51 protein-coding genes (2 of these 51 only partly in view) are annotated in these 55,888 nt (G+C 64.6%); 14 read left to right on the top strand and 37 right to left on the bottom strand.

Annotated elements, in window-relative coordinates:
• The 4 genes from HV753_RS17870 to HV753_RS17855 form a co-directional block, all read right to left on the bottom strand.
• Nucleotides 1–166: the start of an ABC transporter permease gene (locus HV753_RS17870; protein WP_175175889.1), read on the bottom strand. The gene continues 689 nt to the left of window position 1, outside the view; only the first 166 of its 855 coding nucleotides appear in the window; the start codon lies at nt 164–166; its stop codon lies beyond the left edge, outside the window.
• A gap of 13 nt (nt 167–179) precedes the next feature.
• Nucleotides 180–950, bottom strand: a complete 771-nt coding sequence (locus HV753_RS17865) for an ABC transporter ATP-binding protein (RefSeq protein ID WP_175175887.1) — start codon at nt 948–950, stop codon at nt 180–182.
• Nucleotides 950–2,008, bottom strand: coding sequence for an ABC transporter substrate-binding protein (locus HV753_RS17860; RefSeq protein WP_175175885.1), 1,059 nt, complete (start codon nt 2,006–2,008; stop codon nt 950–952). Before HV753_RS17860 ends, HV753_RS17865 begins: the two co-directional genes overlap by 1 nt.
• A gap of 177 nt (nt 2,009–2,185) precedes the next feature.
• On the bottom strand, nt 2,186–4,810 hold the full coding sequence (locus HV753_RS17855; protein WP_175175884.1) for a DNA topoisomerase III: 2,625 nt from the start codon (nt 4,808–4,810) through the stop codon (nt 2,186–2,188).
• Nucleotides 4,811–4,872: 62 nt separating this feature from the next.
• On the opposite strand from HV753_RS17855, the gene HV753_RS17850 reads away from it, so the two are divergent.
• Entirely contained in the window at nt 4,873–7,500 is a 2,628-nt protein-coding gene (locus HV753_RS17850; protein WP_175175883.1) for a GDYXXLXY domain-containing protein, read from the top strand.
• A 10-nt stretch (nt 7,501–7,510) separates the two neighbouring features.
• On the opposite strand, the gene gluQRS is transcribed toward HV753_RS17850, so the two are convergent.
• From gluQRS to HV753_RS17830, 4 genes are all read right to left on the bottom strand, one after another.
• Nucleotides 7,511–8,389 (bottom strand): tRNA glutamyl-Q(34) synthetase GluQRS, encoded by an 879-nt coding sequence (gluQRS, locus tag HV753_RS17845; RefSeq protein WP_175175881.1) that lies wholly within the window; start codon nt 8,387–8,389, stop codon nt 7,511–7,513.
• A 28-nt stretch (nt 8,390–8,417) separates the two neighbouring features.
• Nucleotides 8,418–8,876: a Smg family protein gene (locus tag HV753_RS17840; protein ID WP_006227779.1), complete on the bottom strand. Its 459-nt coding sequence runs from the start codon at nt 8,874–8,876 to the stop codon at nt 8,418–8,420.
• A 240-nt stretch (nt 8,877–9,116) separates the two neighbouring features.
• Entirely contained in the window at nt 9,117–11,141 is a 2,025-nt protein-coding gene (locus tag HV753_RS17835; protein WP_175175879.1) for a TRAP transporter permease, read from the bottom strand.
• 241 nt (nt 11,142–11,382) lie between these two features.
• The gene (locus tag HV753_RS17830) at nt 11,383–12,345 is read right to left on the bottom strand and encodes a TAXI family TRAP transporter solute-binding subunit (protein WP_175175877.1); all 963 of its coding nucleotides are present in this window, start codon (nt 12,343–12,345) and stop codon (nt 11,383–11,385) included.
• Nucleotides 12,346–12,613: 268 nt separating this feature from the next.
• Here HV753_RS17830 and HV753_RS17825 point away from each other — a divergent pair, with 268 nt between their 5' ends.
• The gene (locus tag HV753_RS17825; protein WP_175175875.1) at nt 12,614–13,753 is read left to right on the top strand and encodes a DSD1 family PLP-dependent enzyme; all 1,140 of its coding nucleotides are present in this window, start codon (nt 12,614–12,616) and stop codon (nt 13,751–13,753) included.
• Nucleotides 13,754–13,786: 33 nt separating this feature from the next.
• On the opposite strand, the gene HV753_RS17820 is transcribed toward HV753_RS17825, so the two are convergent.
• From HV753_RS17820 to HV753_RS17790, 7 genes are all read right to left on the bottom strand, one after another.
• On the bottom strand, nt 13,787–14,524 hold the full coding sequence (locus HV753_RS17820) for an amino acid ABC transporter ATP-binding protein (RefSeq protein WP_175175873.1): 738 nt from the start codon (nt 14,522–14,524) through the stop codon (nt 13,787–13,789).
• Nucleotides 14,505–15,161, bottom strand: coding sequence for an amino acid ABC transporter permease (locus tag HV753_RS17815; protein ID WP_175175871.1), 657 nt, complete (start codon nt 15,159–15,161; stop codon nt 14,505–14,507). Before HV753_RS17815 ends, HV753_RS17820 begins: the two co-directional genes overlap by 20 nt.
• The gene (locus HV753_RS17810) at nt 15,158–15,826 is read right to left on the bottom strand and encodes an amino acid ABC transporter permease (protein WP_175175869.1); all 669 of its coding nucleotides are present in this window, start codon (nt 15,824–15,826) and stop codon (nt 15,158–15,160) included. Before HV753_RS17810 ends, HV753_RS17815 begins: the two co-directional genes overlap by 4 nt.
• 18 nt (nt 15,827–15,844) lie before the next feature.
• Nucleotides 15,845–16,627 (bottom strand): transporter substrate-binding domain-containing protein, encoded by a 783-nt coding sequence (locus tag HV753_RS17805; RefSeq protein WP_175175867.1) that lies wholly within the window; start codon nt 16,625–16,627, stop codon nt 15,845–15,847.
• 234 nt (nt 16,628–16,861) lie between these two features.
• On the bottom strand, nt 16,862–17,770 hold the full coding sequence (locus HV753_RS17800; protein WP_175175866.1) for a LysR family transcriptional regulator: 909 nt from the start codon (nt 17,768–17,770) through the stop codon (nt 16,862–16,864).
• Between the two features lie 70 nt (nt 17,771–17,840).
• A complete protein-coding gene (locus tag HV753_RS17795; RefSeq protein WP_175175863.1) occupies nt 17,841–18,614 on the bottom strand; it encodes an SDR family oxidoreductase in 774 nt (257 codons plus the stop codon).
• A gap of 194 nt (nt 18,615–18,808) precedes the next feature.
• Entirely contained in the window at nt 18,809–19,774 is a 966-nt protein-coding gene (locus HV753_RS17790) for a Bug family tripartite tricarboxylate transporter substrate binding protein (protein ID WP_175175861.1), read from the bottom strand.
• 217 nt (nt 19,775–19,991) lie between these two features.
• Here HV753_RS17790 and HV753_RS17785 point away from each other — a divergent pair, with 217 nt between their 5' ends.
• On the top strand, nt 19,992–21,185 hold the full coding sequence (locus tag HV753_RS17785; RefSeq protein ID WP_175175860.1) for an acetylornithine transaminase: 1,194 nt from the start codon (nt 19,992–19,994) through the stop codon (nt 21,183–21,185).
• A gap of 223 nt (nt 21,186–21,408) precedes the next feature.
• On the opposite strand, the gene HV753_RS17780 is transcribed toward HV753_RS17785, so the two are convergent.
• Entirely contained in the window at nt 21,409–22,788 is a 1,380-nt protein-coding gene (locus tag HV753_RS17780; protein ID WP_175175858.1) for a Fic family protein, read from the bottom strand.
• Nucleotides 22,789–23,063: 275 nt separating this feature from the next.
• Nucleotides 23,064–23,429, bottom strand: a complete 366-nt coding sequence (locus tag HV753_RS17775) for a hypothetical protein (RefSeq protein WP_175175856.1) — start codon at nt 23,427–23,429, stop codon at nt 23,064–23,066.
• Between the two features lie 373 nt (nt 23,430–23,802).
• Between HV753_RS17775 and HV753_RS17770 the strand changes: the two genes are divergently transcribed.
• The 3 genes from HV753_RS17770 to HV753_RS17760 all read left to right on the top strand — a co-directional run bounded on the left by HV753_RS17770 (nt 23,803) and on the right by HV753_RS17760 (nt 26,213).
• Entirely contained in the window at nt 23,803–24,627 is an 825-nt protein-coding gene (locus tag HV753_RS17770) for a hypothetical protein (protein ID WP_175175854.1), read from the top strand.
• Between the two features lie 170 nt (nt 24,628–24,797).
• On the top strand, nt 24,798–25,871 hold the full coding sequence (locus HV753_RS17765) for a hypothetical protein (protein ID WP_175175853.1): 1,074 nt from the start codon (nt 24,798–24,800) through the stop codon (nt 25,869–25,871).
• Nucleotides 25,872–25,889: 18 nt separating this feature from the next.
• Entirely contained in the window at nt 25,890–26,213 is a 324-nt protein-coding gene (locus tag HV753_RS17760; RefSeq protein WP_175175851.1) for a hypothetical protein, read from the top strand.
• A 3-nt stretch (nt 26,214–26,216) separates the two neighbouring features.
• Here the strand turns inward: HV753_RS17760 and HV753_RS17755 are convergent, their stop codons facing one another.
• Nucleotides 26,217–26,792, bottom strand: coding sequence for a cysteine hydrolase family protein (locus tag HV753_RS17755; RefSeq protein WP_246288318.1), 576 nt, complete (start codon nt 26,790–26,792; stop codon nt 26,217–26,219).
• A 260-nt stretch (nt 26,793–27,052) separates the two neighbouring features.
• Here HV753_RS17755 and HV753_RS17750 point away from each other — a divergent pair, with 260 nt between their 5' ends.
• On the top strand, nt 27,053–27,715 hold the full coding sequence (locus HV753_RS17750) for a hypothetical protein (protein WP_175175848.1): 663 nt from the start codon (nt 27,053–27,055) through the stop codon (nt 27,713–27,715).
• Between the two features lie 6 nt (nt 27,716–27,721).
• Nucleotides 27,722–28,201: a hypothetical protein gene (locus HV753_RS17745; protein WP_175175846.1), complete on the top strand. Its 480-nt coding sequence runs from the start codon at nt 27,722–27,724 to the stop codon at nt 28,199–28,201.
• Between the two features lie 28 nt (nt 28,202–28,229).
• Here HV753_RS17745 and HV753_RS17740 read toward each other — a convergent pair whose 3' ends face one another.
• A complete protein-coding gene (locus HV753_RS17740; protein WP_175175844.1) occupies nt 28,230–29,465 on the bottom strand; it encodes an MFS transporter in 1,236 nt (411 codons plus the stop codon).
• Between the two features lie 175 nt (nt 29,466–29,640).
• On the opposite strand from HV753_RS17740, the gene HV753_RS17735 reads away from it, so the two are divergent.
• Complete coding sequence (locus HV753_RS17735; protein ID WP_175175842.1) at nt 29,641–30,585, top strand: LysR family transcriptional regulator; 945 nt, start codon at nt 29,641–29,643, stop codon at nt 30,583–30,585.
• A 55-nt stretch (nt 30,586–30,640) separates the two neighbouring features.
• Here the strand turns inward: HV753_RS17735 and trxB are convergent, their stop codons facing one another.
• From trxB to HV753_RS17685, 10 genes are all read right to left on the bottom strand, one after another.
• The gene (gene trxB / locus HV753_RS17730; protein ID WP_175175840.1) at nt 30,641–31,606 is read right to left on the bottom strand and encodes a thioredoxin-disulfide reductase; all 966 of its coding nucleotides are present in this window, start codon (nt 31,604–31,606) and stop codon (nt 30,641–30,643) included.
• Nucleotides 31,603–32,619, bottom strand: a complete 1,017-nt coding sequence (locus HV753_RS17725; RefSeq protein WP_175175838.1) for a Bug family tripartite tricarboxylate transporter substrate binding protein — start codon at nt 32,617–32,619, stop codon at nt 31,603–31,605. The genes trxB and HV753_RS17725 overlap by 4 nt, the downstream gene beginning before the upstream one ends.
• A 38-nt stretch (nt 32,620–32,657) precedes the next feature.
• Entirely contained in the window at nt 32,658–33,890 is a 1,233-nt protein-coding gene (locus tag HV753_RS17720; RefSeq protein WP_175175837.1) for a CaiB/BaiF CoA transferase family protein, read from the bottom strand.
• A gap of 74 nt (nt 33,891–33,964) precedes the next feature.
• On the bottom strand, nt 33,965–34,543 hold the full coding sequence (locus HV753_RS17715) for a UGSC family (seleno)protein (RefSeq protein ID WP_175175835.1): 579 nt from the start codon (nt 34,541–34,543) through the stop codon (nt 33,965–33,967).
• Nucleotides 34,544–34,579: 36 nt separating this feature from the next.
• Entirely contained in the window at nt 34,580–35,692 is a 1,113-nt protein-coding gene (locus HV753_RS17710; RefSeq protein ID WP_175175833.1) for a hypothetical protein, read from the bottom strand.
• A 158-nt stretch (nt 35,693–35,850) separates the two neighbouring features.
• Nucleotides 35,851–37,878: an acetyl-CoA carboxylase biotin carboxylase subunit gene (locus tag HV753_RS17705; RefSeq protein ID WP_175175831.1), complete on the bottom strand. Its 2,028-nt coding sequence runs from the start codon at nt 37,876–37,878 to the stop codon at nt 35,851–35,853.
• Nucleotides 37,879–37,941: 63 nt separating this feature from the next.
• Nucleotides 37,942–39,549, bottom strand: a complete 1,608-nt coding sequence (locus HV753_RS17700) for a carboxyl transferase domain-containing protein (RefSeq protein ID WP_175175829.1) — start codon at nt 39,547–39,549, stop codon at nt 37,942–37,944.
• Nucleotides 39,550–39,810: 261 nt separating this feature from the next.
• On the bottom strand, nt 39,811–40,992 hold the full coding sequence (locus HV753_RS17695; RefSeq protein ID WP_175175828.1) for an acetyl-CoA C-acetyltransferase: 1,182 nt from the start codon (nt 40,990–40,992) through the stop codon (nt 39,811–39,813).
• 2 nt (nt 40,993–40,994) lie between these two features.
• Nucleotides 40,995–42,908, bottom strand: coding sequence for a bifunctional isocitrate dehydrogenase kinase/phosphatase (aceK, locus tag HV753_RS17690; RefSeq protein ID WP_175175826.1), 1,914 nt, complete (start codon nt 42,906–42,908; stop codon nt 40,995–40,997).
• Nucleotides 42,909–42,927: 19 nt separating this feature from the next.
• Nucleotides 42,928–44,106 carry an isovaleryl-CoA dehydrogenase gene (locus HV753_RS17685; protein ID WP_175175825.1) on the bottom strand — a complete coding sequence of 393 codons (1,179 nt, stop codon included), beginning with the start codon at nt 44,104–44,106 and terminating at the stop codon, nt 42,928–42,930.
• 248 nt (nt 44,107–44,354) lie between these two features.
• On the opposite strand from HV753_RS17685, the gene HV753_RS17680 reads away from it, so the two are divergent.
• Together HV753_RS17680 and HV753_RS17675 are read left to right on the top strand one after the other, a co-directional pair.
• Nucleotides 44,355–45,533 carry a M20 aminoacylase family protein gene (locus HV753_RS17680; RefSeq protein WP_175175823.1) on the top strand — a complete coding sequence of 393 codons (1,179 nt, stop codon included), beginning with the start codon at nt 44,355–44,357 and terminating at the stop codon, nt 45,531–45,533.
• A 75-nt stretch (nt 45,534–45,608) separates the two neighbouring features.
• The gene (locus tag HV753_RS17675; protein ID WP_175175821.1) at nt 45,609–46,583 is read left to right on the top strand and encodes a Bug family tripartite tricarboxylate transporter substrate binding protein; all 975 of its coding nucleotides are present in this window, start codon (nt 45,609–45,611) and stop codon (nt 46,581–46,583) included.
• Nucleotides 46,584–46,887: 304 nt separating this feature from the next.
• On the opposite strand, the gene HV753_RS17670 is transcribed toward HV753_RS17675, so the two are convergent.
• Complete coding sequence (locus tag HV753_RS17670; protein ID WP_175175820.1) at nt 46,888–47,220, bottom strand: YnfA family protein; 333 nt, start codon at nt 47,218–47,220, stop codon at nt 46,888–46,890.
• A 9-nt stretch (nt 47,221–47,229) separates the two neighbouring features.
• Entirely contained in the window at nt 47,230–47,610 is a 381-nt protein-coding gene (locus HV753_RS17665; RefSeq protein ID WP_175175818.1) for a MerR family transcriptional regulator, read from the bottom strand.
• Nucleotides 47,611–47,683: 73 nt separating this feature from the next.
• On the opposite strand from HV753_RS17665, the gene HV753_RS17660 reads away from it, so the two are divergent.
• Nucleotides 47,684–48,751, top strand: a complete 1,068-nt coding sequence (locus tag HV753_RS17660; protein WP_175175817.1) for an MBL fold metallo-hydrolase — start codon at nt 47,684–47,686, stop codon at nt 48,749–48,751.
• 3 nt (nt 48,752–48,754) lie between these two features.
• Here the strand turns inward: HV753_RS17660 and HV753_RS17655 are convergent, their stop codons facing one another.
• Nucleotides 48,755–49,381 (bottom strand): LysE family translocator, encoded by a 627-nt coding sequence (locus tag HV753_RS17655; protein ID WP_175175815.1) that lies wholly within the window; start codon nt 49,379–49,381, stop codon nt 48,755–48,757.
• Nucleotides 49,382–49,481: 100 nt separating this feature from the next.
• Here HV753_RS17655 and HV753_RS17650 point away from each other — a divergent pair, with 100 nt between their 5' ends.
• Both HV753_RS17650 and metC read left to right on the top strand, forming a co-directional pair.
• The gene (locus HV753_RS17650; RefSeq protein WP_175175813.1) at nt 49,482–50,204 is read left to right on the top strand and encodes a nitroreductase; all 723 of its coding nucleotides are present in this window, start codon (nt 49,482–49,484) and stop codon (nt 50,202–50,204) included.
• A gap of 86 nt (nt 50,205–50,290) precedes the next feature.
• A complete protein-coding gene (gene metC / locus HV753_RS17645; protein WP_175175812.1) occupies nt 50,291–51,484 on the top strand; it encodes a cystathionine beta-lyase in 1,194 nt (397 codons plus the stop codon).
• Between the two features lie 45 nt (nt 51,485–51,529).
• Here the strand turns inward: metC and HV753_RS17640 are convergent, their stop codons facing one another.
• The 5 genes from HV753_RS17640 to argS form a co-directional block, all read right to left on the bottom strand.
• Nucleotides 51,530–52,531: an alpha/beta hydrolase gene (locus tag HV753_RS17640; protein ID WP_246288306.1), complete on the bottom strand. Its 1,002-nt coding sequence runs from the start codon at nt 52,529–52,531 to the stop codon at nt 51,530–51,532.
• The gene (locus HV753_RS17635; protein ID WP_175175810.1) at nt 52,510–53,727 is read right to left on the bottom strand and encodes an ABC transporter substrate-binding protein; all 1,218 of its coding nucleotides are present in this window, start codon (nt 53,725–53,727) and stop codon (nt 52,510–52,512) included. Before HV753_RS17635 ends, HV753_RS17640 begins: the two co-directional genes overlap by 22 nt.
• 162 nt (nt 53,728–53,889) lie before the next feature.
• A complete protein-coding gene (locus tag HV753_RS17630; protein ID WP_175175808.1) occupies nt 53,890–54,522 on the bottom strand; it encodes a thiol:disulfide interchange protein DsbA/DsbL in 633 nt (210 codons plus the stop codon).
• A gap of 80 nt (nt 54,523–54,602) precedes the next feature.
• Nucleotides 54,603–55,340: an SPOR domain-containing protein gene (locus HV753_RS17625; RefSeq protein ID WP_175175806.1), complete on the bottom strand. Its 738-nt coding sequence runs from the start codon at nt 55,338–55,340 to the stop codon at nt 54,603–54,605.
• 9 nt (nt 55,341–55,349) lie between these two features.
• A protein-coding gene (gene argS, locus HV753_RS17620; RefSeq protein WP_175175805.1) for an arginine--tRNA ligase crosses the window boundary here: on the bottom strand, nt 55,350–55,888 show its final stretch. It continues 1,159 nt past the right edge of the window; 539 of the gene's 1,698 nt are visible here — the last part of the coding sequence; its start codon lies off the right edge, out of view; it ends in the stop codon at nt 55,350–55,352.

The following is a 55,888-nucleotide window of genomic DNA, read 5'->3' as shown; positions in this document are numbered from 1 at the left end:
TGTTCTGCGTGAACCACGGAATCCGCGTGAGGGTCTCCCAGGCGCCCAGGATGACGGCAAGGATCAGCACTTGCCACAGGGTGATGCGCACGCGGCGAGCGATGCCGGCGCGACGGTCCAGCCGCAGCTGGTCTTGCAGGGAATCAGAGGTTTCAGTCGGCATCATGGCGCGTGGGGAATCAGGCGGCGGCGCGGAACTGCTGGCCCAGCACGCTCCAGAGACTTTGCACGTGGGCGACGAACTGCGGGGTTTCACGCAGCGTGAAGACGTCGCGCGGATGCGGGATGCGGATGCGCTCGTCCAGCAACACGCGGCTGGGCGGGCCGGACAGCACGACCACGCGATCCGATAGCAGGATGGCTTCGTCCAGGTCATGCGTGACCATGACGATGGTCTGGCCCAGCTTGCGCCAGATTTCCATGAGCTCGCGATGCAGGTGCGTCTTGGTGTGGGTGTCCAGCGCGCCGAAGGGTTCGTCCAACAGCAGGATGCGGGGTTCGACGGCCAGGCTCATCAAGAGCGCCACGCGCCGCCGCATGCCCCCCGAGAGCTGATGCGGGAAGGCGTCAGCGAAGGCGCTGAGATGGCCCAGTTCCAGCAGTTCGGCCACGCGGCGTTCGATCCGGTCGGCCGGCACGCCCTGGAACTTCAGGCCCAGCGCCACATTCTTTCGGACGCTGAACCAGGGCAGCAAGGTGTCTTTCTGGAAGATATAGCCCAGCGCCGGCGGCACCTGCCCGTCCACGATCTGGCCGTCCACGCGAATGGTGCCGGTGGTGGGCCGCAGAAAGCCGGCAATCATGTTCAGCAGCGTGCTCTTGCCGCAGCCCGAGGGGCCGACGATGGAAACGAATTCTCCCGCTTCGATCGTCAGGCTGACCTCGCCCACCGCATGCGTCGTGCCCTGGCGCGACTGGTACGCCTTGCCAACCTTGTCCAGCGTGATCATCAGAGGCCCCGCGCTTTCCGCACGAAGCTCATGTTCACGCATTTGGCATAGGGCACGGTCTTGATTTCGTCGTTCGAGAACTGGCGGCCGTCGCCCATGATGGCCGTCATGCGGTTGTAGGCGTCTTCGGTGATGACGTTGTCCTTCAGGAACACGGTGTCCTTGTAGACACCCAGCGTCTTTTCGATGGCGGCGCGCGGGAATGCGTTCAGGTAGTCGTCGTAGATCACGTCGGTGATGCCTGCCGCGGTGTTGGCGGTGATGAAGTCCTGCGCCTTGACCATCGCGGTCACGAAGGCCTGCACCACTTCAGGGCGTTTCTGGATGGTGTCTTCCAGTGTCAGCGCGGCGATGCCGGGGACGTCGCCGCCCATGAACTCGTTCCACGAGCTTTCGGTGGTGGCGTCAAAAATGGGCACGCCCCAGCCCTCTTGGCGGGCCTGTTCCATCATGGACATGGTGGCCATGCTGGCCGAGACCGAACCGGTCTTCAATGCGCCCAGCATGGTGGCCAGATCGCCCAGCGGGCGGATGTCGACCTTGTCGCCCACGCCGGCCTTTTGCATCAGGTAAACCGCCATCAGCCAGGTGCTGGACTGCGGCTGGGTGGCGCCCACGCGCTTGCCGGCCAGGTCTTTCAAGGATTTGATCTTGCCGCTGTCGAAGTCTTCGCGGCGCACGATGACGTTGGCGTAGGTGAGCTTGCGGTCAAAGCCGAACACCAGCGACGCAGGCTTGCCAGCGATGGTCAGCGCGGGCGCGGCGGTGGCCGCGGTGGCGCCAAACGCAATCTGGCCGGCGGCCAATAGCTGGTTGGTGCGCGGGCCGCTTTGTGAATTCAGGTATTCGACGTCCAGCCCGCCTTCGCTGAAATAGCCCTTTTTCAGCGCGACATAGCCGGCCGCGAAAAAGGGGTCGATGCTGCCCTGGCCGTAGACGATGCGGCCCAGCTTGGGCTGAGCGAAGGCCACGCGCCCGTTAAGCAGGCTGACGCCGGCCAGCGCCCCGGCAGCGGCCAGCACGCGGCGGCGGGTAGTGAAATCGGGGCTGTGGGTCATGTCGTCCTCGGAATTGATTGGGTTGCAGCTGTTTGGCGACAACAATACCCCAGCGCTTGCCGCCCAACAATGGAAAACGCCCGGTTGCCCGGGCGTTGGTCTTTCTGTTGCGCGATTGATGGGTTGCGCGCGGCGGGCACCGTGTTCTTGGACACGGTTTGCCGCGCTTGACCCATCCTACGCCGTGGTTTTCTTCGGCGCTGCCTTTTTCACGGCCTTTTTGGCTGCGGTTTTCGTGGCCGTTTTGGTCGCGGTCTTCTTCACCGCGGCTTTCTTGGCCGGCGCCTTCTTCGCGGCGGTCTTGGTGGCCGTTTTCGCAGCCGTCTTGGATGGCGCGCGACCCGGCTTTTCAGGACGCGGCTCGAATTCAAAGCCGATCTTGCCGTCCGGCTGGCGCACCAGGAATGCCTTGAACTTGCGATTGGTGCGGCTGGACACAAAGCCTTCAAGCAGGTCGGTGCGACCGTCGGTCAGCAGCTTGCCCATCTGCTGGGCGGAGATCTCCTGTTGCAGGATGACCTTGCCCGAGCGGAAGTCGCAGCTCTTTTCGGGGCCGACGGACTTTTCGCAGACGTAGCTCATGCCGTGCTCGAACACGCGCGACTGGCACTTCGGGCAAGACCCCACCGGCGTGTGGCCAGAGAAGTCCACCGCTTCGGCGTCGTCTTCGTCGTTCTGGCCGAAGTCGAATTCCAGCTTGTATTCATCGCTGATCCGCAGGATGGCGGCGAACGGCCGACCCATCTTGCTGATGAAGCCTTGCAGTGGGCCGATCTCGCGCTTGGCCAGCAATTCCTCGACTTCCGGGAGTTCAAACGTACGGCCGCCCGGGTGCTTGCCAATCGAGAAATCGCAAGCGGTGCAGGCAAAGCGGCGATAGTTTTCCTTCACCACGGCGCCGCACTTGGGGCACGGCGTTTGCAGCGTGGCGTAGTCGCCCGGCACGGTGTCGCGCTCGTATTCCTTGGCGCGCTTGACGATGACTTGCGTCATCTGCGCGATTTCGCGCATGAAGGCCTCGCGGCCCAGCCCGCCCTGCTCGATCTGCTTGAGCTTGTGTTCCCATTCGCCCGTCAGTTCGGGCGAGGTCAATTCGGTGACGTCCAGGCCGGACAGCAAGGTCATCAGCTGGCGGGCCTTGGCGGTGGGCACCAGGTCGCGGCCTTCGCGGCGCAGATAGACCTCGTTCAACAGGCCTTCGATGATGGCCGCGCGGGTGGCCGGCGTGCCCAGTCCGCGTTCGGACATGGCCTCGCGCAGTTCTTCGTCGTCCACCAGCTTGCCGGCGCCTTCCATGGCGGACAGCAAGGTGCCTTCATTGAACCGGGCGGGCGGCTTGGTCGACAGGCCGACGGCTTCCACGTCCTCGGTGCGCACGGTCTCGCCGTCCGCCACGGGCACCAGGTTGGCGTCTTCGCCCTGGGCTTCCTTGCCATAGACGGCCAGCCAGCCCGGGGTGACCAGCACCTTGCCGTCGGTGCGGAAGCGATGCCCCTGCACTTCGGTCAGACGGGTGGTGACGCGGTATTCCGCAGCCGGGAAGAACACGGCCAGGAAGCGCTTGAGCACCAGGTCGTACAGCTTGGCCTCGGCTTCGCTCAGGTCATGCGGGATTTGCAGCGTGGGGATGATGGCAAAGTGATCCGACACCTTCTTGTTGTCGAAGATGCGGCGGTTTGGCTTCACCCATTGCTGGCTGACCACCGTATCCGCGTGGCGCGACAGTCCGCCCACGGCATTCGAGCCGCCCTTGGCCAGCGCGCGCATCGTTTCCTGCACCGTGGCGATGTAGTCCTCGGGCAGGTAGCGCGAATCGGTACGCGGGTAGGTCAGCGCCTTGTGGCGTTCGTACAGGGTCTGGGCCAGCGACAGCGTGGTCTTGGCCGAAAAGCCGAAGCGGCCGTTGGCCTCGCGCTGTAGCGACGTCAGGTCGTACAGGGCCGGCGACATCTGGGTCGACGGCTTGGATTCCTCGGTGACGTTGCCCGGCTGGTCGCGGCAGGCGGCCACCACGCTCTGGGCGGCAGCGGCCGACCACAGGCGCGATTCGCGCTTTTCCGGGTCGCGGTCGTCTTTCTTGAATTGCGGGTCGATCCAGCGGCCTTCGTACAGGCCGGCGGCGGCCACGAAGGTGGCGCGCACTTCCCAGTAATCGCGGGGCACGAAGCGGCGGATGCGCTCTTCGCGCTCGGCGACGATCGCCAGCGTGGGTGTTTGCACGCGGCCGACCGGCGTCTTGAAGAAACCGCCGTCCTTGCTGTTGAAGGCCGTCATGGCGCGGGTGCCGTTGATGCCCACCAGCCAATCGGCTTCGGCGCGCGAGCGGGCAGCCGCTTCCAGCGGCTTCAACTGGGCGTCGTCGCGCAAGTTCGCGAAGGCCTCGCGGATGGCGGCCTGCGTCATGGATTGCAGCCACAGGCGCTGGATGGGCTTCTTCACGCCAGCGTACTGAATGATGTAGCGGAAGATCAGTTCGCCTTCTCGTCCCGCGTCACAGGCATTGATGATCGAGTCCACGTCCTTGCGCTTGGCCAGGCGGACCAGCAGCTTGAGGCGTTCGGCGGACTTTTTGTCGGTGGGGCCCAGCTCGAATTCCGGCGGAATCACGGGCAGGTGCGTGAAGCTCCACTTTCCCTTGACCGGATCGTTGGGCGCGACCAAGCTCAGCAGGTGGCCGATGCTGGACGCGAGTACGTAACGTTCGCTTTCAAAATAGTCGCCCTCGCGCGCAAAGCCTCCCAAGGCGCGTGATATATCAAGGGCCACCGAGGGCTTCTCGGCAATAATCAGCGTTTTATTCATGTGTATCCAGTGGCGGTAGTCCCGCCTTAGTAGCGCGGATAATAAGATCGGAGATTCGCCAGATGCAAGTCGGCACTGAAAGACAAGCGGGATCCGAACTGCACGCTTGGCGCCAATTCTTGGCGCGAAGCACCCTTTGGCTAGGCGTTTTGCTGCTTGGCAGCGCTGCGATTTGCTGGGTCGCCGCCAACTGGCAGGACATGACAAAAGTGCAGCGCTTTGCCGGCACGCAAGGTCTGCTGGCCATATCCGCACTGGCTGCCGCCTGGGCCGGCCTGCGGCTTCGGGGTACCCCCGGTGTGCGGCGCAGCATCCCTGGCGCGCTCCTGGCTTTGGCCGGCATTTTGCTGGGCGCCTTGCTCGCGTTATTAGGCCAAACTTACCAGACTGGCGCCGATACCTGGGAATTGTTCGCCTGGTGGGCGCTGCTGTTGCTGCCCTGGGCCCTGGCCGCGGGCAGTCAGGTGGTGTGGTTATTGTGGGTCTTGGTGTTGAACGTGGCGGCCGCGCTATGGCTGGGCGAACGGATGTTCACCTGGCTGTTGGTGATTGGCGGATCGGACGCTTTCTCCCTGCTCATGGCGGGGCTGAACCTGTTGCTGTTGCTGGGCTGGGAACTGGCGGCTCGCCGTTGGCGGGCCAGTACGGTCTTTGGCCCGCGCATCCTGGCGGCGCTTGTCATCAGCGCGTTGGTGATGGCTCTGATGCTCAGCAGCTTTTTGGGCAACGTAGCGACATTCAACGGCATTGCCTGGATCGCCGTGACCCTGGGGCTGGGCTTTTATTATCATCGGGGCCGGCGCGACCTGATCATCCTGGCCATGCTGGCGGCTGGCGTCATCTGCGTGTCGCTACGCTTCGTGGGCGAATGGCTGCTGCGCCTGGAACCGGGCGTCTGGGCCGCGCTGCCGCTGGCGGCCCTGCTCATGGCCGAAGCCGTGCTGGCAGCCCGCTGGCTACGTCAATTGGCCGCGGAGTCCCGCAGCACGGTGCCGGCGGCCGATGCCGAACCTTCATCGGCGTCGGCAGGGAATGCGGTCGAGCCTGCTGATTCGGCCGCGCCGGTCGCGCAACTGGCGCCCGCTGCCACGCCACAGGCGGAATCGCCCTGGTACGTGCAATGCCTGCTGGGCCTGAGCGCCTGGCTGGCCACGCTGCTGCTGCTGGTCTTCGTCGCCTTTTCGGGCATTGTCACGTCCGAGGAAGGCGCGCTGATAGCGGGGCTGGTGCTGTGTGGCGCGGGCGTGGCGGTGCTGCGCAGCGACGCTGGCCCGTTCTGGCGCCAGTGCGGCACGGCCATGGCCTTTGCCGGCCAGCTCCTGATTGTCTACGGCATGTCCGATTCCACGTCCTTCACCAACGCCTGCTTCTTCGTGCTGTTGATGGCCGCGGTCGTGTATGCGCTGGGACCGGACATGATCCTGCGCTTCCTGAGCGGGCTGTTGATCGCGACGGCCGGCGCCGCCTTGATCTGGCGCGGCTTGTCCCCCGAACTGTTGCGCAACGTCGACCTGCTGGATGCCTGGCTGGATTTTGACCCGGCGCGCGCCAGCTTCGTGTGGCTGCCCATCGCCGTGATCGGCGCCTGGGCCACCGCCGTGACGCTGACCTTGAGCCATCGCCTGGGCAGCAAGCGCGGCCATGCGCTGCAACCGCTGGCCTGGGCCTTCCTGTTGTCCGTGCAAGGCATGGTGTGGCTGGCGGGCGGGATTTCCGCCCAGCATCTGCCCGGCATGTGGCAACTGAATCCGCAAGGCGCCTTGTTGGTCGTTGCGGGCGCGTTGTTGCCGGCGGCGGCAGCAATGGCCGTGCTGTGGCCCCGGCGTCATGTGCTGACCGCGGGCGTCACATGGGGGGTTCCGATTGCGCTGCTGATCCTGGCGTTCTTCTGGCTTCCCAGTCCGGGCGTGGGTTTTGCGCTGGCCTGGCTGCTGCTGGGCTTTGGCCTGAACCAGTTGCGTGTGGCGATTTTCGGCGTGATGAGCCTGTTGGCGTACCTGGGCGTCTATTACTACCAGCTGGACGTTCCGCTGTTGCAAAAAGCCTTGTGGCTGGGCGGTGGCGCGCTGCTGCTGTTCATCTTGCGCGGTCTGGTCTGGCTGGTGCCGCGCCTGATGCGCACGCAATCCACCAGCCGGCGCGCACCGCTGCCCCCGGTCTCGGCGCCTTTGCGCTGGCGCACGCTGGGCATTCTGGGGGGCCTGGCCTTGGTGCTGGTGGTGGCCAACGGCGGCATCTGGCAGCGCGAGAAGCTGCTGGCCACGGGCAAGGTCGTCATCCTGGAACTGGCGCCGGTGGATCCCCGGTCGCTGATGCAGGGTGACTACATGGCGCTGGACTTCGCCGCCAGCCGCGACATCACGCGCCTGCGCCTGGGCGGCGATCGGCCCGTGGATGACGAGACCCTGCCGGGTTTCGAGCCCGACGGCTATGTGATGCTACAGACGGACGCGCGCGGCGTGGCCACGCCGCTGCGCATTCAGCCTGAGGTGCATCCGCATGCCGACAGCGAGGTGCCGCTGCGCTACCGCGTCCGTGATCGCGGTGTGCGCATTGTGACCAATGCCTGGTTCTTCCAGGAAGGCGAGGCCCAGCGTTTTGAAGTGGCCCGCTACGGCGAGTTGCGGGTGGCCGACAACGGCGAGGCCCTGCTGGTGCGGATGCTGGGGGCGGACTTGCAGCCGTTGTAGCCCGCGCAGGTCAGGGGAAGCGCCGCGCCCATTGCGCGGTGGCTTCGCGCAGGAATCGTTCGTGGTCGGCGCACGTGGCAAGGGGTGCGAAGCCCAAGGCGCTCCAGGCGCCTTGCAATGTCTTGAGCGGCGCTTGCGTATTCAGGGCGGGGGCGCCATTCTGCTTGGATAATTTCAGGCCGCTGGCGGGGTCCAGGATCAGCGGCACGTGCAGGTAGCGCACCGGGGGCAGGTCCAGCAACCGGCCCAGCACGCGCTGGCGGGCCGTGGAACTGAGCAGGTCCGCGCCGCGCACGACATCGGTCACGCCCTGCGCGGCGTCGTCCACCACCACGGCCAGCTGATAGGCCCACAGGCCGTCCGCGCGCCGCAAGGCGAAGTCGCCCACCGCTTGGGCCACGTCCTGCTCTTGCGGGCCCAACCAGCGGTCTTCAAAGTGTTCAACACCTTCCGGGACGCGCAAGCGCCAGGCGCGTGCCTGGCGGCCTGCCGGCAAGCCATGACGGCAGGTGCCGGGATACGGACGTTCGCCGTCCGCGCCGGGCACCGTCTGGCCGCGTAGCGCCGAATCGGCGATTTCGCGCCGGGTGCAGCCACAGCCATAGATCAGGCCGCTTGCCGCCAAGGTATCGAAGGCGGATTGGTAAGCGGCATTGCGCTGGGATTGCCACATGAGCTCGCCGTCCCAATGCAGGCCCAGTGCCTCCAGCTGCGCCATGATGGTGTCGGCGGCGCCCGCGACGGTGCGGGGCGTGTCCACGTCTTCCATGCGCAGCAGCCAGCGCCCGCCGTGGGCGCGGGCATCCAGCCAACTGGCCAGGGCGGCCACAAGCGAACCCGCATGGAGCGGGCCGCTGGGGCTGGGGGCGAATCGGCCTACATAGGTCACAGCAAGAACAAGGGGCCCGCGCGTGGGGTCAATGCAACAGCCGCACGCCTTCTTCGTCCAGCAGCTCTTCCAGGACCAGGTTGTCGATCTCGGCTTCCTGGCTCCAGAGAACCATGAGGGCGATGATCTTGATCTTGGATAGCGGCACGGGCGTTTCCGGCGAGGCCAGGCCCCGGTCGATCACGATTTCACGCAATGGCGCCGGCAACACGCCCGCCGATTCCAGGAAGGCGATGAAGCCGATGGATTCGGTGCCGAGCTGGCTGTATTCGTTGTCGGTGTAGATCCGGGTTCCAGAGGTGGGAGCCTGAGCGAGGTCGACACATCGTTCGGTGGTCTCGGCCAAACCGTACAGCCAGCCGAGAGCGTCGTCGATGTCTTCGTGCTCGAAACCGGCGGCGGCAAGCCGCTTGGCGAGCACATCGGCCGCGGGACAGGCTTGCGGCGTGTAGTAATTCTCGAACAGATAAACCAGGATATCGAACATATGGCGCAGTTTTGTGCCTGTTTGCACAGTCGGCCCGCAGATCGGCAGACCAGCAAACATGAATTTTACTTTACGCTGATTTATTTAGCCGGGCAACCGGCGAAAAGCCGGAATGTTGTATGGCGTCACCCTGCGGCCACATGCCGACATTTTGCCCGGTTTTGCTGACAGAATTGACGATTGTGCAAATAAAAGGGGCAGACCCATGGGGTCCGCCCCTGTTTCTTCGAGTCAAACGTGTCAGGCCGGCTTCGGCGCACTCTCCAGTTTCAGTTGGGTCAGTTGCCGGATGAAGACGGGAATGCAGATGGCCAATCCGATCAGGCCGCTGATCACGCCGGGCACGATCGTCAGCAATGCGCCGATCGTGCACAGCCAGCGTTCCCAACTTTTCATGCCCACCAGCATGTAGCGCGAGAACGCCGCCGACAGCAGTACCAGCCCCACCATGCAGCCGAACAAGGTCACGAAGAAGTCGTACCAGGTGAAGCCCTGCACCGAGATCAGCAGCGACGGCGAGAACACGAACACGAACGGCACGATGAGCTTGGTGATGCCCAGCCTGAACGCCGTGTTCCCGGTCTTGAAGGGATCACTGCCCGCCATGCCCGCCGCCGCATAGGCCGCCAGCGCCACGGGGGGCGTGATGTCCGCCAGGATGCCGAAATAGAACACGAAGAAGTGCGCGGCGATGGGCTGCACACCCAACTGCACCAGCGTGGGCGCGGCGACGGCCACCATGATCAGGTAGTTCGCCGTGGTGGGGATGCCGCAGCCCATCAGGATGCAGACGATGCCGGTCATGATCAGCGCCGCCACCAGTGTCAGCGACTGCGTGTTGGCAATGGCATCCGGAATCACCATGGCGGCGACGCCGGCTACGGATTGCGCCGCCGAGATCACGATGTACGACACCTTGAAGCCCACGCCCGTCAGCGTCACCACACCGATCACGATGCCCACGGTGCCTGCGGCGGCGCCGACGGCCAGTGCGTATTTCGCGCCGGTCTCGAAGGCTTCGTAGAGGTCGCGCAGACGCAGCCGCTGGAACGGGTTCAGCATGCCGACGATGACGCAGCCCGTGATGCCCGCGAACGCGGCCAGATAAGGGGTGCGGCCGCTGGCCAGCACGCCGATCAGCAAGAACAGCGGAATCAGCGTCGGCCACCGCATCTTGAACGACTGCTTGAGCTTGGGCATCTCTTCGGCCGTCAGTCCGCGCAGGCCTTCGCGCTTGGCCTCGAAGTGCACCTGCATGAACAGGCCAAAGAAGTACAGGAATGCCGGGAAGATGCCGGCGATTGCGATCTGCTGGTACGGGATGCCCAGGAATTCGATCATCAGGAAGGCCGCGGCGCCCATGATGGGCGGCGTGATCTGCCCGCCGGTGCTGCTTGCGGCCTCGACGCCAGCGGCGAAGTGACGTGGGTAACCGACGCGGATCATGGCGGGAATGGTCAGTGATCCCACCGTGACGGCGTTGGCCACCGAAGAACCCGACAGCATGCCGAACATGGCCGAGCCGAACACCGACACCTTGGCGGGGCCGCCCGCATAACGGCCGGCAATGGTCGACGCGACATCCAGGAACAGCTGGCCCAGCCCGATGCGGGTGGCCAGCACGCCGAACAGCACGAAGTGGAACACGTAGGTGGCCACCACGCCGACCGCCACGCCATATACGCCCTGGCTGGTCAGATACATGTGGTTGACGATCTGGGACCAGGTATTGCCCGCGTGTTGCAGCAAGCCGGGGAAGTACGGGCCGAACATGGCGTAGGCCATGAACACCAGGGCGATGATGGGCAGTGGCCAGCCCATCGCGCGCCGGGTGGCTTCCAGCAGGCCGATCAGCAGGATCGAACCCATGAAAACGTCGATGGGCAAGGGATTGCCGACGCGGAACGCCAGGTCGTCAAAGATGAACGGGATGTACATCACCGACAGCGCCAGCGCGATCGCGATGATCCAGTCGTACAGCGGAATGCCGCCCGGCGCGTACCAGGTGGACTTGGGCTCGCGCTGGTAGTGCGCTTTGGAAAAGCCGAAGACCAGGAAGATCAGGCTCAGCACGAAGGCCAGATGCACGCCGCGGTGGGTAGCCTCGCGCAGCAGGCCGAAGCCGGCGGTGTAGTAATGGAAGATCGAGAGCGTGACGAGCAGCCCTGAAACGATCCAGGTGGCGGTCTTGTCCAACGGCCGGAAGCGGATCTCGGAATCGTACTTCTCCGCCAACTGCTGGGTTTTTTCGTGGTCTATTTCCATCGCCGTAACTCTTTGGGTGAATCAGCAAGCAGGGCCGCTCGTGGCGGCCCTGCTCAAGCGCGGCGTGGAATACGCCGCAGGTATTTGAAATGTGCCCGGCCTCTTGCAGCTAAACGGCACGCCCGCCGCACAACGCCGCCGCCACCGCCGCCGCCACCGATCCGGGCCGCGTGGATCCGGCTTCGCCGGTCCGAGAGCGGCGCCCCTGGGGGAGGCGCCGTAGGCGCTAGGGGGGGCTACGTCACTTCAGCAGGCCGATTTCCTTGTAGAACTTCTCGGCGCCCGGGTGGAACGGGATGCCGGCACCCTTGATGGCGTTGTCGCGCGTGATGAGCTTGCCCTTGGCGTGGCCGTTATCCAGCGTCTTGCGGGTGGCGTCGCTATAGAGCGCCTTGGTGACGTCGTAGACGACCTGTTCGGACAGCTTGGCCGACGTGACCATTTGCGCGTTCACCGAAATGGTCTTCACTTCGCCCACGTTCTGGTAGGTGTTGGCCGCGATGGTGTCGGGGGTGAAGAACTCCTGCTTGGCGCGCAGCGCATCGATTTCCGGGCCGGTCAGCGACACGATCTCGATGCCCGCGCCGCTGGAGGCCAGTTCGGCGATGGCGCCGGCGGGGGCGCCGCCCACGAAGAAGAACGCATCCAGTCCACCGTCCTTGAGCTTGTCGCCCGCCTGGTTCGGCTTCAGGTATTCGGCCTTGATGTCCTTGTCGGTCATGCCATAGGCGCCCAGGATCAGGCGCACGTCGACCAGCGTGCCGGAACCCGGCTCGTCCATCGATACACGCTTGCCCTTCAGGTCCGCCACGCTCTTGATGCCCGCGCCCTTGCGCGTCACCAGGTGGATGCTTTCCGGATACAGGGTGGCGATCAGGCGCAGGTCTTGTGCCTTGGGCTTGCCTTCAAACGTGCCCGTGCCGCTGTAGGCCCAATAGGCCACGTCGGATTGCGTGAAGCCGGCTTCAAACGAGCCGCCCAGGATGCCGTTGATATTGGCCACCGAGCCGTTGGAGGCGACCGCCGTGGCGACCAGCTTGCCCGGCTGGGACACGGCGTTGGCGATGATGCCGCCGATCGGGTAGTACGTACCGGCGGTGCCGCCTGTGCCAATGCGGAAGAACTGCTGGGCCTGTGCGGAACCGGTGGCGCCGACAGCGGCGACCGCGACGGTCAGGGCGGTGATCCAGTGCTTGAGTTTCATGCGAGCTTCTCCGGGACTTGTTGACGGGTTTATCGATGTGACGCTGCGCGTCGGATCATTCCTGCCCGGGGCGTGAGCCGAGGCAAAAATGGGCCTCCCCCATGAGGCCTTTTCTATGATGAAATTCTGGCATGTTGACTATGCGTAGCCAATGGTTACGGGGCTATCGTTTACCAGGGGGTCACCTACCCCTTTGGTTATGGATAGCCTTGATTTGGTTATGGCGTGCAGGGTCGACCCATGCGGTTCAGATAACGGAGTCACCCCGATGTCCCAGGAAGTCATACGCGGCATTGCGCTGCCCCCGCCCGCGCAACCGGGCGACCCCTTGGCCCGCGTCGACACGCCCAGCCTGGTGCTGGACCTGGAGCCGTTCGAGGCCAATCTGCGCGCCATGCAGGCCTGGGCCGACCGCCATGACGTCGCCCTGCGCCCGCACGCCAAGGCGCACAAGTGCCCGGAAATCGCGTTGCGCCAGCTGGCGCTGGGCGCGCGCGGCATCTGTTGCCAGAAAGTCAGTGAAGCCCTGCCCTTCGTGGCGGCGGGCATCCACGACATCCACATCAGCAATGAAGTCGTCGGCCCCGCTAAGCTGGCCTTGCTGGGCCAACTGGCGCGAACCGCCAAGATGAGCGTCTGCGTCGACAACGCGCAGAACCTGACGCAGATTTCCCAGGCCATGACGCAGGCCGGGGCGGAAATCGACATACTGGTCGAGGTGGACGTGGGGCAAGGCCGCTGCGGCGTGGCGGACGACGCCCTGGTGCTGGCGCTGGCGCAACAGGCGCGCGACCTGCCCGGCGTGAACTTCGTGGGGTTACAGGCCTATCACGGCTCGGTGCAGCATTTCCGCACGCGCGAAGAACGGGCGCAGGTCTGCCGGCAGACGGCGCGCATCGCGGCGTCCTACGCGCAACTGCTGCGCGAAAGCGGCATTGCGTGCGACATCATCACGGGCGGTGGCACGGGCAGCGCGGAATTCGACGCGGCAAGCGGGGTATTCACGGAATTGCAGGCGGGTTCCTACGCCTTCATGGACGGCGACTATGGCGCGAATGAATGGGGCGGGCCGTTGACGTTCCAGAACAGCCTGTTCGTCCTGTCCACCGTGATGAGCACTCCCGCCCCGGATCGCGTGATCCTGGATGCAGGCCTGAAATCCACCACCGCCGAATGCGGCCCGCCTGCGGTCTTCAAGGCGGACGGCCTGACGTATGCCGCCATCAACGATGAGCATGGCGTGGTGCGTGTGGCGCCGGGGACGCAAGCGCCCGCACTGGGTGAGGTGCTGCGGCTGGTGCCTTCGCACGTGGATCCCACCTTCAACCTGCATGACGGGCTGGTGGTGGTGCGGGACGACGTGGTGCAAGACGTGTGGGAAATCGCGGCGCGGGGCTTTTCGCGCTGACTGCGGCGCCGGGCAGCCGGCGCCCGCCGCTCCTCAGGCCGCCAGGTCCGTCATCCCCAGGAATTGCCGCAGTTCGGGGGTGGCGGGCGCGGAAAACAGCTCCTCGGGCGGCCCGATCTCGTGCACGCGGCCCTGATGCATGAACACGACGCGGTCGCACACTTCCCGCGCAAAGCGCATTTCGTGCGTGACCATCAACAGCGTCATGCCGTCGGCCGCCAGTTCACGCACCACCGCCAGCACTTCATTGACCAGTTCCGGGTCCAGCGCCGAGGTGATTTCATCGCACAACAGAGCCAGCGGTTGCATGGCGAGCGCGCGCGCGATGGCCACGCGCTGCTGCTGTCCGCCTGACAATTCCTCGGGCCAGGCGTCGAACTTGTGCGCCAGCCCCACGCGGGTCAGCATGGCGCGCGCCAGGTCGGCCGCTTGCGCCTCGGGAATGCGCTTGGCCACCATCGGCGACAGCATCACGTTGCGCCCGACCGTCAGGTGCGGGAACAGGTTGAACTGCTGGAAGATCATGCCGACCTTCAGCCGCAGGGCGCGCAACCGCAATTCGTCGTCGCCCAGCTGCGCGTCGGCCACCATGATGGCGCCGCCGTCGATTTGCTCCAGCCCATTCACGCAACGCAAGAGCGTGCTCTTTCCCGAGCCGCTTTTGCCGATGATGGCGATGACCTCGCCGGGTTCGACGCGCAGCGTCACCCCCTTCAGGACTTCGTTGTCGCCGAATTTCTTGCGGACGTCTTCAAGGGCGATGAGGGGCATGCAACTTCCTTTCCAGTCGGAGGCTGAGTCGGGACAAGGGCCAGCACAGCGCGAAGTAGATGAGCGCGGCGCAGGCGTAGACGGTGAAGGGGCTGAAGGTGGCGTTGGTGATCACGGTGCTGGCCTTGGACAGTTCCGTGAATCCGATGATGGAGGTCAGCGCGGTGCTTTTGACGATCTGCACCGCGAAGCCGACGGTAGGCGCGATGGCGATGCGCAACGCCTGCGGCAGCACCACGTGGCGCATCTGCTGCACGTAGCCCAGCGCCAGGCTGGCCGACGCCTCCCATTGGCCTTTCGGGATGGCTTCCACGCAACCGCGCCAGATCTCGGCCAGGAACGCGCCCGACCACAGAGTCAACGCGGCGCCCGCGGCCAGCCACGGCGGCACTTCCAACCCCAGCAGCGATAGTCCGAAGAACGCCAGGAACAGCTGCATCAAGAGCGGCGTGCCCTGGAACAGTTCGATATACGCCCAGCTGACGCGCCGCATCGCGGCGACGCGGGACGTCCGCATCATCAGCGCCAGCATGCCCATCAACGCGCCGCCGGCAAAGGCCACCAGCGACAGCACCACCGTCCAGCGTGCGGCCAGCAGCAGGTTGCGGACAATGTCCCAGCTTGAGAATTCAATCATCTTGCCGCCTTGCGAAACAGGCGCCGCCCGGCCAGGCGCAGCAATTGGCGCAGCAGGATGGCCAACGCCAGGTAGATGCCGGTGGTGACCAGGTACACCTCGAACGCGCGGAAGTTGCGCGACTGGATGAAGTTGGCGGCAAACGTCAGGTCTTCAGCGGCAATCTGCGAGCACACCGCCGAACCCAACATCACGATCACGATCTGTGAGGACAACGCCGGCCAGATGCGCTTGAGCGCCGGCATCAGTACCACATGCCGGAATACCTGGAAGCGCGTCATCGCCAGGCTGGCGCCCGCTTCGTATTGGCCTTTGGGCGTTGCGTCGATGCCGGCGCGGATGATCTCGGCGCTATAGGCGCCCAGGTTCAGCGCCATCGCCAGGCAGGCGGCCTGCATTTCGCCCAATTGCACGCCAAGAGACGGCAGGCCGAAGAACACGAAGAACAGCTGGATCAGGAAAGGCGTGTTGCGGATCAGTTCGACATAGGTCGCGACCAGCGCGCGCAGCCACGCCGGGCCCTGCGTGCGGACCCAGGCGCAGGCGATGCCCAGCGCCACGCCCGCCACGGCGCCAAACGCGATCAGTTCAACCGTGACGCCGATGCCTTTGATCAGCACCGGCGTGTAGTCGAAGACGGCGCCGAAATCGTATTGGTAAGCCATGATGGCCGCCTTCGGGGCTTACAGATCCTTGGGCAGCTCGGCGCCCAGCCACTTTTGCGAGATCGTCGACAGTGAACCGTCGCGCTTGGCAGCGGCAAGGATGTCATTGACCTTGGCGCGCAGCTTGGGCTCGTCCTTGTTCATGCCGATGTAGCACGGCGAATTCTTGATGAGGAATTTCGTCTCGGGCTTCTTGGCCGGATTGCGCGCCAGGATGGCGGCAGCCACCACGTTGCCGGTCGCGATCATCGGCACCTGGCCCGACAGGAAGGCGGTGATGGTGCCGTTGTTGTCTTCATAGCGCTTGAGCGTGGCCGATTCGGGGGCGATCTTGGATAGTTCGATGTCTTCCACCGCGCCGCGCGTGACGCCGATCGTCTTGCCGGCCAGGTCCGCGGCCGACGCCACCTTCAGGTCGGCCGGGCCAAATACGCCATTGAAGAACGGCGCGTAGGCGTCCGAGAAGTCGATGGCCTTCTCGCGTTCCGCGTTCTTGCCCAGGCTGGAGATCACCAGGTCCACCTTGCGCGTTTGCAGGTACGGCACGCGGTTGGCGCTGGTGACCGGCACCAGTTCCAGTTTCACGCCCAACTGCTTGGCGATGAGCTGCGCGGTGTCGATGTCGTAGCCCAGCGGTTTCATGTCGGCGCCCACCGATCCGAAGGGCGGGAAATCCTGCGGTACGGCGATCTTGATGGTGCCTGATTTGACGATATCGTCCAGCGTGTCGGCGTGCGTCAGCGGCGCGGCCAGCAGGGTGGCGGCGGTGCAGAGGGACAACAACAGGGTTCTACGATTCATGAGGGACTCTCCAGGACGCGCATCGCCCAGGGTCGGGCCGATACGTTGCACACCAGTTCGGTATACAAAACTGGAAAAGCAAGTTCCGTGCCATTTCTGGCTGCGGGGAGAGGATGGGCGGGCAGCGTCACGGACGCACCGCCCTGGTGCGCGACGCGCCGAGTCGGCGCGCGGCGAGCACCGAGATGGAACGCTTGCACCCCACGCCGCCCTGGATGCCGACCTGCCTGCGGATCAGGGGTCCAGATGGGGCTGCATCAAGGCTTCAAACCATTCATGGAAGGCGGCAAGGCGGCGCGAGCGTTGCCGCCGATGCGGATACAACAGCGATACTGGCATCGACGCCGAGCGATAGTCAGGCATCACTTCGACGAGTTCCCCGGCGTCCAGCGCGTCCTGCACATCGAAACGCGGTATCTGGATGAGCCCCAGGCCGGCCACGCAGCAGGCGATATAGTTTTCGGCATTGTCGACGACGACCCGGCTGGGGATCTGCACCCGGTGCTCGGCGCCGTCGGCGGACAGGTATTCCCAGGGCAACTCGCGGCCGGTTTTCGGCGACGCATAGCCCACGGCCCAATGCCCTGTGGACAAGTCGGCGGGTTGCCGGAGGGCGCCGTGCTCGCGCAGATAATCCGGGCTGGCGCAATTGATCAAGGCGATATGGCCCAGCGGCCGCACGACCAGGCTGCTGTCGTCCAGCATGCCGATGCGCACGGCGCAGTCCACTCCCTCCTGCACCAGATCAATCGCGCGGTCGGTGGAGTTCAAGGCGAGTTCAAGCCGCGGATGGCGGCGCAACAGTCCTGGCAGCGCCGGGGCGATCAGCCGGCGCGCGATGCGGCTGGGCGCATCGATGCTAAGCCGCCCCGACACCTGCCGCTGGCTGGCGTGGAACAACTGGTCAATGTCCTCCACTTCCGCGATCAGGGGCCGCACGCGCTCCAGCAGCTGTTCGCCATCCGCCGTCAGCCGCACCTGGCGCGTGGTCCGGTGCAGCAGCCGCACGCCCAGCTGCGTTTCCAACTGCTGGATGGCGGCGGATACCGATGCGCGCGGCAGTCCCAGCGCGTGGGCGGCCTTGATGAAGCTGCCCATGTCGGCAACCCGGGCGAACACGCGGTACTGATCGAATCTGTCCATGCGTCTGCGTACCGCCGCCGGGCGGGCGGCGGGTCTCCTTGTGGAAAACGGCAGCGGACAGAGTAGCCGTTTACTTCGTCGTATAGCCGCCGTTGATCAAAATGGTCTGGCCCGTGATCCACCAGCCGTCGCTGACCAGGTGGCGAATGAAGGGCACCACGTCTTCGATATCGGTCAGGCCGGTCTTGCTGAACGGCGAGAGCGCGGCGGCGGTCTTGTGATACGCCACCGCGTCGGCCCCTTCGGCCGGGTAGAAGAACGGCGTGTCCATCGGGCCGGGACCCACCGCGGTCACCGAGATGCCACGCGCGCCGAACTCCTTGGACGCTGCCCGGGTGTAGTGTTCCACCGGCGCCTTGGTGCCGGCGTAAGCGGCATAGAACGGCGTGAACGCGCCCAGCAAGGACGTCACCAGCGTGCAGATCTTGCCGTTGTCGTTGACGTGCTTGCCGGCTTCGCGCAGGAAGAAGAAGGCGGTCTTGGAATTCACCGCCGTCATCTCGTCGTAGTCGGCCTCGCTGATCTCGGTGAACGGCTTCTTCAACACCTTGCCCACGGTGTTGATCGCGATATCGGGCTTGCCGACGGCGGCGATGGCATCCGCGAACAACTTTTCGATGGCGCCTGCCGTCGTCAGGTCGCCTTGCAGCGCCACCGCCTTCGCGCCGGCAGCCTGGATGGCGGCGACGGTCGCGTCCGCGTCGGCCTTGGAGGCGGCGCTGTTGTAGTGGATCGCGACGGCGCTGGCGCCATGCTTGGCCAGGTCGCGCGCGATCAGGCCGCCCAGGTTCTTGGCGCCGCCGGCGATCAGCGCGACTTTGCCCTTGATGGAATGGTCTGCCATGGAATAGCCCCTACATGAGTCGTTGGAGCGTAGAGCATAGGCAAGCGCGGGCTGTGGATAAACCGGCCGGGGCGGGATGGATCATCCAGAAAAACCACCCAATCGGGCAGCACTGGCCCGCCGTGCGGCGCTGGTCCGCCATGAAAAAAGCCGTCCCCTTTTCAGAGGGACGGCTTGTTGGCAAGGCGGGACGTTTAGTCGACCTGGGCGCCGGACTGCTTCACGGCACGGCCCCATTTTTCAACTTCGGTGGCGATGAACGTGCCAGTGGCGGCGGGCGTCAGCGGCATGGGTTCCGCGCCACGATCGCGCAGGAATTTCTGCATCTCGGGCGTATTCAGCGCCTGGCCGATCTGCTTGCTGAGATAGTCCGTGATGGCGGGCGGCGTGTCGCGCGGCGCCAGCACGGCGGCCCAGCCGATGGCCTCGAAGCCGGGGTAGCCGGATTCGGCAACGGTCGGCACGTCTGGCAACTGCGGCAGGCGCTTGGCGGTGGTCACGGCCAGCGCCACGGCCTTCTTGCTTTGCACGTGCGGCAGACCGGCGGTGACGGAATCCACCATCAGCGGCACCTGGTGCCCCAGGAAATCCGCCTGCGCCGGGCCGCTGCCCTTGTACGGAATATGACGGATGTCGATATCCGCCGCGGCCTTGAACATCTCGGCCGACAAATGCTGCGTGCCACCGATGCCGGCGCTGGCATAGGCCAGTTCACCCGGATTGGCGCGGGCTTGCGTCACCAGTTGCTGAAGCGACGTAATGCCCGAAGCCGGCGTGGCCAGGAACATCAGCGGCACCGAGAACACGCCGGACACCGGTGCGAAGTCCTTGGTCAGGCTGTAGTTGATGGTCTTGTACAGGGTCTGGTTGACGGCGGCGGCAGAGCCCGCGATGACCAGCGTGTAGCCGTCCGGCGTGGCGCGGGCGGCCTGCTCCATGCCGATGTTGCTGCCGGCGCCCGCGCGGTTTTCCACCACGATGGGCTGCTTGACGGCGGCGCCCAGCTTTTCAGCCAGGGCGCGGGCAAAGATGTCAGTGGCCTGCCCGGGCGGGAACGGCACGATCAGGCGGATGGGGCGTTCAGGAAAATCGGCATGCGCCGGAGCGCCGGCCGCCGCCAGCGCCAGGCCGGCGGCAAGACTGGAAAGGATACGTTTCATGATTGGTCAGTAAAAAGCAACAACGGGCTGCGCGCGGGGGGCGCGCAGCTTGCATAAAATAGAGCGCCAGCGCTGGCGGCCCTTTTGAGGCGGCCCGGTGGCAAATCGGCGGGGGTGCGTCACGATAGCATCCCCCTGTCGGTGCTACATTTGCCCTTTCGCGGGCTTCCCCCCGAAGTTTCCTTCCCCCCTGTCCTTTTACCCCGCAGGAACCGCCATGGAATTCAGCCAGTTCAATGTCAACACCCTCATGGAGATCACCTCCCGCCCGGACCTCGTGTTCGTCAGCGGCAAGGGATCCTGGCTGGAGGATCACGCGGGCAAGCGATACCTGGACTTCGTGCAGGGCTGGGCCGTGAACACGCTGGGCCACTCCGCGCCGGAAATGCAGCGCGCGCTGGTGGAACAGTCGCAAAAACTGATGAACCCGTCGCCGGCGTTCTACAACATCCCGTCGATCGAACTGGCCCAGCGCCTGACCGGCGCGTCCTGCTTTGACCGCGTCTTCTTCGCCAACAGCGGCGGCGAAGCCAACGAAGGCGCCATCAAGCTGGCGCGCAAGTGGGGCCAGGTCAAGAAGAACGGCGCCTACAAGATCATCACCATGAACCACGGCTTCCACGGCCGCACGCTGGCCACGATGTCCGCGTCCGGCAAGCCGGGCTGGGACAAGATGTTCGCCCCGCAAGTGGAAGGCTTCCCCAAGGCCGAACTGAACGACCTGGAATCGGTGAAGAAGCTGATCGACGACCAGACGGTCGCCATCATGCTGGAACCCGTGCAAGGCGAAGGCGGCGTGATTCCCGCCACCAAGGAATTCATGCAAGGCCTGCGCAAGCTGGCCGACGAAAACCAGCTGCTCTTGATCGTCGACGAAGTGCAGACCGGCATGGGCCGCACCGGCAAGATGTTTGCTTACCAGCATTCCGACGTCATCCCCGACATCATGACCCTGGCCAAGGGCATCGGCGGCGGCGTGCCGCTGGCCGCCCTGCTGGCACGCCAGGACGTGTGCGTGTTCACGCACGGCGACCAGGGCGGCACCTACAACGGCAACCCGCTGACGACCGCCGTCGGCGTGGCGGTGTTTGACGCCCTGGCTGCCCCGGGTTTCATGGACGCCGTCAACGCGCGTTCCAAGCAGTTGTCGGAAGGCCTCTTGGCCCTGTCGGCCAAGTACGGCATGAAGGGCGAACGCGGCCTGGGCCTGTTGCGCGCCTTGATCATGGATCGCGATGATGGCCCGGCAATTGTCGAAGCCGCCCGCAATCTGGAACCGCAAGGGTTGCTGCTGAATGCGCCGCGCCCGAACCTGCTGCGCTTCATGCCGGCGCTGAATGTGACGGCTGAAGAGATTGACCTGATGCTGAACGAACTGGACAAGCTGATCGCGCAAGTGCGCAAGGCTTGATCGGAGTTTTCGGGTAGTGAATAACAAGGGCCGCATATGCGGCCCTTGTGCTTCTTGGGCTGATTTTTTGGGGCCTCATTGCCTAGCGGGGCGCAGCGATACGGGACAGCTTCAGGGATGAACAAAAGGAACCTATATGCGGAGATTGCCGAAGGCTTCGATGCGCTGTCCAGCCCACGTGTGGCCAAGCGAACGCTGCGCACTACCTGCGTAAAAGTCCTGGCTAAGCCGAATGCCCAGGCCTCCCTGCATCTATCCACGCGCGCACCTGCTCCATCGGTAGCCGATAACGCGCGCAATTGTGCAGATCGAGCACGCGCAGTTCCTGCGCCAGCATCGGACGGAAAACCCTGGCATCGTCTTCAGACAACCCCAGCGCTGCTACCGCCGCATCGGCCGTTTGCCGTTCGCGCACCACGCGGCTGATCGCCTCGTTCAGTTTTTCCCGGAATCGCAGCCGCACGGGATCAGGCACGCCCGCCGCATCGAGCTGGACTGCGTACTTGCGGATGGAACGCCGATAGGCCCACGCGAACAGGTCCGCCGCCAGCGTCACATCGCCGCACTCATAGATGCCCAGCATGGCGTAGGCATAGTCCTGCGTTTCCACATCCAGAAAGGACAGCGGCGCGCAGTTGTAGAGCATCAGCGGAATGTTGGCCGACAAGCGGCTGGTGCGTTTGTTGCCGTCCTCGAAGTGCTGCAAATAGGCCAGGTTCACCCAAAGAAAAAACGCCGCCTCTACCGGATTCTTGATGAGCCGCCCTTTCTCGACAATGTGGTCGAACATTTCTTGCAGCAGCAAGGGCGTTTGCGCGGGCACATAGGTCGTGCCGTGGATGTTGACCATCGTCTGACGGACGCGGCCCAGACCTTCGGCGTCGGCCAACAGGTCTTGCATCAGAATCGCATGCAGGTTGCCGATCACGGCGGATGTCAGTCCATACTTGGGCACCGCATCCACCATGAACTCGATGGCTGCCTTGTGGTTAAGCAACATCACCGCATCCAGATCTTCTCCTGCCGTGCCGCGTCTGAAGAGTTCTTGTGTGGCCAGCAACGAATATCGGTTGCCCTCCAGGCGCGAGGATGACCAGGACAGGTCGAGCAATAGCGGTTCGAGCACGCGGCGCGCGTAAGTGCCGGCCGGCAACTGGCCCGGCATGCGGCCTTCGTCGGCCAAGGCCTGGGCCAGGGACGGCAGCAGCAGGAAGCTCTGGTTCGGCACATAGTCGTCCACGAACGCGCGTTGATACCCCATGGGCGTTCGCGCGGCCAAGGGTTGCCGCAGCCGCGCCAGCAGCGCTTGTCCGCGTGTAGACCAGATCATCCCGGTGGCCTCTGATGCCGAATCCGCCAGTCGCGTGGCGATGTTGGCCGCAGTTGGCGTCCAGGCGGGCGCTTTGCCCGCAATCCCGTAGCGCGTCGCGCGGCCTTGCCCTTCGCGCAGCACCAGGCCGGCTTTGCGCAACATGTCGAGCTGGCGCTTCACCGTGGACCAACTGGCGCCGGTTTGGTAGGCCAACTCGCTGGAACTCAGCCAGGGGAGATTCTCTTGCTGTTGGGCGCGAAGAAGCTGGAGGATGTGTTCGCGAGTGGTCATGGGGTATGCGCGACGAGGGTATGCGCAAGATTGAATCAGCTCAATTTAGCAAGAATCAGCTCAATTTGGGCTGATTCTTGCGCTGAAATGAGCTGATTTCGTCTGATATCGGGCTGATTGCGCAAGCGCGCAAGGCTTGATCGGAGTTTTCGGGTAGTGAATAACAAGGGCCGCATATGCGGCCCTTGTGCTTCTGGCGGTTTGCGCTGAGGGAGAATCGTGCGGCCCTGGCGCTCCGCCCGCCTCCAGCACCGTCATCAACGCCAGGCGGTTGCTCAGGCCACCAATCGCAGGTGGCGCTTGACCATCGGAACCGTGGGCTGCTGCTTGACCAAGCTGACGGGCACGAACTCCAGCGGCTTGCGGCCAGCCGCCGCGTCACCCAGGCTGGCAGTCAGCAATACGGTGCGCGACGCGCCAAATCCGCGTGCACGCTGAAGACCACGGGCAAGCTCCATCGCCTGCTGTTCGGCCATGTCCCGGGATGGCCAGACGGTGCGGCAGAAGTGCGTCTTGCAGAGAGGTGTCTGCTGCGTATGGTCGATCACGTCTACGTAGCCGCGAAATGCGCCGTACTCGACCTCCATGACATTGGGGCGAACCGCCTTGAAGGCAGATGGCTTTTGCGAGATAGGAGCCATGATGGGATTCCTTGATAGAACACGAATTCATCCTAGCCCACAATGCTTGCAACCTTCGCATTGCTTTGCAGTTGTTTAGATAGCTATCGAGAGTTGGCGAGGTGCAAGGAAATCTTGCGGGGCGGGGGGCTGGCATTTGTGTGTCGAAGATAGTCTGACACCTATTCCCGGGGCGAGACGGTATGCTCTCATGGCTAATGTGCCGGATGGGCCGCATCAGCCCACTAATTTGTCGGCTGCTGCTATTCCTGCCTTGTTATCTTCGCTGGCGCGTGGTTCCCGCATTTAAACAGTGACTTGCAGGACAAGTTATCTGACATTCCAATGTTATGCGGCAGAACTATCGCCCTAAAACAAAGTTGTGCCTCGTAGAATGCCATCCGATCCGCTCGACGTTCATATCGATCTAGCTGCGCTGCAAGGCAACTTCTTTCGTCGCCTCCAGCATCAACTTGACGTGACCAAGGTTCTCCAGGTTGGCTGCGAAAACGTAACCGCGGAGCAAGTGGCTGAGCAAAAAGAGTTCGGAGCATTTGTGCCGGCCATCGGGGCGCAGCTCAAGCATGAAGATGCCAGGGCCGAGGCCCTGGATTGGCTCCTGCGTGGATTCCTTAGAGACGGGATTGAGGCAACAGGCCTCTTTCTGGATGAGTGCCTCCAAGTCTGCGAAGTCTTCCCACTAGCGGCTAAGGGAACGGCGAAGGCTGCCGACGTTCACAGGGTCTTCAACGATCTTCCGCGAACGAATCACAAACTTCACTTCCCGCAAAAACTTGAGAAGCTTGAGCGAAAGTTCGGGGTGACCACCCGCTTCAACGCGAATGTCCTGAGTCTTAACAAGGCTCGCACATGTGTCGTGCATCGGCTTGGATTTGTATCGCCACTTGATGTTGACGACACCGGAACTCTGAAGGTTACATTCCAGCACGCGAAGTTCGTTGCACGAGGCCAAGAGACTGGCCAAGAACTTGTCATCGATCGACCAGGCATCGTGACCACAGAAGACTCAATGCTAGAACTACATTTCGTCGACAGCGAGCGTCAATTTCAGGTTGGCGATCGAGTCCGTCTACAGGTGCACGAGTTGTACGACACGATCATCACCTTATGGCGATTCGGCCTCACGGTAGCACAGGCACTGGAAGCCTATGGCAGGTCACTCGGAATACAGTTTCAGCAACCAGCGAGCGAGGCCTAACACTTTGCTCAACCGGCCCCGCGACGGTGTGGCTGGCGATGCAGACCGGCCGTTGAGCAAGGGGCGGCGCCAACGCGATATCATGGCCCCGCCCTTCTTTGCGGGGGATTGCGCGGCGCAGCTTCGCGATGTCCCGCTTCTTTCCGCTTCGGAAACAGGAACCCAAAACGATGCCGCGTTTGTCCGTGCATGCCCGCATTTGCTTGTTCGCCATTTTCACCCCAGCGCTGGCGTTTGCCCAGCCTGTCGCTCCGGATTTCGCCGCGCGCACCGCCGCGCTGGTGGAGCGCCATCGCGACAACGTGGACGCACTGCTGGGCAACGCGCGGCAGGATGGAATGGCGCTGCTGGTGATTCCGACGCTTAACCTGGATGCCGACCCCCAGCGCAATTTCGACGATGACGCGACGCGCGACCGCTTCGTGCGCCAGCGCAGCACGTTCATGCGTTGGAACCATAAGTCGGAAGAGGGCTACGTGATCAGCGCCGGAGCGGGGGACCACAAGGTGGATATGAAGGACCCCGGGCCGCAGTTCCAGACGGTGCGCGGCAAGCTGCTGTACCAGGTGATTCCGGTGTGGCCGGGCGAATACCGGCTTAACCGCATCACCTATCACCAGCCTCGCACCGAGCTGCCCGAAACGGTGCCGCCTCAGAGCACCGCGAAGAGGCTGGAGAAGATCGGCATTGCCACGCTGGATTACACGGTGGACCGCGAATTCAAGAGGACCGGGCCGACGCCGCCAACCGGGAATGACGATGATGACGGCCTGGGCAAGGGCTGCGAGGTGTTGCTGCGATCCGGTGGCGGCTGTGATGAAGCCGCACGAGAGGTACGCTGGCGCATCAACGGCGAGATCGCGTTCAATGCGGGAGAGGCCGATGCCCTGCCTGCGCCCGGTATCGAAGCCGAACTGTCTTTCGCGCCGATAGCGGCGATCACGCTCAAAGCGGGAGAAGCGGTGCTGACGGATGGTTTCGTGTTGCCTCCGGAACAGCCCGTCATGACGCCGGATTCGTGCGAGGACGCCGCTTTTGTCCCCGTCTGCACGATGGATTCGATGACCTTGATGCGTTTGCCCGCCAGCCTGGAAGATTTCCGGCAAGCGCCGGGCGCGGCCAGTTTCAATTTGCCCAAGCTGGATGCGGCGCTGCGCGACCTGACGTATCGGGCGCCCACGCTTTACTACAAGCCGGCGTCCGAGGCCGAGCCGAATGTGATTCGGGCCGTGGGCAGGAACTAGGACTCGACAGGAAACGGAATGGACGCAAAGGAATTCGTCGCCAACTGGAATGCGCTTCGGGCCGAGTTGCTGGCAGCCTTCACGGCACCGGACGCGGCCAGTGACGTCGCGGCCAAAGTTCGGGAGTTGGGGCTATCCGTCGATCAATCGGTTCAGATGCGGGCCGTCCTCGACACCGTCGTCCGAGACACGATGTATGCGCTGCTGCTGGGTCTGGACGGAGAAGCCAGTATCGGGGATAGCCAGCAGCAATTCACGATCGCGGATGAAGACGGCAACGTGATTCAGGGCATCGAAGCGGAAGCGTGGGAGTGCTTCCACGGCGCTGCCCGCGCAGACTGACCGCTACGCAAGCAACGACAGCGCTTCATCCAGAGACAGCACGGTTGTGCGCGAGTCGAATGCGGTCGAAAAAAGATGCTCGTGCACGATCGGGTCCGGGTCGTAGCAACAATCCTTGACGGTGAAGAGGCGGTAGTCCGCGTCGCTGGCGTGCGCGATGGATGACAGCATGACGCCGGTGGATGCGATGCCTACCATCAGCAGCGTGTCGATCCCCTGCGCCGAAAGCCGCACCGTCAGGTCGGTGCCGTGGAACACGCTGGCGCGATGGGCGATGATGAGGGGCTCGCCGCTTTGCCTGCCCAGTTCCGGCGAAATCTCGTCATTGACGAAAAGGCCCAGTTGTTTGATCCCCTGCCCGTTCTTGTTCAACGGGCTGACTTCCGGATAGCCCGGACTGAAGTGGATCTTGGCGAAATAGACGCTGACGCCTTTCTGCCGCGCGGCGTCGCAGAGTTGCCGCGTATTGCCGAGCAAGGTGGGGGCAACCGTTGGGAACAGCGCCATGATGTCGGTCTGATAGTGCATGACCAGCAAGGCGGTTCGCACCGGCAAGATCGCCTGCGTCGGCGGGTTCATGCCCAGGCCTGCAATGAGGCTTCCCGCGCCGGATGGCGCGTCTTCTGGATCGGCCGGCCCGGATTCGATGTGTGGCGACATGATGGGTATGCGATGAGAAGGACGGTTGACTCTAGCATGGGAACGGGATCGCCTCGATACCATCCGCGCCCGCCTTCATGCTTATATGGATTAATCCTGCTCCACACGCGGCGGTATCGTTATTAAATACGCGGCAAGTTCCACCCCCGTTCAGATGTCTGAAAAGGCGAGGTGTACCCATGCCGCAGAGTCGATTTTTCCCGCATGCCGTGGCCGCTGTCGGCGCCGTGCTGCTCCTGCTGAGCGGCGGCGTGGTTGCCCAAGGGGTGGGTCAGACTGAACCCGCCGCGATATCGCAGCCCCCGGGCAAATACTGCGAATGCAAATTTTCGTCCAATGCGTATCAAGCCTATAGCATCAACGGCGCGTGCACCGTCCAGCGCTATGACCGCGGCCGCAGCTGCGAGTTTGGCTTTTCGGGTGTGGGCGCCGACCGCGGCGTCCTGACGCATTGGCTGGGTCAGGCTGCTTATGGCGCGCAACTGGAACTGGCCCCTGACATTCTTGCCCGCTATCTGGCGTTCGCTCAAACGGGCGATACGACTCCCTTGAGCGACAGCAAATTCATTGAAGCGGCCTTGCCCGTCTTGGCGCGGGCCAGCCTGTTTCGCGAAGCCGTTGTTCGCACTGAGTTGCCGGTCAAGGAAATAAATTACGAGCTAACCGAGTTCTCCAAGAAATACAGCGAGATCATCTCGTCGGTGTTTCTCGGCAAGCAGCCGCCTCTTGCCGTCGATTGGAAAGCGAATATCCGGTTTGAGATCGGCAAGGGTTATGTGGTGATGGATTTCCATCAGCAGTCGCAATTGCTGGTGCTGTTCTTCTCCGACGCGAAACGGTGATCCGCCATGGACCTGACCTGCCTTCAAGAGTTGCCCGAGCTGGACTGGATCATGTATGCCCTTGCGGTCGTGGTGGGGCTGGCGTCTTTGGCGCTAGGGGTGTATTTGCTCCTGAATCCCCGGCCTGTGCCGGGAACTGTCGCAGCAAAATTTCGAGAGTTCGGCTTCAGAGGGCCGGTCCCCGTGGTCCTGATCGCGCTGTTCTTCGTCCTGATAGGAGGGAGCTATTGGCAGTTGAACAGTCGGTTCCCCGCAGACGCGGAACAATTCGCGGGAGCGCCTAGAACCCTGGCCTCGATTGCAGACGGCCTGCGCCGCAACTCCGGCGCGGATATCCAGTTCAAAGGCGATGCGGGCGCGGTGGTCATTTCACAACCCGTCAGCGGCGCGTGTTCGACAGCCTTGCTGGACAATCTGTGCGCGATGCAGCGTGACACGTTGATGTGCAGCCGGGAAGGAAAGCGGTTCGTCATTGCGCGCAGGTAGTGATAGACAAATGCGCCAGGCACTGTCCTCACCCCGGCGCCGTCTCGTTTCCATGCAGGGTTCTGAGCTTCCGTAGTTCTGGAAACCACCGCATCCACAAGCCCGCCACGGCAATCGTGCCCATTCCTCCGATCACCACCGCCGGCACGGCGCCGAATAGCTCAGCGGTCAGTCCAGACTCGAATTCCCCCAGCTGATTCGACGCGCCAATGAACAAGGTATTCACCGCACTGACGCGCCCCAGCATGTGGTCGGGCGTGTTCAACTGCACCAGCGACGAACGCACCACCACGCTGACGGAGTCCGCAGCGCCAAGCAGCACCAACGCACCGATCGACAGCGGGATCGATGTCGACAGGCCGAAGACCGTCGTCGCCAACCCGAACAGGATCAGTGAGCCGAACAGCAGGCGGCCGACGTTTTCGCCCAGGCTCAAGCGCGCCAGGGTCAGCGACATCAGCGCCGCGCCGCAGGCGGGGGCCGCTCGCAAGGCGCCCAGGGCCCAGGGGCCGGCGTTCAGGATGTCTTTGGCGAAGATCGGCAGCAAGGCGGTGGCGCCGCCCAGCAGCACCGCGAACAGGTCCAGCGACAGGGTGCCCAGCAGCAAGCGGCGCTGGAAGATGAAGGTGATGCCGGCAAACAGCGTGCGCCAGGTGGTGGGTTCTTTACGCGGCGGGGCGCGTTCGATGACCAGCGTGGCGATGGAGGCAAAGGCCGTTAAGTACAACGCCGCCGCCACGCAATAGATCCACCCTGCCCCCAGGCCGTAGCCGATACCGCCCAGCGCGGGGCCGGCGATCTGCGCGATCTGGCCGCCGGAAGAGGCCAGCGCCGTTGCGCGGGGTAGCCATTCGCGGGGCACCACGGCAGGAATCAGCGTGGACAGCGTGGGCGCCTCAAAGGCGCGCGCCGAACTCATGATGATGATGGTGGCGTAGATCAGCGTCTTGCCGCCCACACCATGCAACGCGGCAATCGCCAGCACCAGCGTGGCCAGGGTTTCCAGTGCCATGCAAATGGCGACGATCTTGCGGCGGTCGTAGCGGTCGGCCACATGACCCACCACCAGGGTCAACGCCGCCATGGGCAGGAACTGGGCCAGGCCGATCAGCCCCAGGTCGATCGCGCTGCCAGATAGCGCATAGATCTGCCAGCCCACCGCCACCGAGACGATCTGGAAGGCCAGCGACGCGCTGATGCGCGCGAACAGGAAGTGCAGGAACGGGGGGCGGGAAAGCGGACTGGGGGAGTCGGGGGCGGGCATGGCGGCAAGCGCGGCAGGCGCACGAGAGGCGCCGGAGGGCACATTCTAGGGATATTTGGCTGACGGGAAACTAAGAGCGGCCGGACGACACCGGCCTCGCATTCTTGCCGAAAACAGCGGCCTTCTCTCTATAATTTCGTTTTAAGCATATATTGGCCGTCGCGAGGAAATCAGCATGGCAACATTTCCCGACCTTAGCTCACGTGAATTGCAGGCCATTTGCACGGTCGCCGAATACGGCAGCTTCGTCGCCGCAGCGCTCACGCTGAATATTTCCCAACCGGCGCTCACCCGCACCGTGCAACGTGTCGAGAAGGCGTTGGGTGTCGCCCTCTTCCATCGTTCCACCCGCCGGGTTGAGACCACGGCGGCAGGCCAGGAATTCGTCTCGCTGGCCAATCGCGTGCTGTCCGATCTACGTATCTCGTTCGAGAACATGCGCGAGATCGCTGACGAGCAACGCGGAAGAAGCATCGTGTCCGCGGTGATGTCGGTGGCCTATACGCAGCTTCCCGGCATCGTGGCGCGGTACCGGGAGTCCCGGCCCCGCATTGAACTCCACATCCGAGAAGGGGTTCATGGCACGGTGCTGGACGACGTGCGTAGCGGGGTGGCCGATATGGGCATCACTTATATCGATGACGTGCCGGCGGAGTTCTCGGTGGTGTCGCTGGGGCGCGAAGCCTTCCACGTGGTGATGCCGCGCAAGCATCCGCTATCCGTCCATGCCGGCGTGACGCTTGAACAGTTGGCGCCCTACGCCCTGGTCTCGCTGCCCCGGGAAGCGCAGACCCGCCGCCTGATCGACAGCCATGCGTCGATTGCCGCCGTGCCGTTGCGGCACGCAGTCACCGTGACCCAATTCGCCACGGTGATGCAATGCGTCTGGGCGGGCGTGGGCATCGCTATCGTTCCTGGCGGGGCGGTGCCGGCGGCACTCAGCGCCGATCTGGTGGCGCGGCCGTTGACCCGGCCCGCGTTGAGCCAGGCCATCGGCGTGGTGTACCTCAAGGAGCGCGGCCTGCCTCCCAGCACCAGCGGTTTCCTGGCGCAACTGCGCAGCGACTGGGTGCAGACGGCTGCACCCGCGCGTGTCCGACGCAGCCGCAGCGGCTCGTAGCGGCGACTCGTAGCGGCGGCACCTAGCGCCGATTCCTGGCGGCGGCCGCGCCAGCTCAGGACGCCGATTGTTCCAGGAAGCGCTGCGCGTCCAGCGCCGCCATGCAACCCGTGCCGGCGCTGGTGATGGCCTGGCGGTACACGTGGTCCTGCACGTCGCCAGCGGCGAATACGCCGCTGACGCTGGTCATGGTGGAAAGCCCCTTGCGGCCCGCCTGCGTCACGATGTAGCCGTTCTCCAGCTCCAGCTGACCTTGGAACAATTCGGTGCAGGGGCGATGGCCGATGGCCACGAAGCATCCGCTCACGTCCAGGTCTTCGCTGCTGCCGTCCGACAAGCGCTGGATGCGTACGCCCGTCACGCCAGAGGCATCACCCAGCACGTCTTGCAGCACGCAACGCAGCTTCAGCCGGATCTTTCCCTGGGCGACCTTTTCGTGCAGCTTGTCTACCATGATGGGTTCGGCGCGAAAGGTATCGCGCCGGTGCACGAGCGTCACGGATCGAGCGATGTTGGACAGGTAAAGGGCTTCTTCAACCGCTGTGTTGCCCCCGCCCACCACGCACACATCCCGACCGCGATGGAAGAACCCGTCGCAGGTGGCGCAGCCCGAAACACCCTTGCCCAGGTAGGCCTGCTCGGACGCCAGCCCCAGATAGCGCGCGACCGCGCCGGTTGCTACGATCAGCGCGTCGCAGGTGTAGGCGGCGCGCTCGCCGTGCAGCATGAATGGCCGCCGCGACAGGTCCACGCGCTGCACATGGTCCGCGATGACCTCGGTGCCGAAGCGCAGCGCATGGTCCTGGAACCGTTGCATCAGGTCCGGCCCTTGCACGCCGTGGGTGTCGGCGGGCCAGTTGTCCACCTCGGTCGTGGTCATGAGCTGGCCGCCCGGCGCCATGCCGGAGATCAGCACCGGGTGCAGATTGGCGCGCGCGGCATAGAGCGCGGCGGCGTAACCGGCCGGGCCAGACCCCAGGATCAGCACCCGTGCATGATGGAAGGAATCGGCGGCGCTCATTGCAGCCGGATCCCGGCCAACCGGACGATGTCGGCGTAGCGCTTTGCTTCCGTGCGACAGTAGGCATCGAAGTGATCAGGCGCATCACCCACCGGCATTGCCTGCGCGTCGGCAAGGCGTGCACGCACGGCAGGTTGTGCCAGCACATCGCTGACCACCTGGTACAAGCGCGCAATCAGGTCCGGCGGCGTCTGGGCGGGCGCCCACATTCCATACCAGGTGGTCAGATTGACGGTGGGATATCCCAGCTCAGCGAAGGTGGGAACGTCGGGCAGCACGGCAACGCGCTGGTCCGCGGTGACTGCCAGCGCGCGCAGCTTACCGCCTTTGACCAGGCTGATCGACGACGGCATGGAATCCAGCATGTAGGTGACCTGGCCGCCGATCACGTCGGTCAGCGCCGGTGCGCTGCCCTTGTACGGGATGTGCGTGACGTCCAATTTGGCGGCCGCTTTGAAGACCTCGCCAGCCAGGTGGCCGGGTGTGCCATTGCTGGACGATGCGAAATTATGCCGGCCGGGTTGCGACCGGACCAATGCGACCAGATCGGCCACCGACTGCACCGGGGAATTGGCGCTGACCACCAACTGGATCGGCGTGGACGCCAGATTGGTGATGCCGCGAAAATCCTTGAGCGGATCATGCGACATGTTGGCGTACAGCGCCGGGTTGACCAGCTGCCCCGACACATTGATAAGCAGCACATAGCCGTCCGGCGCCGCCTTGGCCACCGTGTCGGCGCCGATCATGCCGCTGGCGCCGGGGCGGTTGTCGATGACCACCGATTGCCCCAGCTTTTCGGCCAGCGTTGCGGCAACGATGCGGCCGACGATGTCGGTCGGACCTCCGGGCGGATACGGGATGACCACGCGCAACGGTTTGCTTGGGTAACCGGACGCGGCCTGTGCCCAGGCGCGGCTGGCCAGGGGGCTCAGGGCGGCGCCCGCCGCAGCGATCAGCAGGCGTCGCCTGGCGGGTCTGCGGAGCTTCTCTGCTTGACTGCGTGGTTCCATGGTTTGTCTCCCTTGTTTCGTTGTTGTGAGCACACCGATCAGGATCCGACCGCGATCGCGCCATTGCGTCGCAGTTCGGCAAGCGCCTCCGGCGCCAGCCCCAGCATGTCGCGCAGGACCGGTTCCGTATGGGCACCCAGCACCGGTGGCGCGCTGCGGTATTCCACAGGCGTCGCCGATAAATGCAGGGGATTGCCGACCAGTTCGGTGCAGCCCGCTTGCGCGTCCGGCATCGGCACGCGCATGCCGCGCTGCAAGACCTGGGGGTCGGCGAAGACGTCGGCCAGGCCGTTGATGGGTCCGCAAGGCACCGCCACCGCTTCCAGCTCGCGCAGCCAGTGCGCGCAAGGGTGCAGCGCCATCTGCGCCTGGATCTGTGGGATCAGCGTGTCGCGCGCGGCCAGACGCGCCGTGTTGGTGGCGTAGCGCGGGTCGTCCGCCAGATCGGGGCGGCCGATGGCCTCGCAGAACCGACGGAATTGCGCATCGTTGCCCACGGTGACGATGACGTGGCCGTCTCGGGTGGCGAAGTCCTGATAGGGCACGATATTGGGATGGGCGTTGCCCAGCCGAGCGGGTTCGCGGCCGCTGGCCAGGAAATTCATGGCCTGATTGGCCAGCGCAGCCACCTGCACGTCCAGCAGGGCCACGTCGACATGCTGGCCTTGCCCGGTGCGATCGCGATGCGCCAGCGCCGCCTGGATGCCGGCTGTGGCATACAGGCCGGTAAGAATGTCCGTCAGCGCCACGCCGACTTTCAGCGGCCCCGCGCCCGGTTGGCCATCGCCGCGCCCCGTGATGCTCATCAGGCCGCCCATGCCCTGGATCAGGAAGTCGTAGCCCGGCCGGCTGGCATAGGGGCCGTCTTGCCCGAAGCCGGTGATCGAGCAATACACCAGGCCCGGGTGGCGTTGCCGAAGCGTGTCGTAATCCAGGCCATAGGCTTGCAGCCCGCCGACCTTGAAGTTCTCGATAAGCACGTCGCACTGCGCTGCCAGCGCCGCGACCAGCCGCTGTCCTTCGGGCGTGGCGATATCGACGGCGACGGATTTCTTGTTGCGGTTGGCGCCGGCGAAATAGGCGGACTGGGCCACGTCGCCCCATTGCGGATCGCTGATCCACGGCGGCCCCCAGCCGCGCGTGTCGTCGCCCTGCCCAGGGCGTTCGATCTTGATGACTTCCGCGCCCAGGTCCGCCAGCAGCTGGCTGGCCCAGGGGCCCGCAAGCACGCGCGAAAGGTCCAGCACCCGCAAGTGCGATAGTGCGCCCATCGTGTCTCCCTTGTTGTTCCTGCTGCCCTTTCGCGCGGGCCGCGGCAGCGATCAGGCTGCCGCGGCCGTCGGGGTCATTGCAGTTCGACGCGCACCTGCAACGGCGCCTTGGTGCCCAGCCAGACCTGCTGCGCCTGTTCTTTGATCTGGGCAACGCGCTGCGCCACTTCATCGGCGGTGATCGAACTGACGGGATGGGCGATGACGACGGGTTCCAGCGCCTTCATGCCCACGGCTTGCCGCGTCAATTCGGTCTCTCGGGCGAATTCGGTGGTGATGATGACCGCGCTCGGCACGCCCAGGCGTTCGAGTGCGATGGAGTCGCGCACGCACGCCGAGCAGCACGAGCCGCAGTCGCCAATGGCCGTCAGCACCACGTCGTTCTCCGCCGCGATCCGATCGATCAGTTCCGGCGCGGCGTCCTTGGAGAAGCTATGTTTGACGTAGTAGTTCACCTGGGCGAATTCGATGTCGGCACCCAGTGCAGCGGCTGCGCCGCGCAGCAGCTTGTTGGCATTCCACTTCGAGTTGTCCAGGATGCCCAGCCGCAATCCGGCCAGGGTCTTCTTGCGCACCGACACCGGCGCGTCTTCGAAGCGCAGCGCGCCGCGCGGGTCGAACACCGCGACTTTTTCCGAATCGTTCATCAACATGTCCCTGCTCCTTGTGGTCGTATCCGGCCGCCTGCGTCAGATGGCGCAGGCGCCGCTTGTGCAATCGCCCGCGTCCGCGCTGGCGCCATCGATGGCGCGAAGCACCGGCGTGCTCATGTGCCCCCAACCCGGGATCAGCACGGAAAAGCGGCCCGCTTCGCCGCCCATCACAAACAGATGGATGTGGTCGGGGCTATGGACGATGGGAATGCGGGTGTCGTCCTCACGCTTGTAGTACTTGGGCAGATTGCGGTTGTAGACCTTGCCGTAGCGGTGGCCATAGGCCAGGTCGATGAAGCGATTGCCGTGGTTGACGTACAGGTAGTTGCGCACGTCGGCGCGCGACCAGCCGTGCTTGCCGATGGTCTGCGCATGTTCCAGCCCCAGCACCACGGCAATGTGGCCGCCCAGCACCGCGCTGTTGGAGGCAATGGTGCTCATGGCCGAGCACATCGTGTCCAGGATGCCCTCGGGGTCGTTCGAGATGTGGTTGGTGACGCTGTGAGGCGCTTCCGCCGCCATCGCGAAGACGGTCGAATCCTCGGGCTTGTAGCCTTGTTCCACGTGATAGGGCGCAAGCGGACTTTGCAGTTCGTTTTCGCACACGCAATACGTGTACTTGCCAGGATGCCCCAGCGTGCTCTTGTCCAGGTCGCCCGGCCAGCCGCCGCCCACGTTCAGCATGATCAGGCGCAGTGCGCGGCCGATGGTGGCGTTGGCGCGGTTGCCGGAGCCGAATGCATTGACCCCGCCGTTCATGCCGATCTCGCGGGCGATGGGTCCGTTGACGACCAACAGCGGCGCGGCCACATGCGTGGTGGCCTGCACGCCATTCAGGTTGAAGGCCTGGTCGGTCACCGCCTTCACGGCGGCCAGCACCACCGGGGCGTATTCAGGCTTGCATCCGGCCATCACCATGTTGATGGCCAGGACTTCGCGCGTCAGCTCACCCCAGCGCGGCGCCACCCGCGCTTCGACGAATTCGGCGTCGCCGCCCAGCCGCTCCACGATTTCATCGATCTTCGCCCGGGTCGGCGGCACGACCGGCAGGCCGTCGGTGAAACCGCGTTCGTAGTAGTACTCGACCAGATCCACGCCGGCGGGCACCAGGGTGGCCGGGGACGAACTCGCTTGCAGAACCGCACTCATCAGAATCTCTCCTCGTGGCTGTCGGATGACGTTGCGAGGAGCATAGGATTCGCGCGTTATTTATAACAAGAACAATCTATTTCCCTAAATGATTGCGTATGACGCATAAATAAAAAGGCCGGTGCAAAAGCACCGGCCTGATGAGCGTCGGGGAGGGATCAGGCGCTGATCGACACCAGTTCCGCGCCTTCGGTCACCTGGTCGCCCACGCCGTAGAACACTTCCTCGACCTTGCCGTCGGCGGGGGCGGAGATCGTGTGTTCCATCTTCATGGCCTCCATCACCAGCAGCGGTTGACCCTTTTCCACGGTGTCGCCGGCCTTGATCGAGATCGAGATGATCTTGCCGGGCATCGGCGCCGTCAGGCCGCCACCGTGTTCGCCTTGCGTGTCCTGGGCATGCGCCAGCGGGTCGTACAGGTCCAGCACGTGCACGCCGTCTTCGCCGAAGACGTGGGCGCGGTCGGCATGCAGCACGACCGTGCCGGCGCTCTCATGGCCTGCCAGCGTGATGCGCAAGCCATGGGCCAGGTTGGGATTGGCACTGGGGTGCGAACGCCACAAAAAGGGTTGCGGGCCGGTGCCGGTGTCCAGCGTCCAGGCGCCGCCCTGGCGAGCGATCGAGATGCGGCGCGTTTCACCGTTGTCCACCCATTGCAGATGGCGCTGGTACTGGTTGCCCAGACGCCAGCCGTCGCGGGCATCCCAGGGGTCGGCCGGGCCTTTGCCGGCGGGCTGCGGGCCGGGCTGGGGCAGACCTTGCCGCACCAGCACGGCGGCTGATGCCAAGGCCAGCGTGGCGGCGCTTGCGGCCTGCGGTTCGGGCAGCAGCGTGGCGCGTTGGCGTTCGATCAGGCCGGTGTCCAGGTCGGCAGCGGCAAAGGCGCTGTCCTTCATCAGACGCGCCAGGAAGGCCACGTTGGTTTGCACGCCCACGGCCTGCGTCTGCGCCAGTGCTTGCAGCATGCGGGCGCGGGCCTGGTCCCGGTCAGCGCCATGCACGATCAGCTTGGCGATCATGGGGTCATAGAACGGGGTGATGGTGTCGCCCGTGCGCACGCCGCCATCCACGCGGATGTCGGCGTTGGCGAACGCGGTGTGCGGGGGCAGTCCCAGATAGGCCAGCGTGCCGATGGACGGCAGGAAACCCTTCTCGGGGTTCTCGGCGTAGATGCGGGCTTCGATGGCATGGCCGTTGATGCGCAGGTCTTCCTGGCGTGCCGGCAGCGGCTGGCCCGCGGCCACGCGCAATTGCCATTCCACCAGATCGTGCCCCGTGATCATTTCCGTGACCGGGTGCTCCACTTGCAGGCGCGTGTTCATTTCCATGAAGTAGAAGCGGCCGTCAGGCTCGGAAATGAACTCCACCGTGCCCGCGCCCACATAACCCACGGCGCGTGCGGCAGCCACGGCCGCTTCGCCCATGGCGCGGCGCCGCGCTTCGGTCATGCCGGGAGCCGGCGCTTCTTCGATGACTTTCTGGTGGCGGCGTTGCACCGAGCAATCGCGTTCAAACAGGTAGACGCAGTTGCCGTGGGTATCCGCGAATACCTGGATTTCAATGTGACGCGGTTTTTGCAGATAGCGTTCGATCAGCACGCGGTCATCGCCGAAGCTGGAAGCCGCTTCGCGTTGGCAGGAGGCCAGCGCGTCCAGGAACGCACCCGACGATTCCACCACGCGCATGCCTTTGCCGCCGCCGCCCGCGCTGGCCTTGATCAGCACGGGGTAGCCGATGGCGTCGGCCTGGGTCTTCAGGAACTGCGGATCCTGGTTGTCGCCGTGGTAGCCGGGCACCAGCGGCACGCCCGCCTTTTCCATCAGCGATTTCGCGGCCGACTTGCTGCCCATCGCGGCGATGGCGGACGCCGGCGGGCCGACGAAGGCGATCCCCGCCTTTTCAGCCGCTTCGGCGAAGGCTTCGTTCTCCGACAGGAAGCCGTAGCCAGGGTGGATCGCGCCCGCGCCGGTATCGAGCGCGGCTTGCAGAATGGCGTCGGCGCGCAGGTAGCTGGCGCGCGGTTCCGATCCGCCGATGTAGACGGCCTGATCGCAGGCGGCCACATGGCGTGCGTTGGCGTCCGCGTCCGAATACACGGCAACGGTGCGCAGCCCCATGCGGCGGGCGGTGGCGGCAACGCGGCAGGCGATTTCGCCGCGGTTGGCAATCAGCAAAGTGTCGAACATGGATGTCATCCTGGCTGTAATTCTTCTTGAACTGCGGTGCTACGTGTCGCGGGGCGCGTGCCCCTACATTCTGAAGACGCCGAACTTGGTGTCTTCGATCGGCGCATTCAACGCGGCCGACAAGGCCAGGCCCAGTACGCGGCGCGTGTCCGCGGGCGCGATGATGCCGTCGTCCCACAGCCGCGCGGTGGCGTAGTACGGATGCCCTTCGTGTTCGTACTGTTCGCGGATGGGGGCCTTGAACGCGGCTTCCTCGTCCGCCGACCATTTGCCGCCGCGCGCTTCGATGCCGTCGCGCTTGACGGTGGCCAGGACGCTAGCCGCCTGTTCGCCGCCCATCACCGAGATGCGCGCATTGGGCCACATGAACAGCATGCGCGGCGAATAGGCGCGGCCGCACATGCCGTAGTTGCCGGCGCCAAACGAGCCGCCGATCAGCACCGTGAATTTCGGCACGGCAGCGGTGGCCACCGCCGTCACCATCTTCGCGCCGTGGCGCGCGATGCCTTCGTTCTCGTATTTGCGGCCCACCATGAAACCGGTGATGTTTTGCAGGAACACCAGCGGAATCTTGCGCTGTGCGCACAGTTCAATGAAGTGCGCGCCCTTCTGCGCCGACTCCGAGAACAGGATGCCGTTATTGGCCACGATGCCCACCGGCATGCCCTGGATGTGAGCGAAGCCGGTCACCAGCGTGGGGCCGAAGCGCGCCTTGAATTCATCGAATTCGGAGCCGTCCACGATGCGCGCGATGACTTCGCGCACGTCATAGGGCTTGCGCGTGTCGGCGGGGATGATGCCGTTCAATTCGCTGGGGTCGTAGCGCGGTTCGCGCACGGGGATGGTGGCCAGCGGCGCGGGCTTCTTGCGGTTCAGGCGCGCGACGGCATTGCGGGCCAGTTGCAGCGCATGCATGTCGTTGGCAGCCAGGTGATCCACCACGCCGGACAGGCGCGTGTGCACGTCGCCGCCGCCCAGGTCTTCGGCGCTGACTTCTTCGCCAGTCGCCGCCTTCACCAGCGGCGGGCCGCCCAGGAAGATGGTCCCCTGGTTCTTCACGATGATGGATTCATCGCTCATGGCGGGCACATAGGCGCCGCCGGCGGTGCACGAACCCATCACCACGGCGATTTGCGAAATGCCCTGCGCGGACATCTGCGCCTGGTTGTAGAAGATGCGGCCGAAGTGTTCGCGGTCGGGGAACACTTCGTCTTGCTGCGGCAGGTTGGCGCCGCCTGAATCCACCAGGTAGACGCAGGGCAGATGGTTCTGCGCCGCGATCTCTTGCGCGCGCAGGTGCTTCTTCACCGTCATCGGGTAGTACGTGCCGCCCTTGACCGTGGCGTCGTTGCAGACGATGACGCATTCCGTGCCCGACACGCGGCCGATGCCGGTGATCACGCCCGCGCCCGGCGCGTCGCCGTCGTACATATCGTGCGCCGCCATCGGCGACAGTTCCAGGAACGGGGTACCCGGATCGATCAGGTTTTCCACCCGGTCGCGCGGCAGCAATTTGCCACGCGCCACGTGCTTGGCACGTGCGGCTTCGCTACCACCCAGCGCGGTCTGCGCCAGTTTCTGATTCAGGTCATCCAGCTGCGCCTGCATGGCGCCAGCATTGTCGGTGTAGTCCTGCGACCGCGGATTGATGCGGGATTCGATGATGGGCATGGGGTACCACCCGTCCTGCTTAATTGGAATTTGAAGGCGCGTAGGATGAGTGGAGCGCGAAAGCACTGGGCAAGACTGCTGCCGGCCAGCGCGCGCAACCCATCGAACGGTCGTTTTGTTGTGGCTGAAATCGGTAAGGAATTTGGGGCTGTTTGATGGGTTGCGCGCGTTGTGATGCGGCTTGCTTTTGGGTTGTTTCTCGCGCTTCACCCATCCTACGGCGGCGCAGGCGTTTTCGTTCCGCGCCGCCGTCGTCTTGCGTTAGACCATCTCGATCGCCATCGCGACGGCTTCGCCGCCGCCGATGCACAGCGTGGCCACGCCGCGCTTGCCGCCGGTCTTGCGCAGGGCGCCGACCAGCGTGGCCATCAGGCGTGCGCCAGAGGCGCCGATCGGGTGGCCCAGGGCGGTGGCGCCGCCGTTGATGTTGACCTTGTCATGCGGCAGCTTGAAGTCGGTCATGGCGGCCATGGTGACCACGGCGAAGGCTTCGTTGATTTCGTACAGGTCCACGTCCTCGGCCTTCCAGCCGGTCTTGGCGAACAGGTTCTTCAACGCGCCCACGGGGGCCGTGGTGAACCAGCCCGGCTCTTGCGAGTGCTGGCTGTGCGCCACGATGCGGGCCAGCGGCTTCACGCCGAGCTTCTCGGCGGTGGACGCGCGCATCAGCACCATGGCAGCGGCGCCGTCAGAGATCGACGACGAGTTCGCGGCGGTGATGGTGCCGTCCTTCTTGAAAGCGGGCTTGAGCGTCGGGATTTTCTCCGGCATGGCCTTGGTGGGGGCTTCGTCCGTGTCGATCACGGTGTCGCCCTTGCGGCCGGCCACGGTCACGGGAGCGATTTCCCATTTGAAGCTGCCGTCTTCCGAAGCGGCGCGGGCGCGGCGCAGCGACTCCAGCGAGAAGGCGTCCTGCTGTTCGCGGGTGAAGGAATACTTGGCGGCGCAATCCTCGGCGAACACGCCCATGGCCTTGCCCTTGTCGTAGGCATCTTCCAGGCCGTCCAGCGCCATGTGGTCATACACGGTGTTGTGGCCGAAGCGGTAGCCCTGGCGTGCCTTGAGCAGCAGGTACGGCGCGTTGCTCATGCTTTCCTGGCCGCCGGCAACGACGACTTCGGCACTGCCTGCCGCCAGCAGGTCATGACCGAACATGGCGGCCTTCAGGCCGGAACCGCATACCTTGTGGACGGTGGTGCAAGCCACGCCCAGCGGCAGGCCGGCGCCAAGCGCCGCCTGGCGTGCGGGCGCCTGGCCTTGGCCGGCTTGCAGCACGTTGCCCATGATGACTTCATCGACCTGCTCGGGCTTGATGCCGGCGCGTTCGATGGCGGCCTTGATGGCCACCGCGCCCAGCTCGTGCGCGGCCAGGCCGGACAGGCTGCCCAGCATGCCACCCATGGGCGTGCGAGCGATGGAAACGATAACAATGGGATCTGACATGACTAGCTCCTGTGGGGATCGGGACTGCGCCTGGCTGTCGGAACTGCGCGGTCGCCCAGGGGGCGTGCCGGTCGCAGGCGTCTGTCCGTATCGTAAGGGAAAAATTCTTCAATTCGGCCCTGCGCCACATGGGCGCGGCAGGCCTGCCACCATTCCGGATCCAGCAGATCGGCGTGGTGTCGCATGAAGGCGCCGCGCACGCGCGCGTCGCCTAGCAGGAAGCGGCCGAATTCTTCGGGGAATACGTCGTTCGGCCCAATGGCGTACCAGGGTTCCGAGGCCATTTCCGCCTCTTCGTTCGGTGCGGGTGGAATACGCCGGAAATTCATCTCGGTCATGCGCTGGATTTCGTCGTAGTCATAAAAGACGACCCGGCCCAGCCGCGTCACGCCGAAGTTCTTGTAAAGCATGTCGCCGGGGAAGATATTGGCGGCCGCCAGCTGCCGGATCGCGTCGCCGTATTCGCGCACGGCGGGTTCCAGCAGCGCGTCGGATGCCTGGCGCAGATAGATGTTCAGCGGCGTCATCCGCCGTTCGATGTAGACATGGCGGATGACAACGGTGTCCCCGGTTTCTTCGATCAGGCTGGGCACCAGGCGGCGCAATTCGTCCAGCAGCGCCGGGGCGAAGCGGCTGCGCGGCAGCGCCACCTGCGAGTATTCCCAGGTGTCGGCCATGCGGCCCACGCGGTCGTGCAGCTTCACCATCTGATACTTGCGGCGCACGGTCGCGTGGTCCATGCCGTCTTTGTCGATCGTGTCCTTGATCAGCTTGAACACATAGGGATAGGACGGCAGGGTGAACACGCACATCACCATGCCCTTGATGCCTGGGGCGATGTCGAAGGCGTCGCGCGAATGCACCAGGTGATGCAGGAAGTCGCGGTAGAACAGCGTCTTGCCCTGCTTTTGCAGGCCGATCATCGTGTAGAGCTCGGCCTTGGGCTTGCGCGGCAGCAGCGTCGCCAGGAAGTTCACGACCGCCGCCGGGGCCTCCATGTCGACCAGGAAATAGGCGCGCGTGAAGCTGAACAGCGTGCTCAGGTCGTCGGCGCCCAGCAGCAGCGCGTCCAGCGTCACCTGCCCGGCTGGGTTGCGCGTCAGCGCCACGGCAAACGGGTAGACGGTGGTCTGGTTGATCAGGCGGCCAACGATGTAGGCGCCCTTGTTGCGAAAGAACAGCGAGCCCAGCGCATGGATCTGGCAGTCGCTGGCGATACGGCGGCCCACATGGCGCGGCAACAGGGTGCGCAACTGCGCGACCGCGGCGCGCGCCACCATGCGGGTGTCGCGCGGCAGGTCTTCGAATGGCAACGCCAGGCCGAAGTCCGCCACCATGCGGATCAGGCTTTTTTCCAACCCATCGGTGGCCGGGTAATACACCCGGTACGACGGCGTGCTGCTATCCAGGTAATCCGTGGCGACCGCAGGCCGGACGAACAGGAAATCGTTGTGGAAATAGTCGCGGTGCAGCAGCCGGCAAGACACCGAATTGAAGAACGTTTCGGCGCATTCTGGCTGGCGATGCGCACCCAGCAAGCCCACGAATTCCTGTTTGATCTGTTGCCAGTAGGCGGTCTGGGCGTCGGTCAGGGCCGCTGCGCTGGCCCCGTTGCTGGCCCCATTTCCAACACCGTTGGCACCCAGCGCACCTTCCGGCTTGCCGCGCAGCACGCCTTCAAGTTGGGTGGCGCATTCGCGCACCCGCATGTCGTAGTACTCAATGCGTTCGCGCGACAAGTGCTGGATGCCATGCCAGTCACCGGATTCAAACAAGGCCTTGGCGCGTTGTGCGCTGTAGCGGAACAGCGCGTAGTGGCGATCGAAGCCCGCCAGGATCCGCCGCGCGACGTCCAGCGGCGAAGGCCCCGGAGCGGGGGCCTGCTCGATATGCTGGACATCGGACATGCGGATCATGGCGGGCTCGGGCGGCGGATCAGGCGGTTTCGTTGAACAGTTCGCGTCCGATCAGCATGCGGCGGATTTCGCTGGTGCCGGCACCGATCTCATACAGCTTGGCGTCGCGCCACAGACGGCCCACGGGATACTCGTTGATGTAGCCGTTGCCGCCCAGGATCTGCACGCCTTCGCCCGCCATCCAGGTGGCTTTCTCGGCCGTGTACAGGATCAGGGCAGCGCAGTCCTTGCGGACCTGGCGCACGTGGTCGGTGCCCAGCTTGTCCAGGTTCTTGCCCACCTGGTAGCAGAAGGCGCGGCTGGCTTGCAGCGTGGTGTACAGGTCGGCGACCTTGCCTTGGATCAACTGGAACTCACCGATGGCCTGGCCGAATTGCTTGCGGTCGTGGATGTAGGGCACCACCACGTCCATCACGGCCTGCATGATGCCCAGCGGGCCGCCTGACAGCACGGCGCGTTCGTAGTCCAGGCCGCTCATCAATACCTTGACCCCGCCGTTGACCTGGCCCAGCACGTTTTCCTCGGGAATCTCGCAGTCCTGGAACACGAGCTCGCCCGTGTGGCTGCCACGCATGCCCAGCTTGTCCAGCTTCTGCGCCACGGAAAAGCCTTTGAAGCCCTTTTCCACCAGGAAGGCGGTGATGCCGCGCTGGTGCGCTTCGGGGTCGGTCTTGGCGTAGACGACCAGGGTGTCGGCGTCGGGGCCGTTGGTGATCCACATCTTGGTGCCGTTCAGCACATAGCGGTCGCCCTTCTTGTCGGCGCGCAGCTTCATGCTGACCACGTCCGAACCGGCACCCGGTTCGCTCATGGCCAGGGCGCCCACGTGTTCGCCCGAAATCAGCTTGGGCAGGTACTTGGCCTTCTGGGCCGCCGTGCCGTTGCGGTTGATCTGGTTCACGCACAGGTTGGAGTGCGCGCCGTAGGACAGGCCCACCGAGGCGCTGGCGCGCGAGATTTCTTCCATCACCACCATATGAGCCAGATAGCCCATGTTGGCGCCGCCATATTCCTCGTCGGCCGTCATGCCCAGCACGCCGAGTTCGCCAAATTTGCGCCAGAGGTCCATGGGGAACTGGTCGCTGCGATCGACTTCCGCCGCGCGGGGCGCGATCTCGGCCTGCGCGAAATTACGCACGGCGTCGCGCAGCATGTCCAGGTCTTCGCCCAGGTCGAAGTTCAGGCCGGGAAGATTCATCGATGTCTCCGTGATAGTGGGTACTTACATTCTTATGAGCGCCTGTTACCTGCGCCGTGCCGCCACCGTGTGGCTCATCATGCGCCGATCACGCCTTGCTGCGCAATGATGCACCGCAAATATTACGTTTACGTAAACGTAAATTGGAGTCGGGTTATCCCTAGGGAAATGCGCCCTTCCCAGGGAGTAACGATGAGTAATATTCCAGCCGATCCCTGTTTTCCCGCCTTGGCGCCTTGGAGTTTGCCGTGCTCGAACTATCGAATCTGGACGAAATTGTGGCGCTGCGGCGCGATATTCATATGCACCCCGAGCTCTGCTACGAAGAGCACCGGACGGCAAAGGTGGTGGCGGATACGCTGCGCGAGTGGGGCATCGAGACGCATACGGGCATTGCCAAGACCGGGGTGGTCGGCGTCATCAAGCAGGGCACGTCCGACCGCGCCATCATGCTGCGCGCCGATATGGATGCGCTGCCCATGCAGGAAGAGAACCAGTTTGAGCACCGCTCGCGCCATGACGGCAAGATGCACGGCTGTGGCCATGACGGCCATACCGCCATGTTGCTGGCGGCGGCCCGGCACCTGCAAACCGCGGGTGGGTTCGACGGTACGGTCTACTTGTGCTTCCAGCCCGCCGAGGAAGGCGGCGCGGGCGGCCGGGCAATGATCCAGGACGGATTGTTCACACGCTTCCCCTGCGAGGCCGTGTTCGGCATGCACAATTGGCCCGGACTGCCGGCGGGGTCGTTTGGCGTTTGCGCCGGCCCGATGATGGCGGCGGCGAACGGCTTCAAGATCACCGTTCGCGGCAAGGGCGGCCATGCCGCCGCGCCGCAGGATTGCAACGATCCGGTGCCGGCGCTGTTTGCCATCGGCCAGTCGCTGCAAACCATTCTGACCCGGAGCAAGCGTCCGTTGGACGCCGCCGTGCTGTCGATCACGCAGGTGCAGGCAGGCGGCAGCGTCATCAACGTCATCCCGAACACCGCCTGGCTGGGCGGCTCGGTGCGCGCCTACCGCACCGAAGTGGTGGACCTGATCGAACGCCGCATGAACGAGATTGCCGGCAACATCGCCGCCGCGCACGGCTGCGAGGCCGATGTGTTCTTTGAACGCCGCTACCCGGCGCTGGTCAACACGGTGGCCGAGACCGAGTTCTGCATGGATGTCATGCGCGACGTGGTGGGCGAGGACCGCGCGTTGACGATTGAGCCCGCGATGGCCTCGGAAGACTTCGCTTTCCTGTTGCAGGAAAAGCCGGGCTGCTATGTGTTCCTGGGCAACGGCGATGGCGAACATCGCATGGCCGGCCATGGTCTTGGCCCCTGCATGCTGCACAACGCCAGCTATGACTTCAATGATGCTTTGATTCCGGCGGGCGCGTCGTACTGGGTCCGCCTGGCGCAGCGCTATCTGGCGGCCTGATCGCCCTGCCCGCTTGATGTGTTTCACGTTTCACGCTTTACCCAACGCAGTGCTACGCAACATCACTAGGACGATATGAAAAAGAAGACATTGCTGATCAAGGTCGCGGGGGCGGCCCTGGCAATCATGGCAAGCGGCGCGATGGCCCAAAGCTGGCCGCCCGCCAAGCCCGTTACCCTGGTCGTGCCTTACACCGCGGGCGGCAGCGCCGACGCGATCGGGCGCCGCCTGGGCGACGTGCTGCGCAAGGAAGCCAACGTCACCGTCATCGTGGAAAACAAGCCGGGCGCAGGCGCGTCGGTCGGCACGGACTTCGTTGCGCGCGCGCAGCCTGACGGCACCACGCTGTTGCTGGCATCCACCAGTCCGCTGACGATTTTCCCGCATCTGGCCAAGACCAATTACGACCCGATGAAGGACCTGACGCCGGTGGCCAGCGTGGCCGTGGCGCCGGTCGCCATCGTCGCGACCAAGGCGCTGCCGGTGAAGGATTTCGCAGGTCTGGTGGAGTACGCCAAGGCGCATCCCGAAGGCGTGCGTTACGGCACGCCGGGCCAGGGCACCGTGGCCCACATCGGCATGGCCGCAGTGACTGCGCAAACCGGCACCAAGATGCTGCACGTGCCCTACCGTGGCAATAGCCAAGCGCTGACCGACGGCCTGGGTGGCGTGGTGGAATTGCTGGTGGTCAATAGCGACGTGGTGCTGCCGCACGTGGCCAATGGCGCGTTGAAGCCGCTGGCCGTGATGGCGCCGCAACGCCTGGCCGCGTGGCCGGATGTACCGACGATGGCGGAACTGAAAATGCCGCAGGCGCAGTACTACTCCAACTTCGGCGTATTCGCGCCCGCCAACTTGCCGGTGTCGGTGTCGCAACCGTTGCAGGCGGCATTGGCCAAGGCCGTCGCCAGCGCCGAATTCCAAGACCTGCTGGCCAAGTCGTACCTGCAACCAGGCACCGCATCAGGCGAGGCATTCGCCAAGCAGGTGCAAGCCGAGTTCACGAACAACGGCCGATTGATCAAGGAAGGCAACATCAAGGCCGAATGATCGGAGCAGCGGCTGGCCGGGGGGGCTGATTCGGGCTGGTTCGGGCCGGCTCGGGGCTGGTCTGGGGCTAGCTCGGGGTTGGTCCGGGACTGGCTCGGGACTGGTCCGGCGCTGGTCAGGCGCTGGTCCGTAGGATGGGTGTAGCGCGAGAAACCGTAAACAAGAACACCGGCCCCAAACGCGCGCAACCCATCAAGCAACGGTGATTCCCAAACACTCTTAGCCACAACGCAATGGCTGCATGATGGGTTGCGCGCGATCCGCAGCCGTGTTCCTGGCCACGCTCTCTCGCGCTACACCCATCCTACGTGCTTCTTGGTCCAAGCATGATCACCAGCATGCCGGCCAGGCACAGACCCACGCCCAGCCAGTCGCTGGGGCTGGGGCGCACGCCGTCCACTGCCCATAACCACAGCAGGGCCATGGCGATGTATACGCCGCCGTATGCGGCATAGACGCGGCCCGAGGCGGTGGGGTGCAAGGTCAGCAGCCAGGCGAACAGCGCCAGGCTCGCCGCGGCGGGCGCCAGCAGCCAGATGGAATGGCCTTTGCGCAGCCACAGGTAAGGCAGGTAGCAGCCGATGATCTCGGCCAGCGCCGTCAGGACGAACAGCGCAACGGTTTGCAGGGCGCCCATGCTCGGCCCTTACGGCTTTTGCGCCAGCAGCACGCGGCATTCGCGTTCCTGCTCGGCAATCTCTTGCAGGGTGTCTTCGATGTCGCGGCGCTGTTGCTCCAGCGTGGCGCGGTGCTGTTCCAGTACGCTCAAGTACTGACGCAACTGAACCTCGGTGTCCCCCGGACCATCGTACATATCGATCAAGGTCAGGATTTCGGACAACTGCAATCCCAGCCGCTTGCCGCGCAAGGCCAGTTTCAGGCGCGTGCGGTCGCGCGGACCAAAGATGCGGTTACGCCCCTCGCGCGCCGGGCTGACGATCCCCTGGTCTTCGTAGAAGCGGATCGTGCGGGGCGTGACGTCGAACTCGCGGGAGAGTTCAGAGATGGTCCAGGTTGACGAGGGCATGCGACGTGTGGCAGTTTACGTAAACGTAAATTATGATGACTTGACGTGAACGTCAAGCGTGGAGAGAGAGGCAATGAACCCCAACGAACAGAAATTGCAGTATCCCTGGGCGGACTTCCAGCCCGAAGCGGGCCATGCGCACGTGGTGACGGAAGGCGTCAAATGGATCCGGATGCCGCTTCCGTTCGCGCTGGATCATATCAACCTATGGCTGCTGCGCGACAACATAGACGGCCGCGACGGCTGGACCATCGTGGACTGTGGGATCTCGCGCGACGAGGTCAAGTCGCTGTGGGAAGAGGTCTTCAAGAATGAACTGGAAGGCCTGCCGGTGCTGCGCGTGCTGGTCACGCACATGCATCCCGACCACATCGGCCTGGCGCACTGGCTGTGTGAACGCTGGGACGCGCGGCTGTGGATGACGATGACGGATTTCATGGTCGCATCGCTGTGGTCATCGCGCCGCAACGAGGCCGGTGGCGGCCCGGGCGGCCAGGCGGCGGTGGAACACTTCGCGCGCCACGGCTTGACCGACCCGGACGCGCAAGAACAGATCCGCCAACGCGCCAACTACTTTCCGAACCTGGTGCCGGCGGTGCCCGCGCGCTACACGCGCATCATGCATGGCGATCAGGTCCGCATCGGCGGCCGTGATTGGCGCGTGATCGTGGGCTACGGCCATGCGCCGGAACATGCGTCGCTGCATTCGCCTGGCCTGAACGTACTGATATCGGGCGACATGGTGTTGCCGCGCATTTCCACCAACGTCAGCGTGTTCGATTACGAGCCTGACGCCAACCCCCTGCCGCTGTATCTGCGGTCGCTGGACGGCTATGACGGCCTGCCGGATGACACCTTGGTGCTGCCGTCGCACGGACGGCCGTTCACGGGCCTGCACGAGCGCATCGCGCAACAGCACGAGCATCACCGCGACCGCCTGGCAGAAGTGCTGGAAGCCTGCGCCGTGCAGCCGCAATCGACTTCCGACATCGTGCCCGTGCTGTTCAAGCGCAAGCTGGATCTGCACCAGCTGACCTTCGCCATGGGCGAGGCGCTGGCGCATCTGCACGCGCTTTATTTTGAAGGCAAGCTCAAGCGCGCCACGGGCGCCGACGGCATCGTGCGCTTCACGGCGGTCTGATGATCAGCGGCTGGTCGTGGCCAGCCGCAGCGCCAGCCCCACGAATACCAAGGCGGCGATGCGATTCAGCCAGCGCTTGGCCGTCACCGAGCGTTGCAGCAATTCGCCGAACGCGCCCGAAAAGAAGGCGATGGCGCCGAACACCAGCAGCGTCGTCACCATGAAGACCGCGCCCAGCTGCATGATCTGTAGCGCGACCGGTCCCTGCGTCGGCGACGTGAACTGAGGCAGGAAGGCGAAGAAGAACAGCAGCACCTTCGGATTGGTCAGATTCATCACGATGCCGCGACGGTACAGCGCGGCGGGTTTCAACCGGTCGGGACGCTTGCCGGTTTCCGATTCCACCGGCGCGCGCAGGATCTGCCACGCCAGATAGGTCAGGTAGGCGGCGCCGGCCAGTTTCAGCACCGTGAACGCCATGGGCGATGCGGCGAACACGGCAGCCAGGCCCAGCGCCACAGCCGCCGTGTGGGCCAGCAGGCCGGTGCAGAGTCCCAGCACCACCAGCATCCCCGCCTTGCGTCCCCAGATGGCCGATTGCATCAGCACGAACAGATTGTCTGGCCCGGGCGTCAGGGCCAGCGCGACGGAAATGCCGAAAAATGTGATCAGGGTGTCAATGGGGAACATGGGATCTCGCCTGGGACGGGGCTCCGGTCAGCCGGAGAATGGCATCATAAGGGCAAAATCCACCCGGCCGTTCGTGCCGACCCCAGGAGAGAGACACGCCATGGCCGCAAACGCCGCGCAAGACCCGTTAGCCCGCGATGACAACGATGCGGGCCCCGACGCCCCGCTGGACGCCTGGCTGCGGGCTCGCCATAGCTGCCGCGCCTTCTTGCCCGAAGCCGTGCCCCGCGCCACGATCGAACGCATCCTGACGCTCGCGCAGCGCACGGCGTCCTGGTGCAACTGCCAGCCCTGGCAGGTGGCGATCACCGAAGGCGCGGGTACGCAACGCCTGAGCGCGGCGCTTCAGGCTCGCGCCGAGCAGCCTGGGTTCACGCCCGACTTCCCCTTCCCCCGCGAATACCGCAACGAGTATCTGGCGCGTCGCCGCGAATCCGGCTTCCAGCTATACGGCGCCGTGGGCGTGGCGCGCGGCGACCGCGAGGCCTACCGCCGCCAGGAAATGCGTAACTTCCAGTTGTTCGATGCGCCGCACGTGGCCATCATCACCACCGACGAAGCCTTGGGCGAGTACGGGGCAATGGATTGCGGCGGCTATGTCGCGAACTTCCTGCTGGCGGCCCAGGCCAACGGCGTTGCCACCGTGGCGCAAGCATCGCTGGCCATGTATCCCGAGGTGCTGCGTGACGTGCTGGGCATCGGCGCTGACCGCCGCATTGTCTGCGGCATTTCCTTCGGCTTTGCCGACGCGGCGCATCCGGCCAACAGCTATCGCACGCGCCGCGCCGACCTGCCGGAAAGCGTGGCGTGGGTCACGGACTAGGGACAGGCGGCTCCGCGCCTGATATGGTTCACCTTGTTCGCCGCCCTGGTTCCGGCCTTGTTCATTCTTAAGCACTCCCCCTGAAGATGACCACCAAACACATCGATACGGTTTTGCAGCACGCGGGCACCGCCCCGTTCCATCCCGAAACCGGCACCGCGCCGGTGCCGCTGCCGCCCATGCGCGCCAGCACGGTTCGCTTCGAGAACCTGGCCGCGCTGGAACTGGCGCAACGCACCAAGGCGGCCGGCGGCCGCGCCACCACCTACGGCCGCATGGGCATGGATACCCACGCCGCGCTGGAGGAAGTGTTCACGCAGCTGGAAGGCGGCACGCATTGCTATCTGGCATCGTCGGGCCTGTCGGCCATGACGATGGTCATGATGGCTTTGTGCTCAGCGGGCGACCACGCGCTGATCTCCGACTGCGTATATGGTCCGATGCGTGAACTGGACGATGCCGTGCTCAAGCGCATGAACATCGACATCACGTATTTCTCGGCTGATGAAGACCTGGAAGCGTTGGTGCAGCCGAACACGAAGCTGCTGTATGTGGAGTCGCCCGGTTCGCTGCTGTTTGAAATGCTGGACATGGGCGCCATGGCCGCATTCGCCAAGAACCATGGGCTGGTGCTGGCCACAGACAACACCTGGGGGTCGGGCTACATCTACCGTCCGTTGACGCTGGGGGCGCAAGTCTCGGTCATCGCGGGCACCAAGTACGTGGGCGGCCATTCCGACCTGATGCTGGGCGCAGTGGTCACCAACGACGAAGCGATCGCCAAGAAGTTGAACCGCACGCAGTACGCGATGGGCTATTCCATCAGCGCCGACGACGCCTGGCTGGCGTTGCGCGGCGTGCGCACCATGCCGATCCGCATGGCGCAGCACGCGCGCCACGCCTTGCAGGTCTGCGAATTCTTCAAGGACCGCCCCGAGACCGTGCGTCTCTTCCACCCGGCCTGGCCGGCTGACCCGGGCCATGCGCTGTGGCAGCGTGATTGCACCGGCTCCAACGGCATGCTGTCCGTGGAACTGCGGCTGTCTCCCGCCGCGGCGCGCGCGTTCGTGGATGCGCTGACGCTGTTTGGCATCGGCTTTTCCTGGGGCGGGTACGAAAGCCTGGTACAGCTTGTGTCGCCCAAGGATCTGTCCAAGCATCGCTACTGGGGCGAAGGCGATAACGCGGTGGTTCGCCTTCACATCGGTCTGGAATCACCGGAAGACATCATCGCCGATCTGACGCAGGCGCTGGAACAAGCGGCGGCCGTACGCGAGTGACACCGTGACCGCGCCGCATCGCGCCCTTCACGCGATGCGGCAGCGTCACACCGCCACGCGGCGAATCCAGGCCCCGATGCGCGCGGCGATCTCGTCGCTGTTGTTGTCCATCATCGGCATGTGGGAGTTGCCCACGATGCCCTGCTCCGCCAGCCGCCACACGTCCACCCGCGCGCCGTGACGCGCCAGCGTGTCGGCATAGTCCTGTCCGGCCACGCACAGGCGCTGCCACAGCGGCGTGGCATCCAGATAGTCGCCATAGACAAACAGAAACGGCTTGTCCGCCACGGCGGCGGTGATGACGTCGGCCGAGAACCCCGATGGCTCGATGCCGATCACGCCGCGCACCAGGTCTGGCCGCGCGTGCAGGGCTCGGTAGGCCACCTCGCCGCCATGGCTGTGCGCCATCACCAGGCAAGGGCCCACGCGGTCCAGCACGGCGCAGAAGCCGCGCAACGCCGCGTCGTTGTTGCCCAGCCAACGTGGCACGGCATGCCGAATGAAGTCGTCAAAGGCGTCGACCGGAAAGCGCTGCCCAGGAAAGGCACGCCGCGCCTCGACATCCTGGGCGCGGCCAAAGCGGAACAATGACCAGCTTTCCTCCGCATTGCGAATGATGGGCGCCTCGGGCCAGACTTGCGGGAATGGCGTCCAGCCGGCGCGGCCCCGTTCCACGTTGTCCACCACATACACGGCATGCCCCTGGCGCAGGAAATGCTGCATCCAGCCCGTCCGGCCGTCTGGCGTCTGTTCCCACATCGCACCCGTCATGCCGCCGCCGTGCAACAGCACGACGGGCAGCGGATGGGCCAGCCGGGCCGGGATGAAGTACTGCACATAGGCCTGTTCAACGTGGTACAGACCGTTGGGGTCATAGGCCAGCGACGCGGTTTGCGTGAAGGCGATGTCGCGCTGGGGCATGCCGCTGATGCGCACGGGCTTGCCGCCCGCGTAGAAGCTGCCGAAGTCCGCCAGCGTGACGGGCCCCGAACTTGCCGCGGAATCGGACGCAGACCCGGCGGGCTTCATCGCTTGACCAGCGGGCATTGGCTTTCCGACAAGGGCCAGGCGAGTGTGTCGCCGGGAATGTTGCGCACGATGTTGTAGTAGTCCCAGGGCGCCTTGGACTGCGCGGGCGTCTTCACCTGCGCCAGCATCATGTCGCGCACCACCAGGCCGTCTTCGCGGATATGCGCGTTCAGGCTGAAGGGGTCGTCGATGGGCAACGATTTCATCTTCGCCATCACGGCGTCGGAATCCACCGTGCCCGCGGCCTTCACTGCCTGAAGGTAGTGGCGCACCGAACTGTAGACACCGGCTTGCAGGAAGGTGGGCGGACGGCCGACGCGCGCCTCGAATTTCTTGGTGAAGGCGCGCGTGCCGTCATTCATGTCCCAATACGACGGCACGGTCAGATAGGTTTTTTGCGCCGCTTGCAGGCCCAGGCTGTGCACGTCCGTGATCAACAGCAGCATGGCCGCCAATTGCTGTGTGCCGCCGATGCCGAATTCCGCGGCCTGCTTGATAGCCGAAATGGTGTCGCCGCCGGCATTCGCGATGGCGATGATCTGCGCCTTGGAACCCTGCGCCTGAAGCAGGAAGGACGCAAAATCCGATGCGTTCAGCGGGTGGAACACGGTGCCCACCACCTCACCGCCATTGGCGCGCACGACGGTTTCGGTATCCGCGGCCAATTGCTTGCCGAAGGCATAGTCGGAGGCCAGGATGAACCAGCGCTTGTTGCCTTCGTTGACGACTGCCGTCGCCGTGCCGCGCGACAGCGCATAGGTCGTGTAAGTCCACTGCACGCCATAAGGCGAGCATTGCGCCTGCGACAGCGCGGTGGTGCCGGGACTTGAGAACAGCACCAGTTTTTTCTTTTCGCGCGCAATGCCCTGGACCGCGAGCGCGACGGATGAGTTGGGCACGTCCACCACGACGTCCACGCCATCGGTGTCGTACCACTTGCGGACCATGCCGCTGCCGATATCGGGGCGATGCTGGTGGTCGCCTGACACCAGTGAGATGGGCTTGCCCAGGACGGAACCGCCCATTTCCTCGATGGCCAGACGGGCGGCTTCCACCGACCCCTTGCCGGTGGCGTCGGCGGTCACGCCCGCCATGTCGGTCAATACACCGATCTTCACGCCGTCGGCCGTACTGGCGTGCGTGGCAAGGGCGCTGAACGCCAGGCACAGGCCCACGCTCAATGCCGCGCGGCTGCGCAGGAATTGCTGTTTCATTTGTCTTCCACCCATGTAGTGCCGTCGTTGCGGCGAATTTTTGTGGCGAAAGTGTAGCGCCGCCACTTGGGGGCGGGACACTGCTGAAACATCTTCTCCAAAAAAGAAAACGCCCCGGTCGCGCGATGACCGGGGCGTTTTGCAGTGAATCGCGGACGCGGATTACTTGTTGCGTGCCATCGGGATCAACTGGTTGACTTCCTTCAGGGCGCCTTCGTAGCTGTTGCCCGCCATGACCGGCGAGGTCATGAACTTGCCGCCCACGGCAAACGACGGCGTGCCGTCGATGCGATAGGCCTCGGCCAGCTGGTTGGCACGCTGCACTTGGGTCTGCACGCTGAACGAATCGAACACCGAATCGAACTTGGCGCGGTCAACGCCTTGCGAGGCGGCCCAATCGCCCATGGCCTTCTTGTCGAACAGGCGCTTGTGCTCACCGTGGATGGCGGTGAAGAACTTGGCGTGCAGGTCCTGGCGATCCAGGGCCAGGAACGTGTAGTACACCTGTTGCAGCGGCTTCATGCCGGCGTTGAAGGCGATCGGCACTTGCTTGAGCACGACGTCCGACGGGGCGGTCTTGACCCAATCCTCAACCATGGGTTCCATGGCGGCGCAATGCGGGCAGGTGTAGGCGAAGAACTCCAACACTTCCACTTTGCCCGGGGTATCCGACGGCAGCGGCGGGTTGATCGACACATAGGCCGGCGTGCCTTGAGCGTGGCTCATCGGGCTGAAGAACGCCGTGGCGGTCAGGGCGGCCGCGGCCATGATGCGAATAAGCTTGGTGGACAACATGGATGAGAGGTTCCTGGGGAAAAAGTTACAGACAGGCCCGGGGCCGGATAAGTTCAATGCAAAACAGCCGCCGAAGCGCCTTATTGGCGCACCACGGCGGTTTCAATCTTGTTTTCGCCCAGTCTGCCTCGGGCGCGGTTCATGTCGTCCAGGCGTGCGAACGGGCCCACTCTGACCCGGTTGATTGCCTTGCCGTTGACTTCGGCCTTCTGCACGGCCACTGGCAAACCCAGCAGGATGATGCGGGCCTTCAGTGATTCCGCGTCGGTTTCGCCACGGAACGCGCCGGCTTGCAGGTAGTACGTGCCCGTTGCCGCCGATGCCGTGGCGGTGGCGGCTTTGGGGGACGGGGACGGCGTGGCCTTCGAGATGGGCGTGGGCGCCGGGTTGACCGACGCCACGGCGGGCGCGGGAGCGCTGGCCTGCGGCTTGGCGGTGGACGGAAGCGTGGCGATCAGCGCACCCAGGTCGTCCAGCTTGGACGGCGTTTCGTCGGGCTTGGTCGTGCCGCCCGTGGCCGTGCCGGCGCCGGGAAGCGGTGCTGGCGCGGTAGCGGTCGGGCCGGTGGGCGGTGCACCCGCCGCGCCGTCGCGTCCGTACAGGCCCGCGTTCGGGTCCGGCGCCTGGCGGGGATCAGGCAGCTTGCCCGTGTCGCCCTGTCGGCTGGCCCGGTCCACGAAGGGCACGGGTGCCTTGGTGACGTAGAAGGCCACGACGGCGGCCACGATCAGGCCGATAAGCAGGCCGGCGAGCGCCCCGTACAGGGTGCTGCCGCTTTCGCCAGAGGAACGGCGGGTGGTTTTGCGCTTGGTTGCCATGAACCGATGTTACATCCGCTCGGGGGCGGACACGCCCATGAGCTCCAGGCCATTGGCCAGCACCTGGCGCGTCGTGGCGGCCAGGCGCAGGCGGGCCAGCTTCAGGGCCACGTCGTCGACCAGCACGCGCTCGGCGCTGTACCAGGCATGGAAGTCCGACGCGCAGTCACGCAGCCAGAAGGCGATGTGGTGCGGCGACAGGTCCTGGGCGGCCAGGGCCACCACATGCGGGAATTCGGCCAGGCGTTGCATCAGCGCGAATTCGGACGGCGCGGTCAGCAGCGAGGCGTCGGCGGCGGCCACGTCGGCGGCCGGCATGGCCGCGTTGTTGATCATCGTGCAGATGCGCGCGTGGGCGTACTGGATGTAATAGACCGGATTCTCGTCGCTCTTGGACAGCGCCAGATCCACGTCGAACACGAATTCGGTGTCGGCGCGGCGCTGGATCAGGAAGTAGCGCACCGCATCGCGGCCCACCCAGTCGATCAAGTCACGCATGGTCACGTAGCTGCCGGCGCGCTTCGAGATCTTGACCTCTTCGCCGCCGC

The sequence above is a fragment of the Achromobacter pestifer genome (assembly GCF_902859625.1).
GTDB lineage: Bacteria > Pseudomonadota > Gammaproteobacteria > Burkholderiales > Burkholderiaceae_B > Achromobacter > Achromobacter pestifer.
Note: the sequence above shows the minus strand (reverse complement) of the source record. Positions and strands in the feature narration are given on the sequence as shown.

What these genes read in the sequence shown, in the direction of transcription:
- HV753_RS17865 (WP_175175887.1), bottom strand. Translation starts at nt 950, where the DNA reads ATGATCACGCTGGACAAGGTTGGCAAGGCGTACCAGTCGCGCCAGGGC.
- HV753_RS17860 (WP_175175885.1), bottom strand. Translation starts at nt 2,008, where the DNA reads ATGACCCACAGCCCCGATTTCACTACCCGCCGCCGCGTGCTGGCCGCT.
- HV753_RS17855 (WP_175175884.1), bottom strand. Translation starts at nt 4,810, where the DNA reads ATGAATAAAACGCTGATTATTGCCGAGAAGCCCTCGGTGGCCCTTGAT.
- HV753_RS17850 (WP_175175883.1), top strand. Translation starts at nt 4,873, where the DNA reads ATGCAAGTCGGCACTGAAAGACAAGCGGGATCCGAACTGCACGCTTGG.
- HV753_RS17840 (WP_006227779.1), bottom strand. Translation starts at nt 8,876, where the DNA reads ATGTTCGATATCCTGGTTTATCTGTTCGAGAATTACTACACGCCGCAA.
- HV753_RS17835 (WP_175175879.1), bottom strand. Translation starts at nt 11,141, where the DNA reads ATGGAAATAGACCACGAAAAAACCCAGCAGTTGGCGGAGAAGTACGAT.
- HV753_RS17830 (WP_175175877.1), bottom strand. Translation starts at nt 12,345, where the DNA reads ATGAAACTCAAGCACTGGATCACCGCCCTGACCGTCGCGGTCGCCGCT.
- HV753_RS17825 (WP_175175875.1), top strand. Translation starts at nt 12,614, where the DNA reads ATGTCCCAGGAAGTCATACGCGGCATTGCGCTGCCCCCGCCCGCGCAA.
- HV753_RS17820 (WP_175175873.1), bottom strand. Translation starts at nt 14,524, where the DNA reads ATGCCCCTCATCGCCCTTGAAGACGTCCGCAAGAAATTCGGCGACAAC.
- HV753_RS17815 (WP_175175871.1), bottom strand. Translation starts at nt 15,161, where the DNA reads ATGATTGAATTCTCAAGCTGGGACATTGTCCGCAACCTGCTGCTGGCC.
- HV753_RS17810 (WP_175175869.1), bottom strand. Translation starts at nt 15,826, where the DNA reads ATGGCTTACCAATACGATTTCGGCGCCGTCTTCGACTACACGCCGGTG.
- HV753_RS17805 (WP_175175867.1), bottom strand. Translation starts at nt 16,627, where the DNA reads ATGAATCGTAGAACCCTGTTGTTGTCCCTCTGCACCGCCGCCACCCTG.
- HV753_RS17800 (WP_175175866.1), bottom strand. Translation starts at nt 17,770, where the DNA reads ATGGACAGATTCGATCAGTACCGCGTGTTCGCCCGGGTTGCCGACATG.
- HV753_RS17795 (WP_175175863.1), bottom strand. Translation starts at nt 18,614, where the DNA reads ATGGCAGACCATTCCATCAAGGGCAAAGTCGCGCTGATCGCCGGCGGC.
- HV753_RS17790 (WP_175175861.1), bottom strand. Translation starts at nt 19,774, where the DNA reads ATGAAACGTATCCTTTCCAGTCTTGCCGCCGGCCTGGCGCTGGCGGCG.
- HV753_RS17785 (WP_175175860.1), top strand. Translation starts at nt 19,992, where the DNA reads ATGGAATTCAGCCAGTTCAATGTCAACACCCTCATGGAGATCACCTCC.
- HV753_RS17780 (WP_175175858.1), bottom strand. Translation starts at nt 22,788, where the DNA reads ATGACCACTCGCGAACACATCCTCCAGCTTCTTCGCGCCCAACAGCAA.
- HV753_RS17775 (WP_175175856.1), bottom strand. Translation starts at nt 23,429, where the DNA reads ATGGCTCCTATCTCGCAAAAGCCATCTGCCTTCAAGGCGGTTCGCCCC.
- HV753_RS17770 (WP_175175854.1), top strand. Translation starts at nt 23,803, where the DNA reads ATGCCATCCGATCCGCTCGACGTTCATATCGATCTAGCTGCGCTGCAA.
- HV753_RS17765 (WP_175175853.1), top strand. Translation starts at nt 24,798, where the DNA reads ATGCCGCGTTTGTCCGTGCATGCCCGCATTTGCTTGTTCGCCATTTTC.
- HV753_RS17760 (WP_175175851.1), top strand. Translation starts at nt 25,890, where the DNA reads ATGGACGCAAAGGAATTCGTCGCCAACTGGAATGCGCTTCGGGCCGAG.
- HV753_RS17755 (WP_246288318.1), bottom strand. Translation starts at nt 26,792, where the DNA reads ATGAACCCGCCGACGCAGGCGATCTTGCCGGTGCGAACCGCCTTGCTG.
- HV753_RS17750 (WP_175175848.1), top strand. Translation starts at nt 27,053, where the DNA reads ATGCCGCAGAGTCGATTTTTCCCGCATGCCGTGGCCGCTGTCGGCGCC.
- HV753_RS17745 (WP_175175846.1), top strand. Translation starts at nt 27,722, where the DNA reads ATGGACCTGACCTGCCTTCAAGAGTTGCCCGAGCTGGACTGGATCATG.
- HV753_RS17740 (WP_175175844.1), bottom strand. Translation starts at nt 29,465, where the DNA reads ATGCCCGCCCCCGACTCCCCCAGTCCGCTTTCCCGCCCCCCGTTCCTG.
- HV753_RS17735 (WP_175175842.1), top strand. Translation starts at nt 29,641, where the DNA reads ATGGCAACATTTCCCGACCTTAGCTCACGTGAATTGCAGGCCATTTGC.
- trxB (WP_175175840.1), bottom strand. Translation starts at nt 31,606, where the DNA reads ATGAGCGCCGCCGATTCCTTCCATCATGCACGGGTGCTGATCCTGGGG.
- HV753_RS17725 (WP_175175838.1), bottom strand. Translation starts at nt 32,619, where the DNA reads ATGGAACCACGCAGTCAAGCAGAGAAGCTCCGCAGACCCGCCAGGCGA.
- HV753_RS17720 (WP_175175837.1), bottom strand. Translation starts at nt 33,890, where the DNA reads ATGGGCGCACTATCGCACTTGCGGGTGCTGGACCTTTCGCGCGTGCTT.
- HV753_RS17715 (WP_175175835.1), bottom strand. Translation starts at nt 34,543, where the DNA reads ATGTTGATGAACGATTCGGAAAAAGTCGCGGTGTTCGACCCGCGCGGC.
- HV753_RS17710 (WP_175175833.1), bottom strand. Translation starts at nt 35,692, where the DNA reads ATGAGTGCGGTTCTGCAAGCGAGTTCGTCCCCGGCCACCCTGGTGCCC.
- HV753_RS17705 (WP_175175831.1), bottom strand. Translation starts at nt 37,878, where the DNA reads ATGTTCGACACTTTGCTGATTGCCAACCGCGGCGAAATCGCCTGCCGC.
- HV753_RS17700 (WP_175175829.1), bottom strand. Translation starts at nt 39,549, where the DNA reads ATGCCCATCATCGAATCCCGCATCAATCCGCGGTCGCAGGACTACACC.
- HV753_RS17695 (WP_175175828.1), bottom strand. Translation starts at nt 40,992, where the DNA reads ATGTCAGATCCCATTGTTATCGTTTCCATCGCTCGCACGCCCATGGGT.
- aceK (WP_175175826.1), bottom strand. Translation starts at nt 42,908, where the DNA reads ATGATCCGCATGTCCGATGTCCAGCATATCGAGCAGGCCCCCGCTCCG.
- HV753_RS17685 (WP_175175825.1), bottom strand. Translation starts at nt 44,106, where the DNA reads ATGAATCTTCCCGGCCTGAACTTCGACCTGGGCGAAGACCTGGACATG.
- HV753_RS17675 (WP_175175821.1), top strand. Translation starts at nt 45,609, where the DNA reads ATGAAAAAGAAGACATTGCTGATCAAGGTCGCGGGGGCGGCCCTGGCA.
- HV753_RS17670 (WP_175175820.1), bottom strand. Translation starts at nt 47,220, where the DNA reads ATGGGCGCCCTGCAAACCGTTGCGCTGTTCGTCCTGACGGCGCTGGCC.
- HV753_RS17665 (WP_175175818.1), bottom strand. Translation starts at nt 47,610, where the DNA reads ATGCCCTCGTCAACCTGGACCATCTCTGAACTCTCCCGCGAGTTCGAC.
- HV753_RS17660 (WP_175175817.1), top strand. Translation starts at nt 47,684, where the DNA reads ATGAACCCCAACGAACAGAAATTGCAGTATCCCTGGGCGGACTTCCAG.
- HV753_RS17655 (WP_175175815.1), bottom strand. Translation starts at nt 49,381, where the DNA reads ATGTTCCCCATTGACACCCTGATCACATTTTTCGGCATTTCCGTCGCG.
- HV753_RS17650 (WP_175175813.1), top strand. Translation starts at nt 49,482, where the DNA reads ATGGCCGCAAACGCCGCGCAAGACCCGTTAGCCCGCGATGACAACGAT.
- metC (WP_175175812.1), top strand. Translation starts at nt 50,291, where the DNA reads ATGACCACCAAACACATCGATACGGTTTTGCAGCACGCGGGCACCGCC.
- HV753_RS17640 (WP_246288306.1), bottom strand. Translation starts at nt 52,531, where the DNA reads ATGCCCGCTGGTCAAGCGATGAAGCCCGCCGGGTCTGCGTCCGATTCC.
- HV753_RS17635 (WP_175175810.1), bottom strand. Translation starts at nt 53,727, where the DNA reads ATGAAACAGCAATTCCTGCGCAGCCGCGCGGCATTGAGCGTGGGCCTG.
- HV753_RS17630 (WP_175175808.1), bottom strand. Translation starts at nt 54,522, where the DNA reads ATGTTGTCCACCAAGCTTATTCGCATCATGGCCGCGGCCGCCCTGACC.
- HV753_RS17625 (WP_175175806.1), bottom strand. Translation starts at nt 55,340, where the DNA reads ATGGCAACCAAGCGCAAAACCACCCGCCGTTCCTCTGGCGAAAGCGGC.